Consider the following 57,671-nt stretch of genomic DNA (forward strand, 5'->3'; position numbering starts at 1 on the left):
CAAGCCTTTCCTCACAAGACTCGCATCCCGTGAGCATATGGGGAATTAGCCCCGCTTTCGCGGGGTTATGCCCCACTCCAGGGTAAGTTACTTTTGTATTACTCACCCGTTCGCCACTAATGCTTAACTGTATTGCTACAGCTAAGCACCCGTCCGACTTGCATGTCTAAGACACGCCGCCAGCGTTAGTCCTGAGCCAGGATCAAACTCTCCAGAAGAATTAAATCTTTCTGGGACCCAATACCCTGGACAATTCTATAAATAGGAGAATTTCAAAGAACAAACTCAGGCAATACCTGAATTAATAATTTTTAAACTTGAGCATATATATTATATTAAAATTCAACAAAAAGTCAAGGGGAAAAATAATTTATAAAATACCTACAACTTTATGACCGGCTTTTATCTTAAGCCTTTCATCCGCCCGTTCTTTGAAACAAACAATCTCATAGAACTTTGAACTTCCCGGCACTGCGAAAACTTCCTTGGGTTTACCCAGGGCATAAAATTTTTTTACATTAACTTTATCAAAATCTTCTATATAAATATTTTTTAACAAAAACTTAACAGGAATATTTGTTATGAGATTTCCGAAACTATCAATATAGATAATCTCACCAAAAATCTTTCCTTTTTGTCTTTTTATAGATGGAAAAGGGAATTTCGTATATCTATATATTCTCTTGCCCAGTTTCTTAATATCAATACCTATGCTTAATTTGGCAGCAACCGGGCCAAAGATATCTCGCGCATGGAAAGTATAACTTACATTCCTTTGTACATTTATTTCATAAACAACTGAATCTTTATCATAAATATAAGAAAATATCCCATTGTCTGGACCAACAAAATAATAACGATCAGAAAAAACGATTATCGGCTTTCTTTTGCTCCCGACACCAGGGTCAACAACCGCAAGATGGATAGTGCCATCGGGGAAATTTTTATAAACCATCTTCAAAATAAACGCCGCCTGCTTTATATCAAAAGGCGCTACATTATGTGTGATATCAATTATATTAACTTCAGGATTAATTTTGAGAATCTCGGCTTTGACTGCTGGCACAAACCAATCTTTTTGACCAAAATCAGAAATAAAGGTTATGGCATTCATAATAAATTTGTGCACGGAGTTTTTCCTGCTTTTTCGTAGTCTTTTTTAGCCATTTATACCACTTTTCTGGTAGTAACTGCGCTATTGATAAACCGCTGTTTAGAATAAGCGGCGCTATTTCGCATTTTTCTATTGTTCTTCCTTTATCCCAGAGAAAAAGTATTATTATAAATACAAAACAAAAAAATATACCTTTAATGAAGCCCAATCCACCACCCATCAATCTATCCATAATTCCTAATGGTGTGAGATGGATTAGTTTAGATATTATCCTGCCTAAAATTGATGCAATAATTGCAGTGCCCAGAAATATCAGTAAAAATGCTACATATCTTTCCATTTTTAATCGTTCGGCATATTCAATAGCAAGAAAGATACCAATCACAATCCCCCCGATGTCAAATATGCTTCTAATAAAACCAACAATGAGACCCTGGATTACTAAACAAATTATGATTATTAATATTAGAATATCCACCCAGCACATAAATTGATTATAAATATTTTTTATATGATGTCAACCTTGACATCATATTGTTTTTGGTTATGATTATTTGTGCAAGATAATAAACTTTATCGTATAGTTTATATCTAAATATGGTATGATAAAATTAGTAAAGGGGGTTTTAATGAAAGAAAAGGTTGAAAAAATCCTTGCAGAGATAAGACCCAATCTGCAAATGGATGGTGGTGATGTGGAACTTGTTGAAGTTAGCCCTGATGGTATAGTAAAAGTTAGACTGACTGGTGCCTGCGGTGGATGTCCGATGAGCATGTTGACGTTGAAAATGGCAATCGAAAAACGATTGAAAGATGCGATACCAGAGGTGAAAGCAGTAGAGCAGGTTTTTTAGAATAGTTGGTTGGAGGCATAATGGCCGTAATACATATAACCGATGATACATTTGACCAGGAGGTCAAAAAATCCGAAATTCCGGTGTTGGTTGACTTCTGGGCTCCGTGGTGTGGTCCGTGCAGAATGGTGGGACCGGTTATTGATGAAATTGCTGAAGAGTATGAGGGTAAAATAAAGGTCGCTAAGTTAAATGTGGATGAAAATCCACATAAGACTACCGAATATAATATTATGTCTATTCCCAATATTAAGATATTTAAAAATGGCAAGGTCGTAGATGAAGTAGTCGGAGCAGTTCCTAAAGAAGAAATTACCAAAAAACTGAAGAAAGTATTATGAATATCAAGACATTACATAAAGTTTCATACGGAATTTATATTGTCAGCTCTAAAAAAGAAGATAAAATAAATGGGCAAATAACAAACACAGTATTTCAAATAACTGCGGAACCTCCACAGATTGGAGTTTCAATTAACAAAAATAATCTTACCCACGAATTTATTAAAGAAAGTAAAGTCTTTTCTATTGCAATTCTTACTAAAACTACCCCGCCAAAATTCATTGGACAGTTTGGATTCAGATCGGGACGGGAAATAGATAAATTCAAAAATGTCAATCATAAAATCGGAAAAACTGGCGCACCCTTAATTCTTGAAAATACCATTGGCTATATTGAATGCGAAGTTGTTGACTCTATTGACTGTGGAACGCATACTTTATTTATTGGAAGGGTCGTTGATGCTGAAGTAATTAATGAAAATGCTGAGCCCCTGACCTATGATTATTACCATAAAGAATTAAAATTGAAGGTTCCCAAAACTGCGACAACATATATTGAAGGGAATAAGTAATTTAAATATTTCGAACTTTTAGGTAATTGGGTATCCCGCTATTCAACGGGACAGGTTTTTGACTTTTAGGTATTTTTTAAGGAGGTCCTATGCATATAAGAGAAATTAAAAATAAAATTTACGCAGTTGGCGTAAATCATTGGGACAGAAGACTTTTTGATGAATTAATCCCATTGCCTGACGGCACGAGTTATAATTCTTATTTAATTATTGGTTCTGAAAAGACAGCCCTCATTGATGCAGTTGACCCGACGAAAGAGAATGAGTTGATTGAAAATTTAAGAAAACTGAATATTCAGAAAATTGACTATGTGATTTCACACCATGCTGAACAGGACCATTCAGGCGGAATACCAAGGGTTTTAAAAGAATTTCCAATGGCAAAAGTAGTAACAAATGCGAAATGCAAAGGTATGCTTATGGACTTATTATTGATCCCGGAAGATAAATTTATTGAAGTGCAGGACAACGAGATACTATCACTCGGCAACCTCACCTTGCAATTCATTTTCGCGCCCTGGGTTCACTGGCCCGAGACAATGCTTACTTATCTAAAAGAAGAAAGAATATTATTCCCATGTGATTTCTTTGGTTCACACCTTGCAACGAGTGATTTATATGCAATTGATGAAGCGAAGGTTTATGAATCGGCAAAAAGGTATTATGCGGAAATAATGATGCCCTTCAGGAAAAATATACAAAAACATCTGGAACGCCTGAATAATTTTCAAATCGATATCATTGCCCCCAGCCATGGGCCGGTTTATAATAGACCTGAATTTATTATTAATGCCTATAAAGATTGGACATCAGATAATGTCAAAAATGAAGTGGTATTTCCTTATGTTTCAATGCATGGCAGTGTCGAAAAAATGGCGGAATACTTTATTGATGGTATTATGAAACGTGGTATCACAATCAAACCATTTAATCTAACAAAGACCGATATTGGTGAACTGGCAATGGCACTCGTTGATGCAGCAACAGTCGTGATTGGAACCCCAACCGTGCTCACGGGACCACATCCACTGGCGGTCTATGCAGCGTATCTATGCAACGCATTGAGGCCCAAGACGAAGTTCGCTTCAATAATAGGTTCGTATTCTTGGGGTGGTAAAATGCCGGAAAAGATAAAAGAATTGATATCCAATCTAAGTGTGGAATTAATAGCACCGGTGATTGCCAAAGGTTATCCAAAGCAGGAAGATTTTAAGGCGCTTGATGCACTCGCTGATAATATACTTGCCAAACATAAAGAGTTTAGTATATAAAAAAATTGCATTAATTCCGATAAAGGTAAAATACCACAATTATTTTATTACACAAAATCAATGTAATACCCTTATTCACATTTCCACTAAATCAATTCGCTGTTTAGCCTTATGTATCCCAACAACCAAATTATCCGACTCCTCTCCATATTTTTCAATATAAAGTAACCATTTTGGGGTTTTCTTCTTAAATATCAGAAATTTTGCTTTTTCATTCAATAATCCTCTATTATCCTACTTTATAAAAATATAATCCCCTATTATCCCCCTTTATAAAAGGGGGAAAGAGGGGGATTGAGATTTTCATTTAATCCATATTTACGAAAAGGTGCTATGATGAATGGCGGAAAAATAAACGCATTTTGAAACTTAGTATGAAGACTTAAAATTTAAGAAAAGAAAAAATGGAGAAGAATCAGTCAAATTCAGTATTGACAATTTACTTGGACTGGATAAAATTGTAAATATTGAAAACGGGGCCGTAGCCCAGTTGGGAGAGCGCTTGACTGGCAGTCAAGAGGTCGCGGGTTCGAATCCCGTCGGCTCCATATAAATATAAAGATAAAGAAAGGAGAAAAAACAATGAAGAGAAAAATTACCTTATTTTCATTAATAGGCTTAATCCTATTGGCTTGCGTTGCAACGCAACCCGTTCAAAAAACCGAACCAGAGCCGTCTGAAGATGCGAAGACAAAGGCACAGGAAGAATATTCGATTGGATATGAATATCTGAAACAGGCTAAATATGATGATGCGTTATCCCATTTTAATGAAGCAATAAAACTTTACCCAAAGTTTTATGCGGCATATATAGCAATTGGTCAGATTTACCGTGCAAAACACGAATATACTGCTGCTGAATCAGTATATAATCATGCCCAAAAAATTGATCCAAAGGATACGAGGGCTTACGAAGGGCTGGCTGCACTTTATACCGACCAGAAAAAATACGGCGAAGCAATTAGCGAGTATTTGACTGCCATACAATTTGATTCTACAAATGTGAATATTTTCAATGGTCTTGGTTTTGTTTATACGAAAATCAAGGATTACGATAAGGCACTTTCATATTACTTCAAATCTCTAAAATTTGAATCTGATAATCTGATTGCAATTAAAGCAATAGCAAACATTTATATTGAAAAAGGTGAACCAGACAAATCAGTAAACTATCTTGAAACATTGAAAGCGAAAAAACCCGAAGCAATAGATGTCAGAGAACTACTGGCAAAGACATATCTTGATTTAAAATACTATGATAAAGCAATCGGTGAATACAATTTTCTCATTTCCAAAAAACCTGATTATTATTTTTACCATCTCCAGCTTGGTTCTATCTATGCAAAGCAGAAAAAATATACAAATGCGGAAAAAGAATATCTTGAAGCAAAAAAACTTGCACCGGATAATCCATTACCAATCCTGTATCTTGCAGATCTGCAGATAAGCAGGGGCAAACTTAATGAAGCGGAAAATATGGTGCGCAATGCTCTAAAAATCTCTTCGGATAATAACTATGCCTATGTGCTACTGGGTGATATTTATGAACGAAGAGGATTTCAGAGAAAGGCAGTATTTGATAAAAAGAAAGCCAAATCAACGATTGGTGAAGCAAAGGCAGCGCTCAGTCTTCTAAGGCAGGCGGAAAATTATTATAAACAGGCAAAAGATGATGCTCAGTTTGCTTCATATGTAAAGACTGAAATCGAAAGATGTGATGCATGGATAAAGCAATTGGAAGAGGATATCTGGTTCATTGAAGGTAGAAAAAAATGAAGTTTTATCTTTTAATGAAAAATTAAAAGGAGGTGTATATGTACACGCGTTATTCAAAAGGTATCTCTGGTTTCGGTATAATATTTTTGATAATACTTCTTTTGCTCATAGGTTATGTCGGCTATCAAATATTCAGAATCCAGTTCACTTATTCAGCAGCAAAAAACAAGGTTGAAGATGCGGTAAAAATTGGACCTTTAAGAACCGATGCGGATATAATGAGTGACCTTCTTTCTGAATTAAAAGAAATTAAACTCCAACTCAATCCTGCCTACGATACAATAATAATTGACCGAACCATTCCTGATTCTTTTAGAATCTATGTTGCCTACAATGATTCCTCAAATATATTTGGATTTTATACATATTACCGACACCTTGTGATTGATGTAATAATGCCGATAAAAGCAGGTTTGTAAAAGTATGTTACAGAAACCGGTTCTATTGCTAAACCAAAATTATGAACCGCTTACCGTACTCAAGTTACGCAGGGCAATCACCCTGCTCATTCTGGGAAAAGTGGACTTGATTGAGAATGACCGGGATAAAGCCATTCATTCTATTAATTACGAACTTCCGGTTCCCTCGGTCTTAAGATTAAAATATTATGTCCAGATAAAGAGAAAAGATATCCCGCTCAATAAAAAGAATATCCTCAAACGGGATAATAATGAGTGTCAGTATTGCGGGAAGAAAGGCGGGCAGATGACAACCGACCATGTAATTCCAAAGGCAATGGGTGGTGATGATTCCTGGGAAAATCTTGTTTGTGCCTGTCTTGAATGTAATAACCGCAAAGGCAATAGAACACTCCAGGCCGCCAATATGAAATTGCGTAGAAAACCCAAAAAACCAAATTATTTTACTTTTGTCCTGCGCGAAATTGGAACCACAGATGACAAATGGCGGCCATATCTATTTCAATCCTGAGTTTAGCCATCATAAGCAGTAACATTACAGAAGTTGAAATTGAAGGCAACACATTCTTCTCTACCGAATATCTTCTAAATCTTTATAAACCATTCAGAAATTATAATGATATTGAAATTTTTATAAAAAAAATCCTTGACCTTTATTGTGACACAGGATTCCCATTCTGTAGTATAACCCCCCAAATTATTAAAGGAGAAAATGATAAAGATAAATTAATTCTTCATATAAACGAAGGAAAACGAACGATAATAAAAGACTATCTCTTTAAAACAGATAAAAAAACAGACACTGGTCCACTGAGAAGGATCGCACGGGTGAAAAAAGACCAATATTTTTCTCTAAAAACTCTTAATAAAATAAAAAAGTCTATTCTAAAAACAAACGCTTTTAGTGACATTACCGAAACGATTCTAAAAAATCGAGATGACTATTTTGTATTATTGGACATAAAAGAAAAATCTTCGGATTATGTCATTGCTGGTGGGATGTTTACGCAATATGAAAAATATCTTGCCTTTGAACTCTATTCCTTAAATGTCTTTGGCACCCTGCGCCAGTTTAGATTTAATTACGAATCAAATATTTCTGAAAGATATAAAAAAAGATTTCTAAATATTAACCTCACTGAACCGGTTTTTTTATCTCCTGTGACTTTTAACATTGGACTCCAAATCTGGGCCTACGATTCGGCAAGACTTGCTGAACTAAGTATTATTTTCAATACACCGTTAAATGATTATTTAAATATTTTTGTTACAAGTGGTGTTGAAATAACGGGTTATCTAACCGATTCCGGAAGTTATGGTTATTCCCATACCTTACTGGGAGCAGGGGTAGAATGGAATTTCAGTAAAGAAAATACGATTTTTTTAAATTCCATAAAGTTCGATTACTTGGTAAGAAATAATGAAAGAATAAGATTTTTCTATGATGGGGAAATGGGCTATGTATATATTTTTATTAAACCACATTGTCGTTATGTAAAAACAGAAAATTTTGAGTATTTTGATTATATTAAAGTCGGTGGGGCAAAGAGTTTACGGGGTTATATGGAAGATGAGTTTCTTGTAAAACGCGCGCTATGGTGTAATATTGAATATAAGAGATTCCCTGTCTATCCACTTTTTGATATTGCTTATCTGGATAATAATTACACATTTTCTTACGGCGCCGGGATTGAAGCAAAAACAAATTTGGTCAACGCTGCAGTAATTTTTGCATTACCTGAAAAAGGAGGCTGGAGCGATGGAAAAATTCACGTATTAATAGAAAAAAATCTATAAGGAGGAAACTTGCTTTTATTTATTATATTCAACTCACTAATTCCTTTTGATTCACCCCTGAATACTGCAATTGATTATCTGCAAGTCAGGGGATTCAATAAAATTAAGGCAATAAAGCCGTTAGAAATAGAAGATATAATTAATGAGATTGACACCCTTTTGTTTTTGGAAGAAAAACTAAATAGTATAGACAAAAAAATAATTCCATCTTTAGGAACTCTTTTGACAAAATCAAATGAATTTAACACAATCTTCACCATAAGTGTCGGGAGAAAGGATATTCAAAAATTTTTTTCTGATCTTGATTGCCAGTTATCCGGGCAGATTAAAAATAATATCTCATATGCCCAGGGGATAAGATTTCATTTTAGCTCAAACCTTGATTATACAGGGCCTAAACCCTGGAAAGATATTGTTCAGGCATATCTGAACGAAGGTTATGTAAAATTTAAAGATAAAAAAACAAAATTGACTATAGGCAGAAGGAATCTATTGCTTGGATTTGGAGATGAACATAGTCTATTATTATCACCGACAAGAGAAGGATATGACGGCTTTTTATTCACATACGAAGATAAATATTTTGCGTTCAATTCAACTTTTTCTGTACTTGATACAAAAAAAATGAGATTTATATCAACTCACAGGCTCGGATTGGCTCTAAACAAGCTCCAGTTTGGCTTTTCGGAAAGCATCCTCTGGGGCGGTGAGATTGAACCATTATATCTCAACTTTCTTCTGCCATACTATCTAAGCCAGTGGGGTATGGATAGAAACGATAATATAATGTGGTGTTTTGATGGCTCAATCAACTTTTCCAATACTATTTTGTTTGGGGAATTTCTCATTGATGATTATCAGTTCAGTGAACCCCCTTCAGGATATACTGAATATCCGCATAAACTTGGATTTCAATGTGGAATTAAAAAGCTCATATTGGAAAAATTATTCTTTAAGTTAAATTATACATTTGTTGATAAGTGGGTATATACCCATTTCGTGCCGGAAAATAACTATGAAGATGATTCACTCTGCCTGGGTTTTCCACTTGGCAACGATGTGGACAGATTTTCATTTGTTGTTAAATTCTTTAACGATACAAAAATATTTCCGAAAATAGCATTTGAATTTATCAGAAAGGGCGAAGGTAGTATATACTTACCATATGAGATTGAGCGCGGACCTGCCTATCCTGAATTTCCATCCGGCATTGTAGAAAAGACAATCAGTATATATCCTGGAGTTGAATTTTACATTCACCCGCGATTCTTTTTAAATGTAGAGGCTGGGAAAAAATATATATTTAATTTTGCACATATTCCAGATTCTGAGAAAAATGAAAATATTATCAATTTCTGGTTCTGGTTTATTTTTTAAGGAGGAATAATGTTAAAAACGAATGAAAAAAGTCTTGTAATGATGTCAATCCAGGGAAAAGTAGCAAATCCTGGAGGACCAAGAGCACACAGTGTTGATGCCGAAGGAAAACCTTTTTTACTGCCAGGCACAGGCGGTATAGTCTATAATGTAAAAGTTGGAGACCCGGCATTCGGCTGGGAGGCTGACCATATTGAACCATGCGTGTCAACGATCCTTGATGAGAAAGACAGATATGACCGTCCAAATGCAGGCTACAATTTTTATGCCTGTATTGGTAATGAGGCAATTATAAAAACCGGCGATGCCAAAGGGAAAAAAGGTATTGTTACAGGGCATCATGGTGGTGCTGAACATGTAATAATTGATTTTCCGGATGATGTCTTAGAAAAACTTTCCATTGATGATAAAATTCTTATAAAGGGATTTGGGCAGGGACTAAAACTTATTGATTATCCTGAAATTGCGATTTATAATCTGGCACCCGTTTTACTGCATAAAATGAAGATAAAACCGATTGGAAATAAAATTCGTGTTCCAGTAACAGCACTTATTCCTGCACAATTAATGGGTTCGGGTACAGGAAGTTTGATGATGGGCGCTGGTGATTATGATATTATGACAACAGACCGCGACTTCATTAAAAAACATAAAATAGATAAGATAAAACTCGGAGATATTGTAGCACTTTTGGACCATGATAATCTATATGGTAGAAGTTTCCGTAAAGGAGCAATAACAATTGGTGTTGTTATACATGGAGACTGCCGTTATGCCGGGCACGGTCCTGGTGTAAGCACGATACTAACCGCAGCAAAACCATTGATAGAACCAGTTATAGATAAAAATGCAAACATAGCACAAATATTGAAAATTGGAAGATACAGGACCACCCGTGGTTGACATTTCTATTTTCTTAAATATAATTATTTATGCTAAAAGAGTTATGCGAAATAAGTGGTGTAAGTGGTGATGAAGATAGAATTCGTTCTTTTATTAAAGAGAATATTTATCAATATGTAGATGAATTAATTGAAGACAATTACGGCAATCTAATCGTCCGGAAGGGAAAAATAAACAAAACGAAGATACTTCTTGCTGCCCATATGGATGAGGTCGGAATGATGATTACAAATATTGAGAAAAATGGACTTTTAAGATTCAAAACTATCGGTCTGAGAAGCCAGACGATACTTGCGAAAAAAGTAATAATTGGTGAAAAGAAAATACCTGGTGTTATAGGTCACAAACCAATCCATCTTACTCAACGAGGTGAGACTGACAAAGTGCCAGAAGTCAAAGAGCTCTTCATTGATATAGGCGCAAATTCTCGTGAAGAAGTAGAAAAATTCATTCAAATAGGCGATATGGCAACATTTGATACAAAATTCAAAAAAGATGGCGACATCATTTATGGTAAGGCATTTGATAATCGTCTCGGTTGTTATATTTTAATGGATTTAATAAAAAAGACCGATATCCCCGCCTATTATGCATTCACAGTGCAGGAAGAAGTTGGATTGCGTGGTGCAAGAATTGTTGCATACCGTATAAATCCTGATATCGCAATCGCTGTAGATACAACCGGCTCCGGCGAATTACCTGAAAAAAAGGATATACCTCAATATCCGGCCATTGGCAGAGGACCTGCATTGACAATTGCTGATGCAACAATTCTGTGTGATAGAAACCTCTTAAAGTTGTTTGAGACCACGGCAAAAAAATATCGCATTCCTTTTCAGTATAAGCAACCAATGATAGGTGGGACAGATGCAGGTGTGATGCATATAACAAAAGAAGGCATCCCTTCCGCGGTCATTTCCACACCTGCACGATACATACATTCGCCCATTTCCATTGCATCAATAAAAGACATAAAAAATGTCATTAAATTATTATCTTTAACAATGAATACGATTTTAAAAGGAGCAAAATGGAGTTAATCAAGAATCTTACTGAAATTTATGGACCATCTGGAAGGGAAGAAAAAATTCGTTTTTTAATCAGAACTGAAATAAAGAAATACTGCAATGATATAAAGACTGATGCCCTGGGCAATTTAATTGCCCAAATACCCGCAAAAAATAAAAAGAACACAAAAAAATTAATGTTCTGCGCTCATATGGACGAAATAGGAATGATCGTAAAACACATTGATAATAAAGGATTTCTTAGATTTGCAAGTGTAGGTGGTATCTTTCCAGAAAAAATTATGCACCATCGTGTGCTTTTTGAAAATGGAGTAATTGGTGTCATTGGAGTTGAAACAAAGCCTGAAACTCCTAAACCACCAGGAATTGATAATTATTATATTGATATCGGCGTCAGTGATAAAAAAGAAGCAGAAAAACTCATAAAAATTGGTGATATTGCATCATTTTACCAGGAGACTGTGATTATGAATAACAAGATAGTTTCCAAGGCACTTGATGACCGCATCGGGTGTTATTGTTTGATTGAGGCAATGAAAAAAATCAAAAATAATAAAATGGAATTATATTTTGTGTTTTCAACCCAGGAAGAAGTAGGATTGCGTGGTGCAAGAACAAGTGCCTATGGTATCAATCCTGATTATGCCATTGCAGTAGATGTAACCGCGACCGGCGACACGCCTGAATCATCCCGTATGGCAGTAGAAATGGGAAACGGGGTAGCAATTAAAGTTATGGATAGTGCATTTATTGCCCATCCTTTTATAAAAGACAAATTGATTTCCTATGCCCGGAGATTAAAAATTCCACATCAACTGGAGATTCTTGAAAGAGGAACAACCGATGCTGCAATGATACAGGTAATTAGAGAAGGTGTTCAAAGTGGCGTCCTTTCTATCCCCACGAGATATATTCACTCACCCAATGAGGTCTGTGATATAAATGATGTGAATGCAACGGTTGCACTTTTAGTTTTATGTGCTGAACAGGGTTTCGAGTGATTAATGAAAAAAGGATTTTCAATCGTCTTTACCTCTACAGATTCATCGGCTTCTCGCCATATTTTTTTATCTAAAAAGCTTTTTTTCACTGTCTCAATACTCTTTTTTATCGTAGTGATTTTTCTCGTTTTCGGACTGATAAAATATGGCACCTTGTCATATAGGATGATTGAACTTGAATTATTAAAAAGACGCCTGTCTGAAATGGAAAAAGAATTCAGCAAACTTGAAGCAATCAAAAAAAAATTAGAACTTAGTGAAGCAGAAAACCAGAGAATTAAGAATATGTTGGGTATTGAAAAAACCCCATCACCGGTGACCCCGGTTACGGATAAAGTTGAGAGCAACTTTGAAAAAGATTTAAGTGAAGAAGAGTCCGTAGAAAATTTACCTTCGCTTTTACCAGTTATTGGACAAATATCAAAAAAATTTGATGAAACACACAAAGGGATTGATATTGCTGCTCCTTCTTATTCACCGATAATTGCGGCGGGTAACGGCAAAGTTGTCTCTGTTGGCTGGGATACATTATACGGAAATTATGTCATTATTGAACACGGTACAAATTATAAAACATTTTATGGCCATCTACACTCAATACTTGTAAAATATGGAGATATAGTAACAGGGGGTAAAATTATTGGATTACTCGGCTCTACTGGTAAATCCACATCACCCCACCTCCATTATGAAGTTATATTTAAAGGACAGCCTGTTGATCCGATGGCATATTTGCCAGCAAAAGTTGAAAAAAAAGGAGGTTTATGAGAGCACTTATCACAGGTATTTCCGGGTTTGCAGGGAGCCATCTTGCTGAATATCTTTTGTCTTTGAATTTTGAAGTTTTTGGCACAATTAAGTGGCGCTCACGCCTGGAAAATATAGTTCATATTCTTGATAAAATCAAACTTTTTGAATGTGATATCAGGGATGCATCTGCAGTAAAGTATGCGCTGATTGAGAGTAAACCCGACTACATATTTCACCTTGCTGCCCAGAGCTATGTGCCGTTTTCGTGGCGTGCACCTTCAGAAACTATGACCACGAACATCATCGGTGAATTGAACATCTTTGAAGCGGTACGCGAGCTAAAAATTGACCCATTAATTCATATTGCAGGCTCAAGTGAAGAATATGGAATGGTTTATCCAGAAGAAATTCCAATTAAAGAAACAAATCCTTTGAGGCCATTGAGTCCATACGCCGTAAGTAAGATTGCACAAGATATGCTTGGTTATCAATATTATAAAAGTTATGGAATAAAGATTGTCAGAACGCGGGCGTTCAATCATACAGGACCACGCAGGGGTGAAGTATTTGTCAGTTCAAACTTTGCCCGTCAGGTCGTTGAGATTGAGAAGAAAAAGAGAGAGCCCGTCATTTATGTTGGCAATCTTGAGGCAGTAAGAGATTTTCTTGATGTGCGCGATGTAGTCCGTGCTTATTTTCTTTCGTTAAAAAAAGGGACACCGGGAGAAGTTTATAATATCGCATCAGGTAAAGGGATAAAAATAAAAGAACTTCTTAATAAATTGATTGCAATGGCAAATCTAAACCTGAAGATTGTTCAAGATCCATCTCGTATGCGACCATCGGATGTGGAATTATTGATTGGCTCCAATGAAAAATTCAGAAACGCCACTGGCTGGCAACCCGAGATACCATTTGATAAGACCCTGCAAGACTTACTTGATTACTGGCGTTCAAAAATTTTATGAATAGGATTCTTGTAACCGGGGCTGAAGGCTTTGTCGGTTCTCATCTCATTAAAGTTTTAAAAGAAACTCTTGATATGGTCATTCCCACCTGTTATCCACCGTTAAAACCGAAACATGGTAAATATATCGATCTTGATATAATGAATCTTGATATGGTTCGCGAAGTATTCAAATCCCATAATCCTGATATTATATTCCATCTTGCTGCAGTAAGCTCGGTTGCAAAATCTTTTATTGACCGCCCTTTTGCCTATAACACAAATATAATTGGCACAGTAAATCTTCTTGAATCCGCCTCGCTGTTAAACAAAAAAATAAAATTTATTTTTGTATCAACATGCGAGGTTTACGGCGGTGGTGAAGGGCTGAAAGAAGATGCGCCAATCGTCTTAAAAAATCCATATGCAGTAAGTAAATATGCCTGTGAATTGATATGTAAGGATTATGCAGGGCATAATATAGATGTAATGATATTAAGACCTTTTAATCATACAGGACCGGGACAATCCGATGATTTTGTATTACCTTCTATTGCCCGACAGATTGTGGAAATAGAGCGCGGTAAAAAAGCACCTTTGATTGAAGTTGGAAATATTGAGATAAAGAGAGAATTTATGAATGTTAGCGATGTGGTCAATGCCTACAAACTTGCAATCGAAAAATTTATTCCTGACGAGGTCTGCAATATCTCATCAAATAAATCTCATACTCTAAAAGAAGCCATTGATTTATTTAAAAGATTTGCAAAGACTGATTTTGAAGTAAAGGTGGATCCGTCGCGTCTGCGTAAAAGTGATATTTCAGTTCTTACAGGAAATGGTGAAAAATTTTCTCAATTGACAGGTTGGTCACCTAAAATATCTTTTGAGAAAACTATTGAAGATTTATTGAATTACTGGCGGGCGAAAATCCATACTTCGTAACTCTTCAAGAATATGAACATTCTAATCATTAACTGGCAGGATTGGAAAAATCCTTATGCTGGTGGAGCAGAAGTTTATCTCTACGAAATATTTAACCGTCTGGCTAATAAGGGACATAAAGTTTTTTTACTATGCAGCAGGGGACCCGGGCAGAAAAGATATGAAATTCTTGATAATTTTGAAGTTATTCGTATTGGCAAAAGATTTAATTTCAATTTTTTTGTTCCGTTCGCCATGCGTGCAATCTTAAGAAACAAAAAGATTGATATCATAATTGATGACCAGAATAAAATACCATTCTATTCTCCGGTTTTCACCAGAAAGAAAAATTTAATAATGATTATGCATTTATTTAGAGAAACGATTTACCGGGAAACAAATTTCCTTTTTGCGAGTTATGTTTACATAACCGAAAGTTTGATTTCTGTATTCTATCGCCATTCGCATTTTATTTCCATATCTCAAAGCACTGCGAGTGATATAAAGAGAATGGGAATAAAGCAAAAGATTTCAGTAGTTTATAGCGGAATACCCACCGTAGAAAAAGATTGCAGTATTAAAAGAGATAAAAATCTCGTCCTTTATGTAGGGAGAATAAAAAAATATAAATCTATAGACCATCTTTTGAAGGCGATAAATTTAATAAAAAATGAGATACCCGTAAAACTTGCAATCGTTGGTGATGGAGATGCATTAGAGGAATTAAAAAATCTTGCAGATGAATTGAGATTGGAAGTTGATTTCAAGGGTTTTGTCAGTGAAAAAGAAAAGTATGAAACATATCAGAAGGCAAGAGTTGTTGTCCAACCCTCCGTAAAAGAGGGCTGGGGGCTGACCGCCATAGAGGCACAGGCTTGCGGAACACCAGTAATCTGTGCTAATTCACCAGGCCTGAAAGAAACAGTGGTCAACGAAAAGACTGGCTATCTATATGAATATGGGAACATAAAAGAACTTGCCGCAAAAATTAAAGATATGATAATTGATGATACAAAATGGCAAAAATTTTCTAATGCGGCAATAGAGTGGGCAAAAAATTTCTCTTGGGACCGGTCTGCGGAATCAATGGAGAAGATCTTAATGGATGTGTATAATGAAAAAAACCTCTGATTTCAGATTGAAAGCCATATTCTATTCTTGCCTTTTATGTTTTATCTTCGCTCAATCAAAATTCCTTCGTGCATCCAATGATTTCCTAACGGCACTAAAAAATTATGAAAACGGAAATAATACAATTGCCCAGATATTTTTTGAAAATTTTATTAATGAAAATCCCCAAGATACACTAACCCCTGATGCAAATTATTATTTATTAAAAATCTATGATAAAAAAGATGATTTTACCAATTTCTTCTTTTTGAGTAACAATTATCTAAAATCCTTCAAATTCCATCAAAAAAGGGATGAAATTTTCAATCTTTTAATCAAGAAACTTATAGAGAAAAAAACATATCATCTTGCGTTTGATTACATAAAAAAATATGATTATCTTAAGGTCGATACAAATTTTCTAAATAATATCGCACTCAATCTTGGAACAGAAGGATTTTTTATTGACGAACTCCTGCAATTATTACCGAGCAATGATTCTTTAAAGATTTTAAAGGCTTTAAAATTAGAAAACCTTGATGAAAGAATCAGAATTTTTAAAGAAATTAAAGGAATAAAAGGAAAGATATATCTCATTGAAAATTATTTGTTAATAGGCGATACATTGAGTGGTTATAATGAGTATCAAAGTATAAAAATTGGAGAAATTCCAGATGATTATCTATATATCTGGGCAAAATTTTGTCTTGATTTCAATCAAAAAGACCTACCTGAAATATTCAGCCGTTTAGAGGGAAAAGAAAAATTTAAAGAAAAAAGAAAAATTTTAAGTATCTTTTTGAAAAACCAGTTGCCTGATAGTATAAATATTGAAGACTACACAGACATAAAGCTAATTCAGAAATTTTTAAATATCCAACATATTAGTCCCGGATTGCTTTCAAAACCCGAAAGTACTGGCTTTCTCTTGAATGATACCGTTGATATTGAAAATAAGATTTCTTTTTTAAGGAAAAACTATAAAAAAAATTTTTATCTTGATTCTATTTACTGTGAAATTCTTTTGAAAAAAGAGAAATTTAATGAAGCATATGATATTATAAGCGAATATTTGAAATTTTCCGAGACAAAAAAATTTGCCCGTATAATAAGGGCGTTAAAATTATATAACGAGAAAAATTACCGCGATGCATTAAAAGACCTTTTGTTATCATCATTTAATGACGATTATCATAAGTTTATCTATGCGGAATGTCTCGAATATAACAATTTCAATCCTGAATCTACTTATGAAGAATTATTTAAGACAGCCAATGATTCGTTAATTAGAATCAAAAGTTTCCGCAATTTCATAAAATATGAATTTAAACAAAAAAAATATTCAGTTATTTCAAAATTTAAACCGGACGCATTTATTACTGATACAACATTGACCCAGTATTATCTTTTAAGCCTTATCCATACGGGTAAAAAGATTATCGCTGAATCATTATATATCAAGATATTCGGAAAATTAGACAAGGAATTTTATTATGCCTATCTTCAAAACCTAATGGAAAATAATAATTTGACAAAAGCCCAAAATTTAATTGATTCTCTTGTTGGGTTTTCTGAATATGCCGGAGAAGAAACATTTAATTATTATGCAGGATTCATTCCATTTCGTGATGGCGACTATAAACTTGCTGAAGCACGTCTTGCCGAATTTATTAAAAAATATATAAATGGTGAATATTACTATTCTGCACTATTTAAAATGGGAACAATAAAATATCTAAACCAAAATTTTGATTCTTCAGCTCATTATTATAATCTTGCATCAGTCGATTCTGAATTGAGGTTTGATGCCTTAAAAAATCAGATTGTAGCCCTGAAAAAATCAGAGCGCTGGATTGATTTAATAGAAACCAGCAAAAAAATTCTTGAAATCTGCCCCGATTCATTAAAAGCAGAATACTATTTTGAAATTGGTTATGCATATCTACGGAACGCTAATGTAAACAACGCAATTAAGTATTTAAAAATGGCTGCCAGTTTGAAATCGTCTATTGATTATCATTACTGGCTCGGCGAGGCATATCTTGGCAAAGGAGAATTTACGCATGCAATATACCATTATCAGAAGATTGTTAGTGATTTCAAAAAAGACCAGATGTGGTATCCAACCGCATTATTTAAGGTTGGAATTGCCCTTGAAATGATGGATGAAATAAAAGAAGCACAAAATACATATAAAAGAATCATAAAAGAATTTGAAGCAGGTAATGTATGGGCTACTGAAGCCCAAAAAAGACTGGAGCAATTAAAATGAAAACAAATATGAAAAGATTAAATTTCCTGCAAGTCCCAATGCGACGATACTGCAAAATATTTTTCTTCTTACCCATCATTCCTTATTTTTTAATCTCTAATTGCTGTGGTTATTCCACTCGCTCTTTATTGCCTGGATATATACATAAGGTTCATATAAAGATTTTCGAAAATCAGACCTACAAAACAGGGCTTGGTGAGATTGCTACCGAATCAACGATTGAAGCATTTCGTAAAAATTCAAATCTGAAAATCGTCAGCGAAGACCAGGCAGATATCGTAATCAGTGGCAAAGTCACGGGTTTTTCAAAAGAACCTTATGTTTATACCGGTGCGCTCAATGTATCTCAATATAAAGTTACAATCAGATTTTCTATAGTCTGTCTTGACCAGGTAAAAAATACAATCTTCTGGCAGGGTGATGTTTCAGAATGGGCAACCTACACTTCTGATGAAGATGCAGGCGTAAGGGATGCCGTCAAGAAAGCTGCAGAGCGTTTGGTGACAATGATTTTGACAAACTGGTAACAAGGATTGCCACGCTTTCCGGGTAATCTTGACAAAGAATACAAAAGTAAATAGAATAAGATGTGGGGTTAATTTCAATTATAAGACCGATCAATTGTTTCATTACTTTTATCTCTGTTTTATGCGGAGCCTGGGTTGGAAAAGAAATAATCATTAATTATAGAATTTTTTTAGCCGGCATAATAGGTTTTATGGTTTGTGCCTATGGTAATATTATAAATGATATAATGGACATTGAAATAGATAAAATTAATAATCCAAAGAGACCACTTGTGTCAGGAAAGGTCAAAAAAAATATTGCGGTTTTTATGGCAATTTTTTTTAGCATTATTCCTTTGATAGTTTCTTTTTTTCTTGGGTTAAAACCATTCTTTCTTGTTATCCTCACTATTTTACTCCTGCTTTTTTATTCAATGTATTTCAAAAAAACCCCGGTGGCAAATATTGTAGTAGCAGTAACTGCAGGATTGAGCTTTATCTTTGGTGGATTTATTACTGATAATATTTTTTCCTTAATTCCAGCATTCTTTGCCTTATTGATACACACCCCCAGAGAAATAATTAAAGACATTATTGATATCAAAGGTGATCGTGCAATCGGGATTGTTTCACTACCCATAATGTATGGTGAAGAAAAGGCAAGACAGATCGCACTTATCTTTCTTATTATATTATTATTTTTATCACCAACACCATACGCATTAGGATTTCTAAACATAAAATATCTAATTGTCATTCTTTTCGTAGCAATACCATTGATCATATTCGCAATGACAAAATTCCGTAATAATATCCTTGCCAGCAATCTTCTGAAGATAATTATGCTTGCTGGACTTATAGCATTCATTATAGGATGATTAAAATTATATTTTTAGGTATCATCCAGGGTTTGACTGAATTTCTTCCAATATCCAGTTCCGGACATTTAGCAATAATTGAGAATTTTATGGGTATGGAAGAACCAGTTTCTATCACTGCATTTTTGCATCTTGGCACATTCCTTGCTACAATCATTTTTTTCAAAAAAGAAATTTTTGAAATTCTTGCGGGCTTATTTAAAAAACAACCAAAAGCGATAAATTATACATTATTTATTATCATCGGTAATATTCCAATTGTCTTTTTTGCATTCTTTTTCAGGAATTTTATAGAGTCCACATTTACAGATGTAAAATTGGTGATTATATTTTTAGGTATAACCGGGGTCATTATCTTACTTACTTCAATTATAAGAAAAGGTGAAAAAAAGATTTCAATTTTAAGTACAATACTGATTGGCATCGGACAGATGTTTGCAGTCTTTCCTGGGCTATCACGTTCCGGATTAACAATTTCAACTGGACTATATGCAAATGTCAAACCAGACGAGGCATTCCGTTTTTCCTTTTTACTATCTTTACCCGCGGTATTTGGTGCAAATCTCCTTGAATTCAAAGAAATTACAAATCTTCCAAATCCAGCAGAAATCATTGTAGGAATCTTCATAAGTTTTATTGCTGGCTATATTGCCTTGAAAATTCTTCGGTCTCTTGTCCAAAAATGGTTCTATCTTTTTGGATTTTATTGTTTAATTATAAGCATAATATTCCTTTTATTTTTAGGCATTTAGGTGTTTAGGTATTTTGGTGTTTATAAAAGGAGGTCTTATGCTTAAAGCACTTGTCAGCTATTATTCACGCACGGGCAATACCAAGAAAATGGCGGAGGCAATTGCCCGGGGAATAAAAAAAGAAGAAATAGAGGTTGATTTGCTCCCTTTAAATAAGATAAAACCAAAGGACTTACTAAAATATAATTTGATCGTTCTCGGTTCACCAACCTATTACGGATTAATGGCAGGTGAGATGAAAAAATTTATTGATGAGAGTGTAAGATACCATGGTCGTTTATCAGGTAAGGTCGGCGGGGCATTCACTTCCTGTGGTGGAATTGCTGGTGGTGCTGAAACAACAATATTAAGCATCCTTGAAGCATTTCTGATTCATGGAATGATTATAATGGGTGAATCAGGTTCATATCATTATGGACCAGCGGCAATTGAAAAGCCCGACAAAAAAGTTCTGACGAGTTGTGAATTATACGGACACAAATTGGCGAAGTTAACAAAAATGATATACGAACACTAACACTTGATTTTTTTGAAGAATAAGTTATAATATATAATAGAAAGGAGGTCAAATGAAGCCACAAAAATTAATACCATTAAGTCTTTTTATGATGGTTGTATTCGCTGGACTCGGCTTCTCTGCTCAAAGAGTCGTAGTCTGCGAAGAGATGTATTCAGAAGGCTGAGCTTCCTGTAATCCAGCCAGTGGGACACTGGCACAGATTGCAATAAACTATCCAGGCAGGGTAGCAGTAATAGAAAATCATGTAAGTTCTTCGTATCCTTTATATTCTGCTGAAGCATACCAGAGGTGGCGGTCTTATCCACCGCCCTACTATTCTGGAGGTACCTGGTATTATGCAACACCATGGCTCTGGTATGATGGCGACCCGCACGGCAGTTATTCTTATAGCACCTGGCAATCGAAGATAGTCGCCGAAATGAACCGTCCTGCACCATTTTTCTGCACAATGTGGGGAACATACAATCAGGGAACAGGAAATGGAACAGTCTATGTAAAATTTAAGAGCGATACAACAGCAACGGTTACAGGACGTGTCCGTTTTGTTCTCACAGAGGATAGCCTATACTATTCCGCTCCCAACGGCGACCTATGGCATAACCATGTGGCAAGGGATTATCTACCGGATACCGGTGGAACAGCGGTAACGATTGCCCCCGGTGAATCTGTGATTGTTAGCCGAAATTTTACTGTCCAATCAGGCTGGAATGCAAACCGGTGTGAAATCGTCGCCTGGATTCAAAGCACAGTTTTATTGCCTGACTCAACAAGAGATATCTGGCAGGGTGGAATGATTAAAGTTACAGATTTGACTGCGGTTGAGGAAGATATTTCACAAAAACCAGTAATGCTCACTATTTCACCCGTTCCCAATCCATGTGTTGACCATACCAAATTCACCTTCACCCTGAATAAAGGGGAAGCATACACCATTTCAATCTTTGATGTTACGGGCAGAAAGGTCCGAGAAATAAAAGGATATTCATCAGGAAATAAACAAACAATAGAATGGGATCTGAAAAATCAAACAGGTCAAAAGGTCAATTCCGGGGTTTATCTCTACAGATTCATATCACTTAATACAGAAAAGACAGGGAAGATTGTCATAAGATAGTTGAATACGATTTCTCCTAATAGAGGCGGATGCTGTAGGGCATCCGCCTTTTTTTTGACTAAACCTTAATAACATTTGGTTGTCATATAATAGTATAAAATAAAACATTAAAGCAAACCTTAAGGTTTGCCCTACATTTGTTTAATATTTTTTGAGTCAAGTTGAAAAATTATTTTTTCAAAAAATATTGGAAATAAGGGGGTTATGATATGGAAGTGAAGGACGATATAAAGCAGATAAATGAGGAGATAGAAAAAGAAAGCCTTTTTGTGCAGACATTAACATCAGAAATAAACAAGGCGATTGTTGGACAGGGTAATCTTGTTAACAGATTGCTAATCGGACTTCTGGCAAATGGACATATCCTGATAGAAGGTGTACCCGGCCTGGCAAAGACTTATGCAGTCCGCACCCTTGCTAAAGCAATAAAGGCGAAATTCCAGCGCATTCAATTCACACCGGATTTACTGCCCGCAGATATTACTGGAACTTTAATTTATAATCAGCGCACTGGAGAATTTACCGTTAGTAAGGGTCCGATATTTGCAAATATTATCCTTGCTGATGAAATAAACCGCACTCCGCCCAAGGTTCAGAGTGCACTCCTTGAAGCAATGCAGGAAAGGCAGGTAACGATAGGTGAAGAAACATACAAACTTGATGACCCATTCTTAGTTCTCGCTACCCAGAACCCGATTGAACAAGAAGGTACCTATCCCCTACCCGAGGCACAGGTTGATAGATTCTTGTTAAAGGTCAAAATAACCTATCCTTCAAAAGAAGAAGAAAAAGAAATTGTTGAACGAATTGCGGTAAGTGGTGAGCCGGAGATAAAACCGGTTGTTGACCCTGCGACAATTATAAAGGCAAGGGAATTGTGCAAAAAGATTTATGTAGATAAAAAAATAAAAGATTATATAGTTGACTTAGTCTTTGCAACAAGAGAACCTGAAAAATATAACCTTAACGAATTGAAAGGCATGATTCGTTATGGTGCATCACCTCGTGCGTCAATCTATTTGACGACCACAGCCCGGGCAATGGCATTTCTAAAGAGAAGGGGATTCGTTATACCTGAGGACATAAAAGAGCTTGCACCTGATGTATTAAGACACCGAATAATTCTTACCTATGAAGCTGAAGCAGAAGAAATTACAACTGACGATATCGTTCAGAAAATCCTTGCTGGTGTTGAAGTCCCATAAATGATACCCGCTGATTTTATAAAAAAGATTCGTGAGATTGAAATCCGCACAAAGAAACTTGTAAATACCACATTTGCGGGTGAATACAAATCTTCTTTTAAAGGAACCGGAATAGAATTCGTTGATGTGCGTGAATATCTACCTGGTGATGATGTCCGCTCAATTGACTGGAAATTAACCGCAAGAATGGGCAGACCCTATGTAAAAAAATTCGTTGAAGAACGCGAACTCACCGTGATATTGTGCGTAGACGCCTCCGGCTCAAGCCATTTCGGAACAAAGAATCAATTGAAGATTGAGCAGGCAGCGATGGTTGCGGCGACTTTGGCATTTTCTGCAGTCCGAAATAATGACAAAGTAGGATTATTGTTCTTCACTGACCGGGTGGAAAAATATATTCCACCCAAAAAGGGAAGATTCCATGTGTTGAGGCTCATACGCGATATATTATATTTCCAGCCCGAGCATAGAGGCACCGACCCGATTCAGGCAATTGAATTTTTAATGCATATCCTGAGGCATAAGGCGATTGTGTTCTTTATCAGTGATTTTATCGGTTCTGGTTTTGAACCTCAAAAAATACGCATTCCAATGGGTGTTGTAGCAAAAAAACATGATCTTGTTGTAATAAAAATCACAGACCCGAAAGAAGAGGAGATTCCCAAATTGGGCATTGTTGAATTTGAAGACCTGGAAACCGGGGAGCTGATAACTATAAATACAAATGACGCCAAACTTATTGAACAATATAAAAATTTTACTCTTAAAAAATCATCCGAGCACGAGCGATTGTTAAAATCAATCGGGATTGATTATATTGACTTGAAAACTTCTGAAGACTTCACCCCGAAACTCCACAAATTCTTTGAAGAAAGGGCAAGAAGGTACAGATAAAAATACGATGAAAAGGCTAAATAGGGCAGTAAAAGGCAAAAAGTCAGTAGAAAGGGCAAAAGGCAAATTAGATTTATGATACTATTGCTTTTACTATTCCTACAAATAGAATTGAAGGCGGAACTTGGAAAGGAATTTATTAATAAAAAACTTACTATCGGAGACCCATTTGAAATAGCTGTTGTAGTCTCTATACCTGCAAATAAAAATATTTCTGAACCGTTTGTTGATTCTATTGGGCCATTTGCAATAATTGACCAGAAGCATAAAATAATGCAGGAAAAAGGAATAGCAAGGCATTATTATCGTCTTCGGGTTTCAGCATTCAATACCGGTGAATTAAAATTCCCGCCATTAAAATTCCTTTTAAAAGAAAATTCAAATATTGATACAATCCAGACAAATCCAGTTGATATAAAGATTGCAAGCGTTCTCCCCGAAGGGATGAAAGATATAAATGATATAAAAGAAATGATAGAATTTCCCAATCCATTGCCAGTAATATTTCTAATAATTGTTATCTGTGCGGGCGTGATTGCATTTTTTGGAACAAAGTTTTATAAAAGATTTAAACAAAAAAGAATTTTTGAAGAACAGAAAATTCCCTGCTGGGAAAGGGCGTTGAATGCGGTAGATGCTTTAATCAAAGAAGATTTTATAAATAAGGGAATGGTGAAAAAATTCTATTATACATTGACCGAAATATTGAAACGCTATCTTGAAGAGAGATTCAATTTTCCTGCGATTGAACAGACTACGACTGAAATCGTCCAGAGTATGAGGAACTTAAAGTTGCCTATGCGAGATGAGTTTCGTGACTTATTTCAGTATGCAGATATGGTAAAATATGCCAAATTTATTCCCCCGCAAGAGGCAACCGAAGATATTGTAAATAAATCTAAAGAACTTATTTTAAAGACCATGCCTGAAGATAAAGGAGAAAAGGAATGAGGTTTGCCAATCCATTATATTTTCTTCTATTTTTGCCTGTTGCTGGATTGATTTACTGGGAATTAAGAAAAAGAAAGGGTGCAATTAAATTTTCTGATACCGGCTTTTTCAAAAATTATAAAATGGGAAACATATTCAAATATTTTTCTATTGCTTTGAATACCCTGATTTTAATTCTCATTGTAATAAGTCTTGCCCGGCCACAGAAAGGTAGGGTATATGAAGAGAGTGAAACCAGGGGAATAGATATTATGCTCTGCCTTGATATCTCCGGGTCAATGCAGGCAGAAGATTTCAGCCCCAAAAATCGTCTTTATGTGGCAAAAGAAAAGGCGAAAGAATTTATCTCAAAAAGAACCGGCGACCGTATTGGATTGGTAATTTTTGCAGTGACTTCAATGACCCAGTGTCCACTCACAAGCGACCATAAAATTTTGCTTGACTTGCTTGATAGAATAGATTACGGAATAATCCAGGATGGAACTGCAATTGGAATGGGACTGGCAACAGCAGTAACACGATTGAAGGATTCAAAGGCGAAAGAAAAGATCGTGATACTGCTGACTGATGGAATAAATAATGCGGGCGAGATTGACCCTATCACTGCTGCAAAACTTGCCCAGGCACATAATATAAAGGTCTATTGTATAGGTGTCGGTTCAAAAGGACCGGTGCCAATTCCTGTTCACCACCCAATCTATGGGAAAGTCTATGTTCGGGATGAAGTTGACCTTGATATGAAAACACTCGAAGAAATATCCGTATTGACGCAAGGCAAGGCATTCCTTGCTACCGATGCCCAGGCATTAAAGACTATTTATGATGAGATAGATAAACTTGAACCTACAACCTTTAAGGTATCAAAATATACTGTCTATTCAGAAAAGGCACAATCATTTATGCTCCCAGCAATTATCCTCTGTTTTGCATCTTTTTTTCTTTCAGTTACCTTCCTAAGGAGACTGCCATGATTAAATGGGCAGAACCAAGATATTTATATTTATTCTTTTCAATACCAGCGATGATACTCGGTTTGATTCTGCTCTACATTTATAAAAGAAACGCACTAAAAAAATTTGCTGATAACAATTTAATACCGATTTTAATAGAATCATTCAATCCAAAGTTGTATTTGTTGAAATCAATATTTTTCTTACTCGGTGTTTCATTTTTAATTGTGAGTTTTGCCCGCCCAAAATGGGGCGAAAAATTGCAGATATATAAAGGGAAAGGAATTGATATAGTAATTGCCCTTGATGCATCAAAGAGTATGTATGCACAGGATATTAAACCATCAAGGATTGAAAGGGCAAAACAGGATATTGCCTATTTGCTTGATAATCTTGGAACCCATCAGGTCGGCATAACTGCATTTGCTGGGGATTGTTATGTGATGTGCCCATTGACAACTGATATTGATGCCGCTAAACTATTTCTTGATATAATTGAGCCGAATATGATACCAAGACCAGGAACAAACATTGCAAGGGCAATTGAAGTGTCTTCTTCATTGTTTAATCCGAAAGAAGAAACACATAAGGCATTGATTCTTTTTACCGACGGGGATAATCTTGAAGGAGACCCAATGCCTGCGTTAGACAGGGCGATTGAACAGGGAATAAAGATTTTTACTGTTGGAATCGGGACACCTGAGGGTGCACCTATACCTGAATCTTCAACCGGTGGGGTTGTGTATAAAAAAGATAAGGATGGGAATATCGTTATGACCAGGCTCGCAGATAGGTTATTGTTACTCATTGCCCGTGCATCAAATGGAAGATTCTTCAGGACCGAAGGACCATATATTGAAAGGTTGATTGGTGAATTAGATGCGATGAAGAAAAAAGAATTCGGTGGTGGTGAATATGTGCAATTAGAAGAAAAATATCAATATTTTCTGATTTTTGCATTTGGCTTTATATTTTTAAGTATCTTCTTGAGTGATAGGAGAGGAAGGTGGGTATGATTTCAAATGCCAAATGCCAAATTTCAAATGTCAACCCGCATCTCAACCCCAACTTGATAATCAAGGTATCCTTAGTATTAATAATATTCTTTTTACCCCTTTATGCTGATGTCGGTTCGCTGATGCGCAAAGGCAATGGTTTGATGAGAAAACAGAAATACGAAGACGCCCTGAAAACTTATGAACAGGCACAGGTTCTTGAACCCGATAATATTAAAATTCACTATAATATGGGACGGGCATTATACAAAATGGAAAAATATCCTGAGGCGATAAGTGAATTTGAGTTAGGATTATTGACAAAAGACAAAAAATTCCAGGCAAATACATTTTATAATATCGGCAATTGTAAATTCAAACAGGGTGACCTTGATGGAGCAATAAATGCCTACAAATCTGCATTGTTATTAAATAACAGAGATATCAAAGCAAAGGAAAATCTTGAATTCTGTCTGAAATTGAAAGAACAATTAAAAAATCAATCCCGGGGTGATTCTACGAAACAGCAACAACAGCAACAAAAGCAGGAACAACAACAGCCCCAGCCGCAGATGCAGAAGCCAGAGATGTCACAAAAAGATGCGAATCGTGTTCTTGAGGCATTAAAAGATAAAGAGAAAGAAGAGCGAAAAAAGCAACAACCTAAACCCCAGTTAGAGAAAGTGGAAAAGGATTGGTAAAAATGAACATATATCCCATATCCCATATCCCATATCCCAAACAATATAAAAATCATAAATTCCAAAAAATAATTTGTCTATTGATAATTTTTCTATTAATTCCATTAAATGTATTCTCTGCAGAATTAAATTTCGTGGCTTCGGTTGATCGCACCACTGTTGGATTGGGCGAAACTTTTACACTTAATGTCTCAGTAAGCGGAGAGAACATCGGTGGAGTCCCGTCACCTAAATTGCCGGACCTGCCTGATTTCAATATCCTGGGACGTTCATCTTCACAATCAACGAATATAAGTTTTATCAACGGTAAAATGACCCAGCAGACCACAATCACATTCATCTATACACTCAGCCCTAAAAAACTTGGAAAATTCACAATCGGTCCCTGCAAGATTGAATATCAAGGAAAGACCTATGAAACACAATCAATTGAAATTGAAATAGTTAAAGGGACAACCCAAACTACTGCACCACCAACCTCAACACCACCGAGACCAAGCGGTTCACTGGAAGGTGGAATATTTCTGATGGCGGTGCCCAGTAGGAGGGATGTATATGTAGGTGAACAGATAAATGTAGAATTTTATCTATATACACGGTATAACCTTGATGACCTCAATCCCACAAAATTACCTTCTTTTAATGGTTTCTGGTCTGAAGCAATTTATGATGCTGACCAACTCAAGTATCAGAAAAAAACATATGAAGGCAAGACATATTATGCTGCACTACTTAAAACAGTTGCTTTATTTCCGATAACATCTGGTAATCTGACAATTGACCCGATGGAAATGGTTGTTACGGTGATAAAACCACCAAGGGATTTCTTTGATTTCTTTGGCACAGCCCAGAGGATTACGATCGCTTCACCACCAATAACAATAAATGTCCGTCCCCTGCCTGAAGAAAACAAGCCCGATGATTTCAGTGGTGGTGTTGGTAATTTCACAATGAATGTCAGGGTTGACCGTGATACATCAAATCAAGGTGAGCCAGTAAATTTAATTGTAAAAATCAGCGGAACAGGAAATATAAAACTTATAGATAAACCATATCTACCATCTATTCCCAATTTAAAAATCCTTGAGCCTGAGATAAAATTGAATCTTGATAAATCAAGTGAAATAATAAAAGGAACAAAAGAATTCAGATTCCCTTTAATCCCGCAAATGGATGGTGAACATATAATTCCGGAAATAAAAATTTCGTATTTTAATACTAAGACAAAGGGCTATGAAGTTCTGAAAAGCGAAAAGTTGAAATTCATTGCCACAGGCGTAGTCAAAGGTTCTATTGTGACCGATGTGGGCGGAATGAAGATATTAGGAAGTGATATACGGTATATCAAATGTGATAAAAATACTATAAAGTCCGAATCAGAAAATCCCTCAAAATTTTATCTCTTATTATATCCAATCTCAATCCTTCTTTTTGGGATTGCCTTTCTATACCAGAGGCATCAGTCAAGATTAATGCAGGACCGCGCCTATGCAAGAAGATTTATGTCCGGCAGACTATTCAAAAAACGTTTTCAGGAAGTGGCGGTTTACCTTAAAAAGAATGACCAGAAAAATTTCTATGGTGCACTTTCAAAGGCAATAATCAACTATATCGGTGACCGGTTCAATCTTGATACCGGTGCCCTTACAACCGACCAGTTAAAGCAAGAGCTATTCAACAAAGGATTGAAATCAGCACTTATTGAAGAACTTTTTGAGATAGTAAATAAATGTGACACAATCGCCTATTCTCCAATCTCAAGCACAGATTTGCCAATGAATGAATTATTTGAGAAGACAAAGAAACTTATGGAGAGTCTATGATTATTTTGATATTTGCTACATTTGCTGAAGTTGTTCAGTTATATAATACTGGGAATAAATATTATGCCGAAAACAATTTTCAATCTGCGATTGAATGTTATGAAAATGCTCTAAAGATTTGTAAAAATAAAGACATATATTACAACCTGGGAAATGCATATTTCAAAACCGGCAGGCTTGGCAAAGCGATTATCCAGTATAGAAGGGCATATTTTTTGAATCCAAGGGATGAAGATATATTATATAATATCAATTTTTTAAGAAATTTTAGACCCGACAAAATAACAACCATACCCAATCCGTTCTTTCAATTTCTGGACCGATTTTTTCATTATTTTTCTTATAAAGAAAGCAAGGGCCTTTCTGCGATTACCTTTCTACTCATTTCAATCTTTTTGTCTATATTTTTAATAAATCGAAATAAAGTCTTTTTCTGGCTCAGCATTTTCAGTTCATTACTCTTTATCTATTTTCTTATAAGTTCAGGTTTGTGGCAGTCTGAAAAGAATTCAAATGCAGCAGTTGTTGTAGTTAGCGAGCTAAAGGCATACAGCGGTCCCGGAGATGAATACAAAGAGATTCTTGTAATTCATGATGGAACCGAAGCACGGATTCGTGAAGAAAGGAATGGCTATTATCTAATCCAGTTACCCGGTGGAATTGGTGGCTGGGTAAAGACCGATGGTATTGAAAGGATTTTTGAGTGAAAAAAGTTATCGTCCATAGACGCCATCTGAACCATCCCTGGATATTTTCAAATGAGATAATAAAGACCGAAGACCCTTCACCTGGTGAGGTAGTCAAAGTAGAAGAAAGAAAAAAAGTTATTGGTTCAGGATTTTATAATCCACATTCTTTAATATCAGTCCGACTTTTTTCTGAAAAAGAAGAGAATTTCTCAAGAGAATTTTTATTGAATAGAATTAAAAATGCGCTGACACTTCGTTCTGATTTAAGAGAAAGCTACCGGCTTATATACAGTGAAAGCGATGGATTACCTGGATTAATAATTGATAAATATAATAAGTATTTTGTCGTTGAAATAAATTGCCTTGGAATGGATAAACAAAAAGATTTAGTATTTAATGCATTGAAAGAATTGTTCAATCCCGAAGGTATCTATGAAAAATCTGATGAAAATCTGCGCAAACTTGAGGGACTTGGCATTGAAAACAAAATAGTTTATGGAAAAATTCCTGAATTTGTAGAAATAGAACAGGATGGAATAAAATTTTTTGTAGATATAATAAATGGTCAAAAGACTGGATTCTTTTTTGATCAGCGTGAGAATCGGCAGAAAATTGCTGAATTTGCCACAGGCGAAATACTTGATTGTTTCTGCTACACAGGTGGATTCTCTTTATATACATCAAAAAAAGGAAAGGCACTGGGTATTGATTCATCAGAAAAGGCAATTGAGACCGCAAAAAAGAATGCCCTTTTAAATAATCTTGAATGCAGATTTGAGTGTGCAGATGTCTTCAAAACTCTGCGCAAATTCTACAACGAAAATAAAAAATTTGATACAATCATCCTTGATCCGCCTTCTTTCACTAAGTCAAAAAAGAAAAAATTTGAGGCACTTCGTGGTTATAAAGAAATAAATTTAATGGCAATGAAGTTACTGAATGAAGGTGGGATATTATTTACTTCGTCTTGTTCCTATCATATCTCCAACGAGGAATTTTTAAATATGCTCCGCGATGCAGCAAAAGATGCAAAAAAGCATTTTATAATAATTCATCAGGGTAAACAGGCGAAAGACCACCCGGTATTATTAAATTTTCCTGAAAGCAATTATTTAAAGGCTTATTTTTTAAGAGTTATTTAAATACTTCTATTTCATTACTTCTTTTCTTGAAAAATCTCTCTTCAAAGCAAATTCACTGATGTCGTAAGGGGGTTTTCCGGTTGTGATCAATTCCGCTGTTATGTATCCTATTTCCGGGCCCAACATAAATCCATGGCCACAAAAACCACCAACTACCCATAATCCTTCAATGTCTGTCTTATCAACGATTGGGTTTCCATCCGGTGTCATCTCATAACTACCTGCCCACTGCCTGATTATCTTCAAATTCTCAAGTTTTGGTATCAACCGCGCCATCCTCCGTCCCATTTCACTTATAAATTCAAAAGATGAACGGACATCCGTTCCTGGCACATTCGGAATCGGTGTATAACATCCAATGATACTGCCCTGTTTTGCTTTTTGATGGAAATAACATCCGTCAGGGCGATAATCAACAATCATTGGTTTGAAAAAAACTTCTATTGGTTCGGTAATCAAGGATTCATGCCGTTCCGGAAATACCGGAATATCAAGCCCAAGGTGTTTAGAGAATTCCCTTATGAATGGACCTGTTGCATTTACTACAATTGGTGCGTAATATTTTGCATTATCAATTGCAGTAACTGAAACAACCTTATTCCCTTCAACATTTATTGTCTTAATCTCGCAATGGGTAAATATCTTCCCTTTTTCCTTTATCTTTCTTGCATATCCATCAACTACTAAAAATGGATTTGCCTGACCGTCAGATGGGCAGTATGCACCACCAAGTAGACCTTCGGTATTTATGCCCGGAACAATTTCTTTTATTGCTGGCACATCCACATACTCTACATCCAGCCCCATACTTTTCTGCAATTTTATCAATTGTTTATAGGTCTTTTCTTTCTCTTCGCTGTGCGCCAGAAACAGATACCCATCCTGTTCAAATTCCACATCTACGCCCAGTTCATATTCCATTACTTTAAATTTCTTTACCGACTCCATCGCCACTTTAATACTCAATTCGGTTGAATACTGCTGTCTTATTCCACCAATACACCTGCCTGTAGAACCCGCGGTAAGATATTCTTTTTCAAAAAGATAGACCTTTAAACCCTTTTTTGTGAGATAATAACCTGTAGCACAACCGATTATACCACCACCGATTATTATGGCATCTGCAGTGTTATTCATTAAAATTTTAAATTTTTAGGTATTTTGGTATTTCCCAAACTTTAGGCATTTTGGACTTTTAGGTATTTAGGCATTTTTTATAAACCGTACATTGCGACTATTTCGTCTTTCTTCTTTCCGAGAATTTTGTATTTTTCTCCGACCTTTTTAAATGCCTCAATTGCCTTATCAAGATGTTCTTTTTCATGGACTGCAGAAATCTGAACCCTTATCCTTGCCTGTCCCTGGGGAACAACCGGGAAGAAAAATCCAACAACATATATACCTTCATCGTAAAGGTCTCTTGCCATATCCTGCGCAAGTTTTGCATTGTAGAGCATCACCGGTACTATTGGATGGACTCCTTCTTTAATGTCAAATCCTGCCTCTTTCATTTTCTGCCTGAAATATTTTGTGTTCTCTTCAAGTTTATCTCTCAATGTGGTTGTGCTGCCAATGATATCCATCACTTTATTTGCCGCAGCAACTACAACCGGTGGAATTGTATTGGAAAATAAATAAGGACGGGCACGCTGTCTGCACATTTCAACTATCTCTTTGCGTCCACTCACACAACCACCACTTGCACCACCCATTGCCTTTCCCAGTGTCGTGGTTATTATATCAATCTTCCCTACAACACCACAGTGCTCATGCGTTCCTCTACCATTCTTACCAAGAAAACCAGTGGCATGTGAATCGTCCACCATTACCATTGCATCATATTTTTCAGCAAGCTCGCAAATTTTATCAAGTGGTGCAATATCGCCGTCCATAGAAAATACACCATCGGTGATAATCATACGGAACCGACAATTTTGTGTTTCCTGAAGTTTTTCTTCAAGATGTGCCATATTCAAATGTTTGTAGTTATATAATTGGGCCTTACAGAGTTTCATGCCATCAACGATTGAAGCATGAACAAGACGGTCTGCAATCATTGCATCTTCTTTATCAAGAACAACATCAAAAACACCAGCATTGGCATCCATACAGGATGGGAATAAAACCGTATCTTCAGTTCCTAAAAATTCTGTAAGTTTTTTCTCCAGTTGTCGGTGTATATCCTGGGTTCCGCAAATAAATCGCACCGAAGACATGCCATAACCACGATTTTCAAGCCCTTCGTGCGCTGCCTTTATAACTTCAGGATGGCTTGAAAGACCAAGATAATTATTCGCGCAGAAATTTAAGACTTCCTTGGGTGGTGAACCAGTAGGATATTCAACTTTAATTACTGCCGACTGTGGAGATGCGATATACCTTTCTTCCTTAAATAAACCCTTTTCCCTTATTCCCTTCAGTTCATTCGCAAAAAATTCTCTTACTTTATCGCTGAAGGCCATTTAATCCTCCCCATTAACCATCAAGTTTTACAAATTCACCAAGGAGTTTAATAATGTTATTAACCGTATCAAATGCCTCGGTTGTCGCCTTTTCATCAGGTATCTTTATATTAAATTTTTTCTCAAGGAATGTTTTTAGCGAAACCATTGAAAAGGAATCAACAATCCCGCTTGATATAAGGGGGGTGTTTTCCGTTATCTCCTGGTCTGAATCCTCATCCAGATACTCTTTTTTCACATAATCTATTATTAATTTTTTCAAATCTTCTGCCATTTTTTCCTCCTTCAAAAATTTTTAATCATTCTCTAATGTTGATATATCACCTATCTCTTCACCCCATTCTTTTGCCCTTAATAATCTGCGCATTATTTTGCCACTCCTTGTTTTGGGGAGTGAATCCACAAATTCAATCTCTTGTGGCATTGCCAGGGGTGAAAGTTTCTTCCTGATAAAGTTCATTATATCAAGTTCAAGTTCATTACTGGGTTTGTATCCGGGTTTTAATGCAACAAATGCTTTTACCACTTCCATATTGACCGGGTCGGGCTTACCCACCGCTGCTGACTCAGCAACCGCCGGATGTTCAAGTAGTGCAGATTCAATCTCAAATGGTCCGACAAGATGTCCAGCGGTATTTATTACATCATCATCCCTTCCCACAAACCAGAAATATCCTTCATTATCAAGGTATGCACGGTCACCACATATATACCAGTTATTTTTAAATTTTTTATCATAAGTCTCTTTATTATTCCAGTAAGCCCTCATCATTGATGGCCAGCCAGGTTTTAATGCAATCAATCCGATTGAACCCGGCGTATTTATCGGCTCGTAATTTTTGGGGTCCACTACCGTCGCAACAATCCCGGGAAATGCCTTACCCATAGAACCCGGCTTAATCTTCATACCCGGATAATTTGATATAACAATCGCTCCGGTTTCGGTTTGCCAGTATGAATCATGGAAAGGTAAACCAAATACCTTCTCTGACCAAATGACTGCCTCTGCATTCAATGGTTCACCAACACTTATTAAATGGCGTAAAGATTTCAAATTGTATTTCTTCACAATCTCTTCGCCCTCTTTCATTAAAAGTCTGATTGCGGTTGGTGCGGTGTACCATACCGTGACTTTATGTTTCTCAATGAATGCATACCATTTTTCGGTGTTGAAACCAATATCATAGACAACCTGGGTGACACCATTTGACCAGGGACCGATTATGCCATAAGAAGTACCTGTTACCCATCCGGGGTCTGCGGTACACCAGTATATATCATTCGGTTGAAGGTCCAGGACCCATTTTGCGGTAATGTATTGAGCAATGATAGAAGAATGAACATGCAATGCGCCCTTGGGCTTTCCTGTCGTCCCGGAAGTATAATGTAATACCGAGGGGGTCTCTCTATCCGCAGGATAGATATCAAATTTATCCACACGCTGATAATCGTCCATACTGAATGCTATTTCTCTCTCTTCAAGGGGCTTTCCTTCATTGTGCAAGACAATAATGTATTTCAATTCCGGAAGTTGTGTTTTAATCTTACGAACCTTTGACAAATGCTTACGTGTGGTTAAAATTGCGGTTGTCTTAGCATCATCAAGCCTGGTAAACAATGCCTCTTCACCAAATGCCGAAAACAACGGTTGAACAATAAATCCTGCCTTGAGTATGCCAATAAATGATATGTACAATTCTGGTATGCGATCCATAAAAATACAAACCCGTTCACCTTTTTTTATCCCCAAGGAAGTCAGGAAATGGGCAAATTTATTGCTGTTTAATCTTATATCTTCGTATGTGAAATGCCTGATTTCGCCGCTAAAACCCTGCCAGATCAATCCTAATTTATTGCCCAAACCGAGTTCGCATATCCTATCGCTACAATAATAACCGATGTTATACATTCCGTTTTTGCCAAAATCAAGTTCCTGCTCACTTAATTTCCAATCAAAATTTTTATATCGTTCATCGTATGAACCAATATTGGACATTTAATCAACCTCCTGTTTTTTCTTCAATTATTGCAATTCCACAGGCATATTTTTTTGAATTGCCTGTTCCAATATGTATATAGTTTTTACTATCAGAAATAAATTTTTTAAGTGGCTCGGTCACATTTACTTGTTTGTTCTTCAATTCTATATTTTTAAAAAAGAATCCAAAATATAGCCCGATGCCAAGTGCTTTCAAAATCGCTTCTTTGATGCAAAACTTTAAGCCTGCAAATATACGATTTTTTTGAATTGATTCCAATTCGCTGGTTGTAAAAATTTGATTAAAAAAATCTTCAGAAACCTTTGAAAACCGGGTCAATTCAATCAGATCAATGCCAATACCCTTTATCATTATCTCAGGGATATAGTAGTATTTTACCGCAATTCCCGCTTTCCATCAATTCCATTCCTTTCTGAAACTCTTCAAGCCGAAAGCGATGGGTAATTATTGGTTCAAGATCAATTCTTCCTGAGGCAAGAAATCTCGTTGTTTTATACCAGGTTGAGAACATCAATCTTCCATTTATACCTTGTATCGTGAAGTATTTAAATACAATCTCCGCAAGATCTATTTTCAAAGGTTTGTCCGGTATCCCCAAGATTGAAAACTGTCCTCCAGGTCTCAAAGCCTTAAGTCCTTCAGCAATTGCACTTTGATTGCCCGACATCTCCAGCACAACATCAACACCTTTGCCATTCGTATTTTGCATAATTGTTTCTATGATCTTGTTCTTCTTTGGGTTCAATACAAGATCCGCCCCGAGTTTTTTAGCAAGATGCAATCTGTATTCATTTACTTCGGTCGCAATGATTTTAGTGGCACCACAGCTTTTACAAACTGCGATAGACATCAACCCAATCGGACCACAACCGGTTATCAAAACAGTATTTCCAGCAATCTCACCGGCAAGAACCGTGTGGATTGCGTTACCTAAAGGTTCCATAACCGATATATAATCTTTTGGAATTTTATCCTCAATGACCCAGGCATTGTTTGCAGGAACAACAGCATATTCAGCGAATACCCCGTCTATGTCAACACCAAATATCTTTACATTCTCACAGATATGGGCAAGACCATTGCGGCATAAAAAACAATATCCACAGGCGATATGGGTTTCGGCAGAAATAATGTCGTCTTTCTTTATATTCTGAACATTCGCACCAACCTCAACCACCTGACCGCATAATTCGTGACCCATTATTTGAGGTATCTTCCTTATGCGCTTCTGTGCCCAATCATTCCACTGGAAAATATGAAGGTCTGTCCCGCAGATTGAAGTTGCTAAAACTTTTACCAGGACCTCGTTGGGTCCTGGTGTTGGGACTGGAACATCTAATAATTCTGCACCCGGCTCAGATTTTGTCTTAACGACTGCCTTCATTGTTGTCATAGACAATTATAATAAAAAAATACCCAAAGTCAAGATTACTTTGCTACCTCGGTTGCGCGTGTCTCCCTTACCACTGTAACCTTTATTTGACCTGGATATTGAATCTCTTTTTCAATCCTGCGGGCGATATCGTTTGCAATATTTGTTACCTCTGTATCAGAAATAACACCTGGGTTTACCATTACCCTAACTTCTCTACCCGCCTGAATTGCATAAACCCTTTCCACACCATTGAAAGAAGAGACGAGATCTTCAAGCGCCTTCAGTCTTTTTATATAAGCCTCTATCGTTTCCCTTCTGGCTCCAGGTCTTGCACCTGAAATTGAATCCGCTATCTCAACGATAAAGGCATAAGGGCTATTTGGTTCGACTTCCTCATGATGAGCGGCAATTGCATTGACAATCACTTCACTTTCATTAAATTTCGCAGCAAGCTCGGCTCCGATCTGGGCATGGGGACCTTCCATTGTTATATCTGCAACCTTCCCCAGATCATGCAGTAACCCTGCCCGCTTGGCAATTATCGGGTCAAGTCCTAACTCCTGGGCAATAAGTGAAGAAAGGTATGCAACTTCTTTTGAGTGTTGCATGAGATTCTGTCCGTAACTTGTACGGAAACGCATTTTACCGAGGTGGCGGGCAAGTTCTGGGGCAAGACCGATTATCCCCAATTCAAGACAGATTTCCTCTCCGGTATTTTTTATTATAGTTTCTATCTCTTTTTGGGCACTTTTTACAACTTCCTCAATCCGTGCGGGATGAATTCTTCCATCCGAAATTAATTTTGACATTGCAATTCGTGCGACTTCTCTTCTAATTGGATCAAAACAGGAGAGCGATATCGTTTCTGGTGAGTCATCAATTATTACTTCAACCCCGGTTAAATTCTCAAATGATCGGATATTTCTACCTTCTCTACCGATGATTCTTCCTTTCATTTCTTCCGAAGGGATTGAAACTACTGATATAGTTGTTTCCATTGTATGACTTGTCGCACACTTCTGTATTGCCTGAAGAATGATCTCCCGGGCAGTCTCTTCAGCCTTTTGACGTGCCTCTTCTTTTATGCGATTAAGTAGTGCCGCTGCCTCATGTCTTGCCTCTGCCTCTAAATTTTTCATTAACGAAGATTTGGCTTCTTCTTTTGAAAGATTGGCAATTTTTTGTAATGCTTCGGTTTCTTCTTTTATTAACTGATCAAGTCTTTCTGATTTTACCTGTATTATCTTTTCCCGATTCTGGAGATTATGCTCTTTATTCATAAGCTCTTTCTCTTTGTCAATTATCAATCGTTCCCTTCTCTCCAGACTATTTTCTTTCTCTAATAACCGTCGCTCGGCTTTTTCAATTTCCCTTCGGCGGTTCAAAGTTTCTTTTTCAAAATTTAATTTTTCTTGATACCAGTGTTCTTTAGCGGCGATTTCGGCAGATTTACGATAATTTTCTGCCTCTTTTCTGGCATCCTCAATTATTTTTCTTGCTTCTTCCTGGGCACCTAAAATTTTTGCCCGATTGTATTTAAGGTAAAAGAAAACAACAAAAATTGCTTCTAAAGCCAATATAACTATGGCAATTATTAGCACTAACATGACAACCTCCTCCCCGGGACTGAGCTAATCAGCCCTGGGTAATTTCTTTAAAGTCCCCGCGATTGCCGTGTGGGAAAAAGTCTCTGAACCCAAGGTTAAAGTGGGCGCCTGTCAACTACAGACAAGTCTGTAGCCAAACTTGGCTCCCTAACGATGGGTGTTGGCTCAAGACTTAATGCCCATCACGAGCATCGCAGGGAACGAATTAAGTAACAGCCTCGTCAATTTTGAGGATTAATGAATTAATCCTCTGTTCTAATTCTGAAATTTTTTTATTTAAATGTTCTTCTTTTTGCAAAAATTCATCCACCAGATTCAAACAGGCAAGAACTGCGATCTTGGTGGTTGACGGTAAGGGAAATTCACGATGAATATCCCTCATTTTTTTATCAACTATTTCGGCAATCTTCTTAATCCGTTCCTCATCAATATCCTCGGATGTTATTCTGTAGTCATTTCCGAAGATATTGACCAACACCTCATTTGTATGACCCTTCTTCAAGTTCACTCCTAAATATTATTAATAAAAATAACCATATATTACAGGGTCATCGTGTCTATCTTCTCAATCAAACCATCAACCTTTCTCTTAACTTCTTCTTCTTTCTCTTTCAATTGCCTGTTCTCTTCTTCAAGTTCAGTTATTCTTTGCTTAAGTTCATTGATTAAGTTAATCATTCTATCTATCTTTTCTTCAAGTCTTGCTATCCCGTTCAATTTGTCTCCTTTGTTCTTAAAATTGCTTTGAAGTTAATAGTTACTTCATTTATTATTTTGTTTATAAATCTATCAACCTCTTCATCTGTAAGTGTTCTATCCGGTGCCTTAAAATAAAGTCGGAAACCAAGATTCTTTTTACCTTCAGGTAGATTTTTCCCCTTATAGTAGTCAAAAAGTATGACCTTTTCCAATACCGGTCCTGCAACACGAACAATAAAATTCTTTACCACCGGCACTTCTACGTTCTCATCAAAAAGGAATGCGAGGTCTCGGATATTCGCGGGGAACTTTGGAGGTGGATTATAGAATGGTTCACTAACAAGAGAGAGTATCCTGTCGATTGATATCTCAAAATAATAAAATTCGCGCTCACAGATTTCTGAATCAATGGCACCCAAATAACCAAGTTCCCGATCAGAATGTACAATCTTGACCGACTGGTTGAACCCTTTTATTTGATGGTGTTGAAATTCTATTTCTTTTATCCGCATTGCTTCAAAGATCGTCTCCACCACACCCTTGGCATCATAGTAATTCAGTTTCTGATTGGTATTTTCCCAGAAATTAGGGTAGCGTTCACCACCCATTATCGCACCGAGCTTCCTTTCCTCAAATGGCTCGGCATTTAAAAGCACATTACCAACCTCAAAGAGTTTAAGTGAATAATTACCCTTTGAAAGATTGTAATGGACTGTATCAAGAAGACCCAGAAATAGAGTGGGTCTTAATGCATTGAACCGTTCATTCAACGGGTTCTTTAATTTCACAAACCCACTGTATCCAAGATTTTCAAGTCTTTCGCTGGATACAAGTGAGAGATTATAGGTTTCACTGAAACCCAGCCCTATCATATAGGACTTCAGAAATTTTATAAAATTTCTACCCTTATCATATATTTTTGTAACTCCCCAACGTGCTGGTGGGACATCAGGTATATTCATATAACCATAGATTCTTGCTACCTCTTCATAGATATCTTCTTCAATCTGGAGGTCATATCTATAATGGGGAATCTTTGCCCTCAACTGATTTTTGCCCGATACCTTTATCTCACATTTATCAAGAAGGTTTTTTACCTCCTCGGATTTAAGATTTAAAGAAAGTATTGTATTAAGTCTACCAAGAGAAAATGAAACAATCTTTTGTCCTGCCTTCTTTCCTACGCTTACAAAATTTGTCTCTTTTGCCCCAGCAGAACTTTTGAACCCTTCACCGGTTATTCTTGAGACTTCATCAACCATTGATAAATCCGCACCCCTTTCAAATCTGATTGAAGCTTCAGTCTGTATTCCAAGTTTTCTTCTTGTATGCGCTATTCTTCTCGGATTGAAATATGCACTCTCAAGCAAAATCCGTTTGGTTGCATTTGTAATTTGGGAAGACCTCGCCCCGATTATTCCAGCAAGGGCAATCGGTCCATTTTTATCAGCAATAACAAGGTCATTTTCATCAAGTTTAAAAATCGTCCCTTCAAGGGTCACAAATTGTTCATTTTTTTGTGCCTTCCTAATTATCACCGGCAATTTAAGCAAATCAAGATCAAAAGGATGGAGTGGCTGACCATATAACAACATATTGATGTTCGTGATATCAACCACATTATTTATCGCATTCATACCCATACAATAAAGGCGCCATTTAATTGAGAATGGTGAATCTGAAACACGAACATCCTCAAAAATCCTTGCTGTATACCTTGGGCAACCATCAGTGTCAAGTATCTTTATCAGCGAATGGTCAGTATGGTTTATTTGCTCAAGATTTTTGTCTTTGAAACTAAATTTTATCCCGAGACCAATACTGAATTCCCTTGCCAGTCCAATCACCGATAAAAGGTCAGGACGATTTGTGCCCACCTTTATATCAAGCACAAGGTCATCAAAATATTCACTGAAATGTGCCCCTTCCTTCCCCTTATCCAAAACAATAACCCCTGTTGATTTTTCAGCGATACCAAGTTCTTCCTCACTGACCAGCATCCCATTTGATTTTACGCCATCAAAATCTCTTTCACCAACGACCTGGTCTTTGAACTTCTTTCCTGCCGCCACAACAAAAATGTAGTCATTTAATCTAACATTCGTTGCGGAAGTGACTATTTGCTGATGGGTTGTTGTTTTTATATCAAGAATATTCAAATTTTTAAGGGTGGGGTGGGGTATAATCTTCAAGATTTTGCCTATGACAATATCACCGGGACACAAATTCTGTTGTTCGCTTATTTCCAAACCAAGATTATTCGCCACTTTATTTAGCGATTTCAATTCTAATTTTGTATTGAGAATTTCCTCAAGCCATTTAACTGACACTAACATTACTACTCCTGTTAAAATTGTTCAAGAAATCTCATATCATTATTATAAAAAACCCTGATGTCATCAATTAGATATTTGATGATCGCCACGCGCTCAACACCCATACCCAGTGCATAACCGGAATATTCTTTCGGTGAGATTTTGACATTCTTTAAGACCTGAGGATGAACCATTCCGCATCCCAAGAGTTCAAGCCAGCCCGTATTCCCGCAGACCGGACAGCCTTCCCCCTGGCATACTGAGCAGCTTATCGCAAGTTCACCCGAAGGCTCGGTAAATGGAAAAAAGCTCGGCCGGAGCTCATATTTTGTCTTTGGACCAAAGATATGTTTCACAAATTCACCGAGCAACCATTTCAACTCACCAAATGAAACTCCTTTATCAACATAAAGCACCTCAACTTGATGAAATACCGGTGAGTGACTCGGGTCAAAAGGATCAAATCTGTAGCATCTTCCCGGACATATTATTTTTATTGGTGGTTTTATCTTCTCCATGACTCGGATTTGAACCGGCGATGTATGACTCCTTAAAAGTAATTCATCAGAAATATATAAACTTGAAAAATTATCCCGTGCCGGATGGTCTTGTGGTATATTCAACGCCTCAAAATTATACCAATCGTATTCAATCTCAGGTCCTGATGCCACAACAAAACCGAGGTTTTCAAAGAAAGATTCAATTTCGTCCTGGATCAATGAAAGAGGATGTCTATGTCCTACATATCCCATTCTACCCGGCAACAATGGGTCAAACTTTGGTGTTTGAACCTTAGTAAATTGATTTTGTTTCTGATTTAAAACTTCTGTAAGTTGGGATTTTAAAAGATTTATCTCGTTACCAAATCTTTTTCTCTCTTCCATTGGAAGATTCACGAGCTCTTTTATGAGTTCATTAAGAATGCCTTTTCTACCCAGAAAACGAATCCTGAATGACTCAAGGGTCTTTGCATCTTTAATATTATTCAACTCGTTTTCAATCGTTGTTTTAACTTCACTAAGCTTCTTTTCCATATTATAAATCTATGCCTTCACCTGTTATTTCATTTTTTTACAAACTTCAATTAAAGAATTAAATTCTTCAGGATGTTCGTAGGCAAGCATTGCCAAAGTCTTGCGGTCAATATCTATATTATTCTTCTTTAACGAGTTAATAAACTCGGAATACTTCAACCCCTGTTGTCTTAAAGCTGCATTTATCCTCGTTATCCATAATGCCCTGAAGACCCTTTTCTTTTTCTTTCTTTCTCTATAAGCAGAGAGCCACGCCTTCATCACCTGCAACCTTGCAGTTTTGTAAAGGCGGTGTTTTCCACCCCAATAACCACGGGCTGCCTTCAACCATTTCTTTCTGCGCTTTCGCGTATAAGGTCCGGTTTTTACTCTTGGCATTTCGTCTTCTCCTTTCTTTTAATATTAAAATGGAGAGCCTGAAATCTTTAGAATTCAGACTTTACCAGATATTATAACCAAATTAAAATTTCTGTCAAGTGCCGAGTGATTAAAAACGGCACTAATTATTTAAAATCTTTAAATTTCTTTAAATCTGCCTTAGATACAGGGGTCAATTTTGAAAGCCTTCTTTTCCTTTTCCGCGTTTTTCCGGTAAGAAGGTGCCTTTTCCCTGATTTCCAACGTAAAATTTTACCGCTTTTTTTAATCTTTACCCTTTTTAACCAACCCCTTTTTGATTTAAGTTTACTCATTACCTGTTCTCCTTTTTTGAGGAATCAGCGTCACAATTATCACCTGTTCTTCTTGTTTGGGTGGTGATTCTTCACGGGCTATGTCCTTCAAATCATTTACCACCCTTTCAACAAGATTCATACCCAGGTGCGAATGGAGCAATTCCCTTCCCCTTAATCTCAATTTTACCTTTACCCTATCACCTTTTTCCAGAAATTCTTTGATTTTATTCAACTTCACCTGATAGTCATGTTCGGATATCTTCATTGATAATCTCATCTCACGAACCTGGGTCTGGTGTTGATGTTTTTTTGATTCTCTTTCCTGCCTTTTCTTTTCATAGACATATTTACCAAAATCCATCAGACGGCAAACCGGTGGTTGGGCATCTGGAGAAACCTCAACCAGGTCAAAGCCCCTTTCTCGGGCAATGCGCAGGGCAATTGCAATATCAAAAATGCCCATATATTGGCGGTTCTCATCCACCAGTTTTACCTTTTCTGCCTTTATTTCATTATTAACCTTTGGTAGATTTTTAATCTTCTCCTCCTTGTTCTGAATCACATAAATTAAAAAAATCTTTTAATTTCATTTCACCAAGGTCTCCGCGACCTCTTTTTCTAACTGAAATGGTCTTCTTCTCAGCTTCTCTTTGACCGATGACAAGAATATATGGAATCTTTTTGACCTCTGCCTCTCTTATACGATAATTTATCTTCATAGACTTGCTGTTAAATTCGGTTCTAAGCCCGTGTTTCAAACACCGCTGATACACATCTTTTGCGTAAGTTGATTCTTTATCCGTTATCGGCATCACAACGACCTGGACCGGTGCAAGCCATAGCGGGAATGCACCGGCATAATGTTCAATCAATGTTCCAATAAATCTTTCAAGAGAACCATATAATGCCCTGTGTATCACAACAACTTCTTTATGCTGACCTTTTGCATCCATATATTCAATGTTAAACCTTTTCGGTAGGTTGAAATCAAACTGAACCGTGGTAGCCTGCCAGGCACGCCCAATTGCATCAAGGATGTTGATATCAATCTTTGGGCCATAGAACACCGCCTCACCAATCTGGACCTTATATTGAAGATTTACCTTCTTCAACGCTGAGATAAGTCCATTCTCTGCCCTCTCCCATTCTTCATCTGAACCCATAAATTTCTCTTTATTCTTAGGGTCGCGCACCGAAAGATTCACCTGGAAATCCTCAAAACCAAATTTTTTGAATATCGTAAGGGTCAATTGCAGAATTTTTACAACTTCCTCTTCAATCTGGTCGGGGCGGCAAAAAATATGAGCATCATCTTGAGTAAATCCTCTTACCCTTAAAAGTCCATGTAGTGTCCCTGACAGTTCATTTCTATAAACCGTAGCAAGTTCCGCATATTTTATTGGTAATTCCTTATAACTCCTGACCTTTGATTTATAAATTAATATATGGCCGGGGCAGTTCATAGGTTTAAGCACATATTCCTCATTCTCAACCGGTAAAGTGAACATTTTATCACGGTAATATTCATAGTGTCCTGATATATGCCAGAGATTGCTCCGGGCAATATGCGGGGTCATTATCAATTCATAACCGTTCTTTAAATGCTGTTTTATCCAGTATTCTTCAATCAATTTTCTTATAATAGTCCCTTTGGGATGCCAGAACACAAGCCCTGCACCTGCCTCTTCAAATATTGAAAAGAGTTCAAGTTCAGTTCCTAATTTTCTGTGGTCTCTTTTCTGTGCCTCTTCAAGTTTTCTCAGATAACTCTTCAACTGTTCCTGGGAAGTGAATGAAATACCGTATATTCTTGAAAGCATTGGCAAACGAGAATCACCCCGCCAGTATGCACCGGCAACGCTCAGGAGTTTAAAAGCCTTTACCAATCCGGTTCTCGGAATATGCGGACCCCGGCAGAGATCAACAAACTCTCCATTACGATACAAGCTTATTTCTTTATCAGGAATTTCTCTAACAAGTTCAACCTTATAATTTTCGTTGCGCCTCGTGAAAAATTCAATCACTGCTTCCTTAGTCATCACAATCCGTTCAAATGGAATATTTTCTTTTATGATTTCTGTCATTTTATCTTCAATCTTTGCAAGCTCTTCATTCGTGAAAGGAGTCGCGCGGTCAAAATCATAATAAAACCCCTGGTCAATTGCAGGACCTATCGCAAGTTTCGTATCTGGCCACAATGATTTAACTGCCATTGCCATTATGTGAGAAGTTGAATGCCAGAATATCTGCTGACCATCGGGTTCACTAAAACTGACTGGCTCAATTTCACAGTTTTGGTCAATTACAGTACTTAAATCCTTCAATTCACCATTAATGCGTACCGCAATACAATCATCATCCTTTATCAATTCCGACGCCTTAATACCTGGCTCAACTTCCATTATACTATTATTCAATTTGACTTTTAACATCGCTCAATTATAAAGCATTTTTTAATTTTGTCAATGGGCTCAAACACTATTTCTTATTGAATCTTCTAAAAATGGACAATTATTCAACATTTTTCAGCCCGTATTTTAAATGTTGATTTTTAAAAATATTTTATGAGGTAAATAGTCTTTTATGCCCCTCAACTATGCGTTGTTCAAAGGGTGACTCACGAATGACCCTTAATTCTTTTTTTGCATTATAAACAATCTCCTCCGCCCTATTATTCTTACCATATATATATTCATACGCACGGGCACCAGCAATCTTCCCTTCAAGCATCGCAGTTGAAGCCTCTTCTATTGAGGCGAGGTCACCAGCGACAAAAATATGCGGCCTTGATGTCTGGAGGTCCTCATTATAATATGGAACATTACCCCCCAGATCAGGTACATATCTTATATCACAGCCTGCTTGATATAATAGTTCACATAGAGGAGATAAACCAACCGCAATCAAAATCATATCACAATCAATGATTTGCTCTTTCCCCCCAATACATTCAAATTTATCATTGACTTCGGTAATAACTGCCGATTCTACACAATCCTTTCCCCTTGCCTCAATAATCGTATGTTTCAGTAATATAGGCACACCTGCCCTTTTTATCTTCGCAGCATGAACATAGTAACCACCGATTTTAGGCAAAATTTCAATTATCGCAGCCACCTCAACACCTGCCTGCAGGAGTTGGTAAGGAACAATCAAACCGATATTACCCGAGCCAACGACCAATGCCCTTTTGCCGGGAACAACACCGTAAACATTCATCATGGTCTGAACTGCTCCGGCACCATATACTCCAGGCAGGTCGGCATTTTCAAAGGCAAGCATATTCTCACTCGCACCAGTTGCAAAAACATAGCTCTTTGCCTTCACCTGAAGCAATTCATCATTTTTCAAAACTCCCAATGAATCATCGTCATAATATCCAATCACAGTAGCATTTAACATTACATCAATACCTAATTGATAAACATGTTCACTAAGAATTTTTGCAATATCAATTCCCCTGACGCCGCAATAATGTTCTTTTGAACCGAAGAACTTATGGGTTTGTTTTATTAACTGACCCCCGAGGACGGGATTGTCATCTATTATTAATACTGATGCACCAAGTTCTTTTGCAATAATCCCTGCATTCAGACCAGCAGGACCACCGCCTATTACGCAAATATCAACCATCCAGCCGTCCCTTTCCTTTTTGCCTTCTCACCCGCATTCCTTCTTTTAAAGGTTCCATACACACCATTACATTTGCTCTGCCATCAACTTCCATAAGACAAGAAGAACATTTGCCGACTGCACAGAAGAATCCCCTGGGTCTGTTGTATTTCTCTGAGTATCTCAAAATTCTTATTCCTGCAGCGTGGAGCGCAGCTGCAATCGGGAGTCCCTCATATCCTTCAAGTTCTTTGTCTTCAAAATAAAATTTTACTCTTCTACCCCTTTTGAATTGTAATATCGGATGTTCAGTTATATATCCTTCCATTATTATTTAAAATAATTCACTGCATTTTCAAAAATTTTAAACCCATCGCCCTTTTCGTTGAGTTTCTTTCTTGTATGGAGTGGGTGTTGTAAATAAGAAATATGACGCTCAGGATGGGGCATTAATCCAAGTATCCTACCGGTCTTATCAGCAATGCCTGCAATATTCATAACTGAACCATTGGGATTATATGGATAGCCACCGAGTCTTCCTTTTTCATCTACATATTGGAATACAATCTGTTCTTCGATTTTCTTTAGAATTTGCCTGTTTTTTACAACAAATTTACCTTCGGCATGGGCAACAGGTAATGAAATTATCTTATTTATGCCTCGTGTGAATACCGAACGCTCCGGGTAAACTTTCAAGTCTACCCAACGGTCCTCAAACCTTTCAGAATCATTGGTAATCAAACTAACTGTCTGTTCAATGAAATAACCATCAAAACCGGGTAGTATACCTGCCTTTACAAGCACCTGGAAGCCGTTACATATACCTAAAATTAGATTGCCTTTTTCAATAAACTTTAAGATTTTGTCTTTGAGTTTATATTTTATCTCATTTGCCAGAATCTTTCCAGCACTTATATCATCCCCATAGGTAAAGCCGCCAGGGAATACAAGGATTTTGTAATTCAAAAGATTTTTGTTTTTTATCTCATCTATATAAACGCGTTCTGCATGCGCACCCGCAAGTTCAAATGCATAGACCGTCTCAAGGTCGCAATTTGTTCCTGCTGCGCGAACAACAAGGGTTCTAATCTTCATTCTTTTAAAGAAACATAAATAGTTCTTCTTTCCCGTCTGAATTTTATTTTGTCTTCACGCGCCAGCCATCCGAGCCCCATATAAAACATATTTATCGGCAAACCCGACTTTCTCATCAATCTTGTTATTACCATTTCTCCTTCTTCTTTGAGTTTCTTCCATATATTGCCCGCAGCAAAACCGATATCAGAAATCATAGTTCCTCCTGTTTTATAAAATTATTGGAAATTTTTAAATCTTTGTTTTGAATATTAAAGATTAATTTCAGTGCCGGTGCATGCCGCATCAATATCATATCCCGGGAATTTTTTTCTTGTCTGTTCCAGTACATTATTGATAAAATCATCACTGCTTGATGGGTCATGATGGGTAAATAATACTCTTTTAACTCTACAATCCTTTGCTAATTGCATCACCTGATTGAATGTAGAATGTCCCCAACCAATCTTGGTATGATAGTTTTCATCAACATACTGGGCGTCGTGTATTAATACATCAGCACCTTTTACAAATTTTATAAATTTTTTATAAGGAGTGCGCGGATTTGGTGAATTTAATTCATTATCAGTAAGAAATACTACACTCTTATTATTTTCAGTAAGTTTTAAACCGAATGTATAATTAGGATGATTGTTCTGGATTACCTGTATCGTCATTTTTCCAATTCTAAACTTAGGCTTCGTTTTCTTAAACGTAAATTTTGCAGGTAAATCTGTCAGTTTTATAGTTGGAAAGAATGGAATATGCATTTGATAAGAAAGTGCTTTCTTTGCTGCAACCTCATTCTCTGGTCCATATATACTTATAGTCGTATTCTTTGAATATGCCGGTGCAAAGAATGGGAACCCCTGGATATGGTCCCAGTGATAATGGGTAAAAATCAAATGCAGGTCGCTTTTTTTATTCTGTATTAAATATACACCAAGTTCTCTGATTCCGCTACCCGCATCTATAATTACTGACTCGCCGTTGTTCGTCTCTACATAAACGCAGGTCGTATTGCCCCCGTATTTTATTGTATTCTTACCCGAGACCGGGATTGAACCCCGGGTTCCATAAAATTTTATAAACATTTAATCTTTTTCCTTTGTCTTTTGTCCCATCCGGCAATTTCCGTCAAAGAATACGCCGGATTGAATTATCAAACCCTTACAGATAATATCGCCATACATCTGGGCACCGCTCTGGAATTCAAGCAATTCTTCTGATTGTATGTTGCCCTCAATCTTACCACCGATCACCCCAGATTTACAAGTTACATTACCTTTGATAAATCCAGTATTGCCGCAAAATAAATTATCTTTCACTACAATATTGCCTTCGACCGTTCCATCTATTTTTATAGAACCTGTAATCTTCAAATCACCATTCACCACGGTATTCCTGCCAATTATGGTATCAATCTTGCCTTCCTTTTCCATAATCTCCTTTCTTAAAAATAGATTATATTTAAAAACAAAAAGAAGTCAACAACCAAATTTAAAAAATTTTATTTATTTGCAACCTCTGGACTAACATAAAGTCCCTTTTTTAATTTGCTTGCACCCGGGATCCAGCACCTTGGATCAGTTGGTGTTTTATTAACCATAATCTGAAAATGCAAGTTTGATCCTGTGCACATACCGGTCTTACCCATTTCACCTATCTCCTGCCCCTTGATGACCGTGTCCCCTTCAGCAACACTGATTTTATTTAGATGGATATAAACTGTATGAATCCCCTGCCCGTGGGCAATCACAATACTCTTACCATGTCCCTCAAGTTCTTGAGCCATCACTACAACACCAGTATTCGCAGCCAATATTTTTGTGCCAACCGCATTGGAGATATCAATTGCCCGATGCGACCATTTATCAAGGCCATTATTATATTTACGGGCAATCCCAAACATTGATGTTATTGAACCAGCACAGGGCCAGATAAAATCGCCATTACATAAAAGGGTATCAAAAGTTTTAGTATATGCCTTAGCAAAATATTTACCACTTTCAAACTTCATCATTTCAAGGGTTTCCTGGGTAAGGACATGGATATCAAGTTGTGCGGTGTCTTCTTCAGCAAAATCACCAGGGATAACTTTAAATGGTATTTTATAACTTTTCTTCTCTTCATTTTCTTCATATCGTAGAGTCATAAAATATCTTCCTGTGTCTACGTCCATAGGCACAGCAAGAACCGTCCGATAAATATTTCTTCCTGCAGGATAGAGTTTATAATTTCGGTTTAAAAATTTTATTTCTGGTTTTATTAAGGGCAAAACTGCCGTAACATTTAGTGTTGCAATCTCGCCCTGTTTGTAAATCTTCTTGTCCAAGGATATGCTTTGAAATATACCATTAATAAGTGTATCCTTAGAAACATGTGCGCTTGTAATTTTGTTATCAATTCTATCAATCTTTTCTCCAAGATTACCGCCCGGTACATATTCTTTTGTCTGAAGGGGCGGATTAAATATATTCAGCCGGATTACCGTTGGTTCAGCGAGTTGTGGGTAAAAATTTGGAATAAATTCTATAATTTTATCTGTAGGTGTCAATCTTTTATCAAGATTGATTTCTTTTTCTAAATTAGCATTTTTCGTAGTATCGTTCTGCACATTATTTTGCTGGTCATTTGCATAAATACTATAACAAAACCACAAAGATAAAATAATTTTTACACATATCTTCTTCATTTGTCAATTTTAACCAATATTCAATTGATGTCAAGTAGGATAAAAATGAGCCTCCTCACCTTGGTTTAAAATTCTTTATGTTATTTTTATCAAATGCCATTGTTTTTCACCATTTACCGTATTTAATATCAAAACTTCTAAATTCGCTTGTTGGCTCCTCATAAACTATCTCAACATCATCAACCCTTGCACCCGGTGGTCCCTGCCAGCACCAGTCAATAAGTTTTTGCAGGTCAGTTTCTTTACCTTCGGCGATGATTTCTACCCTGCCATCATCAAGATTCTTCACCCAACCAGTAATACCCAGTCTTTGCGCAAGTTCTTGTGTATGCACCCTGAAAAAGACGCCTTGAACGCGACCCGATATATATAAATGAACGCGTGAATAGCTCATATAGTATTATACTAATTTAAGATAATCGGTCAATGGATAACAATAAGTTGGCATCAATACTGCAAAATAACTACTTCTGTTGCATATAATTTACAAAATTAATTTCTAAAAAAAGAGCCCCGCTTTAAGCGGGGCTCATTATCTCTGGATCAGAAACTATTTTACAAGAATAAGTTTGTGGGTCGCGACCTTACCTTCTGCTTCAAGTTTCAAGAAGTAAATCCCGTTTGCAAGATTTTTGGTATCCCAAGAGATTTTTCTGGTACCTGCTAATTCCATGCCATTGACAAGTGTAGTAACAAGTTTGCCGGTTACATCAAAAACTTTAAGAGAAACATTGGTTGTTCTCGTAAGGGTATAAACAATTACTGCATCCTTTGTTGGATTGGACATATTGGATGCAAAACCAAAGGTTGAATTAATCTTATGTGCATCAGGTTTTTCTGAAATTCCATATACACCCAGATTAATTAAACCTTCTGTAGCATTAGTTGCTGTACCACTTGCGGTATTGTAACCACCCGGGCAGAAGAATGTACCACCATTCAAGGTTGGAACATAGACTGCATTCTGAGCATTAGAAATTGGAGTCGGTTTATTAAGACTCTGATGCCACTGGTTATCTGCTGGGTCATAATACCAGGTATCGTAGGCAGGTACACCGTGGTCATCACCACCCGTGAAGTAGAACTTGCCAAGGACACAAGCACCCTGAACCCTTGAGCGGCCAGGTGTGCCTGATGGTCCGGTCGGAATATTAGGACCCTGGGACCAGGTGATAGATTGGGGATTGGTTGGGTTAATCACGCCAATGTATAAATTTGTAACATAATCGCCATTATAACCACCCGCAACAAATATAGTATCACCAGAAATCCCAATTGCGAATGAGCGATTTGTGGTTGGCAGGTTGGTTCCAGTTGTCCAGGTATTATTTGCGGGGTTATAGATATCAACGCTGTTGTAGTAAGTTGAACCAGATTGACCACCGATTACATATATCAGGGTATCACGCCAGGCAACTGCACCGAGGAAATGTCTACCAACAGGGAGATTTGCTCGGTCAATAACAGTTCCAGCAACCGGGTCAAATTCCTGATTGTAGTTCAAGGCATTAAAGCTATCATCACCGCCACCTATGACATAGATCTTACCATCCACAACAGCAGCTACACATCTCTGGGTTGCGTGATTTAGAACTGTTGATAGTGTTGTCCAGGTTTCATTGGTACAGTTAAACGCATAAATTGCATTGGTTGCAGATCCAGTATTCCCACCAAGTGAATAGACTGTTGGTGTACCAGTAACATCAGTATAGACACAGGCATGGTAATAATTAGGTGCAGGCATTGGATTAGAATATATCTTCCAGAAAGAAGATTGAGTAACTGTGGTTTTTGAAATTGTATCATTGGATGGATTTGCATCACCACCGAGAGCTGTAAAGGCATATACATTATAGGTGATGCCATTGTTTGGTCCGGTTGTCCAGGTAGGAAAGGTCAATGTTGTATCTTCACCAGCAGGAAGTGTAACATTTATAAATTGATTATAAATGGTTGTTCCTGAAGAGTCTATTTTGAAGTAGCAATTAAAGGTTTCATTATTTTGACCAAAATTCTTGTAGGTAGCAACTGGATTGATTGCAGTATTCGGAAATACGGTGGTGCCAGGTGCAGCGATTGCTATTGTTCCTACATCATGTGGTAAGCTCCCTCTAAGTTCTACATTATCAAATGCCGCATACCACTCCCAATAAGCATTGGTATAGGCAAAATAAACCCTTATTGATTCAGCACTTGCATATGCCGAGACATCTACTGAGTCCCAGGCTGGCCCTGAACTTGCATTCTGCCAGCTCCGAAGTTCAACAGGTGCCTGCCAGGCACCGCCAGTAAATACCCGCACACCAACCGCCAATTTCTCACTATAACCGCCACTATACCAGTAAAAGGAGTAGCCAAACTTCAATAAAAACATATTCATTGGAGGTCTAACCGCAGGGGAATAGGCAGTGTCATTGATGGTAACCGTTCCAGCCGCATCACTATCAATCCAGTAAGATGAATCACCGGGTGAAGGACAAGCCCAGGATGCGTGGAGTTGTGACCATTGAACATCCCAACCAGCCGGAAATGCTTGACCATTAGTATGAGTCCAGCCTTGATGACCGGTCTCAAAATCCCAGATATAACTGACTGGTGCAGAAGTAGTTCCATAAATCTGGAATGAGGATTCGTGCGGATTGCCAAAGACTGTGGTCGCAGGAACCCACTGGGGAAAACCAAAGACTGCGCTCTTGAAATACATCTGCTGGCCATCACCCCAGCCAGGATTATTAGCGGGCCAGGAACAATTATTCCCCCATTGTGGAGGAAAGAGTAGCGTCGGTTCAAATTCAATCCAGTAACGAGTTCCGGGAAAAGCGTGGAATGGTGGAATTTTTGCAGTGTATTGATAATACAGACCTAAATTCTGCTCGGTGAATGATACGCGCGCAACATAAATAGGGGCCTGCTTTGGTTGGGGACCACTTGCACCCGTGCTATCTTCATATATCTTTATCCAGAAATCTACAGGGAGAGTAGGTGTACCGTTCCAGTAGCCACCCCACCAGACAAGGGAATCAACATCTGTTTCAAAAGGTACACTGAAATTATCCGCAATCTCAGCTTCAAAAGGATAGACACTATCCCACTGGCAAGCATCAAAGGTATAATAACCAGTTGCTGCCTGGTCAAACAGTAACTCACTACGGTCACCGAGAATCGGTTCCTGACTTATACCTACATTGATTGGACTTTTTAATGTAGGCATAGTATTCTGATTTTGTGCATCAGTGTTGTTATCAGCAAAGACAACCAATGCAAAAATCAGAATCAATGATAAGCCTAATAATTTCTTCATTTCTTCTCCTTTTTTATTAAGATAATCATTACAAATAAACCAACCTATTTGTAAAAGGTTGGATTGACACGGATATGTACTTTAAATAAGTTTTTTTCGTGCAAAATCCGTGTCTACTTGTTTCTGTTTATCACCCCCTTTCTTTGACAAAGGTATTAGAGATAGTAGGAATACTATTCAGCAATAGGGATAAACTTTTCTATTGCCCATGTAGTAACCTATCAACTTTTCCCTTTTAATTTCTTAGAATTACCTAATAATCGTTTGATTGCAATTATTAGCGGTGATATATTATATTCCTTTTTGGCAAAATGTCAATACCCCGATTTGTTATAGTTCAGAACCCCAAATATCTTTCCCAAGTTATTAAATAAATATGGAAAATTTTTACAATAAATAGTTAAAACTTATTCTGATTTAAGGTGTTATTGCGCCCACGAGTGAATAAACTTCTTTTGCCCCATTATCTTTCAACACCCTTGCGCATTCTTTAATCGTTGCACCGGTAGTCATCACATCATCAATAATTATAATTTTTTTATCTTTAACTGAAAATTCCTTTTTTAATCTAAACGCATTCCTGACATTATCCTGCCTTTTTTTATGATCAAGGCGTGTCTGGGTTCTGGTATTTTTGATTCTAATCAAGCAGTCTAAAACAGATATAGTAGTTTCCTGACTGATTATTTTTGAAAGCAGTTCAGCCTGATTATAAGTCCTGCGAAGTTTTTTCCACCAGAAAAGTGGTACCGGGACTAAATGGTTTGCATCCCGCAGATAAAAGTCGTTTTTCAAAACCCCTGACATACCCATACCAAAAAAATTAGCAAGTTGTGTTTTACCACGATATTTTAAATGGTGTATGATTGTATCAACCGGGGACACATATAATGCAAACGCCCTGCCATAATCAAGGGTTTTCTCATATCTGCAGAATCTACAGGTTTTCGTATCATTGATTGGTCTACCACAATTCGGACACAAAGGAGATTTTGGATAGAGAATGAGGTCAAGGCAATTATCACATACCAGATATCGTTCAATCTCCTTTCCACAGATAATACAGAAATTGGGGAGTATAAAATCAATAAAGCAATTTAAATTTCCTGTTATATAATTTAAAATTTTTTTTAATTCCATTCTTATGTACTACAAATGATATTACACAAAATTTCGGCGATGTCAAGGAAAGTAATTTACCACACCGTCTTTTATTATCCAATTAATTTCGGAAAACAATCCATATTCAATGCAATTAGAAAATTTAGTTAGAAACTACTTGAAATTTGGCAAAATTTTCCTATAATCTTATATGGTGCGGGTATTGAACTCCGGTGATTCAAGAATTCCGAGAGATGCACGATTATTAACGATTGATAAAAATCCCCTCAATGATATATTTGATTACTTTTTCTATAATGATTCTACGAAGAAAAGAAATCTCGTATTCACAATGAACGGAAGTAAAAAGGTAATATCTTTAAACCCTGGAGAAGATATAAATATTATCCTTGAAGAACCCCGCTATAAAAAATGTGAGAACGACTGTGATTATTGCTTTATTAAAGGATTGCCTGCAGGTTTGCGAAAAGAATTATATTTCCGCGATGATGACTATCGTCTTTCTTTCATTTTTGGGAATTTCTTGAGTCTTACTAACCTAACCGATGAAGATATAGCACGTATAATAAAGATGAGACTCTCACCCCTGTATGTTTCGGTTCATACTACAAATCCCATTTTACGTTCAAGGTTGTTCAAAAACAAAAGAGCCGAACTTATAGTTGAACAATTAAGAAAACTTATTGAGGGGGATATCAAAATTCATTGTCAGGTTGTTGTGATTCCCGGATTAACAGATGGAATAAATATAGAAAAAACCGTCAATGACCTTTTCAGATTATTCCCGGGTGTATCTTCAGTTGGTATCGTGCCCGTAGGCAAAACAAAATTTTTAAAAAAATTCTCAGGTGTAAATAAAAAACTTGCTTTAAAAATCGTTAAAGATACAAATCTAATGCACTTAAATTTTAGAAAGAAAGTAAACCGGGGATTTGTTTATATCGCGGATGAATTTTTTATTAAGGCAGGAATCCCTATTCCTGAAAGGGATTACTACGACGAATTTTATCAATATGAAAATGGGATAGGTATGGTAAGGCAGTTGCTTGATGAGATTGATTCAATTAAATGTCTGAATAAAATTTCGGGGAAATTTCTCTTTGTTACTGGTGAACTTGCCTACCCTTTTATCAATTATCTAAAGAAAAAATTAGCTAGTAAAAAACTTTTCATTGATGTCCTTCCGGTAAAAAATAGATTCTTTGGTGATATGGTCACAGTCTCCGGGTTGCTTACTGGCAATGATATATATAACGCATTGAGATTGACCGCGAAAAAATATGACCGAATTATCCTTCCACCAAATTGTGTGAATGACAATGGAAAATTTTTAGATGATTTTAACCTTAATGGAATAAATTATATTGTTTCACCATATTCAATAAAGGAATTGCTCTTATGGCTACAGTAGCAATCGTCGGCAGAAAGAATGTCGGTAAATCATCAATATTCAATCGTCTTGTCGGCAGAAGGCTGAGCATAGTCCACGAGACCCCTGGTGTCACAAGAGACAGAATTTATGGAGAAGTCTTCTGGCGGGGAAGGATATTTAATTTGATTGATACCGGTGGTTTCTTTCCTGAGGAAGAAAATATTCTTGCCAGAAAAATTATGTATCAAATTGAACTCGCCTTGAAGCAGGCAGATTTGATATACTTTGTTGTTGATGGCAGGGCGGGATTAATGCCTGCGGAACAGGAAATTGCCGAACTGCTCCGTAGATTAAATAAACCCGTTTATTTGCTTATCAATAAAATTGATAATAAATCGCTCTTGCCTGTAATAAATGAATTTTACAAATTGGGATTTAATAAAGTATTTGCAGTTTCGGCTGAAGGTGGAATTGGTTTTGGTGAGGTGCTTGATGAGACGATAAAATTGTTGCCCGTTATAAAAATTAAAAAAGATACGCGTTTAATAAAAATTGCAATTTTAGGACGACCAAATGCGGGTAAATCTACACTCCTTAATACAATCATCAAGGAAGAGAGGGCAGTGGTTGACGAAAAGCCAGGAACAACAAGGGATCTCGTCAATGCCCAGTTTATATTCAAAGACAAAAAGATTGAAATCATAGATACATACGGGTTAAAAAAACGCTCCCGCATAAAAGAGCCGATAGAATTCTATTCAATGATGCGGGTGATGCATATCATTGATGATATTGACATTGGAATAGTACTATT

The 57,671-nt window shown here is 36.8% G+C and carries 60 protein-coding genes, 1 tRNA gene, 1 rRNA gene and 1 other RNA gene (1 of these 63 running past the window's edge); 34 read left to right on the plus strand and 29 right to left on the minus strand.

Going from position 1 to position 57,671, the window contains the following annotated elements; all coding sequences use genetic code 11:
- The 3 genes from ABIL69_01975 to ABIL69_01985 all read right to left on the minus strand — a co-directional run.
- Window positions 1–218, minus strand: a 16S ribosomal RNA gene (locus ABIL69_01975); the annotation flags it as partial.
- Window positions 219–370: 152 nt separating this feature from the next.
- Entirely contained in the window at window positions 371–1,066 is a 696-nt protein-coding gene (locus ABIL69_01980) for an SAM-dependent chlorinase/fluorinase (protein ID MEO0122756.1), read from the minus strand.
- A 22-nt stretch (window positions 1,067–1,088) separates the two neighbouring features.
- On the minus strand, window positions 1,089–1,601 hold the full coding sequence (locus ABIL69_01985) for a CvpA family protein (protein ID MEO0122757.1): 513 nt from the start codon (window positions 1,599–1,601) through the stop codon (window positions 1,089–1,091).
- Between the two features lie 142 nt (window positions 1,602–1,743).
- On the opposite strand from ABIL69_01985, the gene ABIL69_01990 reads away from it, so the two are divergent.
- From ABIL69_01990 to ABIL69_02145, 32 genes are all read left to right on the plus strand, one after another.
- Window positions 1,744–1,968, plus strand: a complete 225-nt coding sequence (locus ABIL69_01990; protein MEO0122758.1) for a NifU family protein — start codon at window positions 1,744–1,746, stop codon at window positions 1,966–1,968.
- Between the two features lie 20 nt (window positions 1,969–1,988).
- Entirely contained in the window at window positions 1,989–2,309 is a 321-nt protein-coding gene (gene trxA, locus ABIL69_01995) for a thioredoxin (protein ID MEO0122759.1), read from the plus strand.
- Window positions 2,306–2,821 (plus strand): flavin reductase family protein, encoded by a 516-nt coding sequence (locus ABIL69_02000; protein ID MEO0122760.1) that lies wholly within the window; start codon window positions 2,306–2,308, stop codon window positions 2,819–2,821. The genes trxA and ABIL69_02000 overlap by 4 nt, the downstream gene beginning before the upstream one ends.
- A gap of 89 nt (window positions 2,822–2,910) precedes the next feature.
- Entirely contained in the window at window positions 2,911–4,092 is a 1,182-nt protein-coding gene (locus ABIL69_02005) for an FprA family A-type flavoprotein (GenBank protein MEO0122761.1), read from the plus strand.
- A 475-nt stretch (window positions 4,093–4,567) separates the two neighbouring features.
- A tRNA-Ala gene (locus tag ABIL69_02010) sits at window positions 4,568–4,640 on the plus strand.
- A gap of 34 nt (window positions 4,641–4,674) precedes the next feature.
- On the plus strand, window positions 4,675–5,868 hold the full coding sequence (locus ABIL69_02015; GenBank protein MEO0122762.1) for a tetratricopeptide repeat protein: 1,194 nt from the start codon (window positions 4,675–4,677) through the stop codon (window positions 5,866–5,868).
- Window positions 5,869–5,906: 38 nt separating this feature from the next.
- Window positions 5,907–6,287 (plus strand): hypothetical protein, encoded by a 381-nt coding sequence (locus ABIL69_02020; GenBank protein ID MEO0122763.1) that lies wholly within the window; start codon window positions 5,907–5,909, stop codon window positions 6,285–6,287.
- Window positions 6,288–6,291: 4 nt separating this feature from the next.
- Window positions 6,292–6,798: an HNH endonuclease gene (locus tag ABIL69_02025; GenBank protein MEO0122764.1), complete on the plus strand. Its 507-nt coding sequence runs from the start codon at window positions 6,292–6,294 to the stop codon at window positions 6,796–6,798.
- Complete coding sequence (locus tag ABIL69_02030; GenBank protein MEO0122765.1) at window positions 6,771–8,084, plus strand: POTRA domain-containing protein; 1,314 nt, start codon at window positions 6,771–6,773, stop codon at window positions 8,082–8,084. Before ABIL69_02025 ends, ABIL69_02030 begins: the two co-directional genes overlap by 28 nt.
- 9 nt (window positions 8,085–8,093) lie before the next feature.
- The gene (locus ABIL69_02035; protein MEO0122766.1) at window positions 8,094–9,461 is read left to right on the plus strand and encodes a hypothetical protein; all 1,368 of its coding nucleotides are present in this window, start codon (window positions 8,094–8,096) and stop codon (window positions 9,459–9,461) included.
- 9 nt (window positions 9,462–9,470) lie between these two features.
- The gene (locus ABIL69_02040; GenBank protein MEO0122767.1) at window positions 9,471–10,364 is read left to right on the plus strand and encodes a DUF4438 domain-containing protein; all 894 of its coding nucleotides are present in this window, start codon (window positions 9,471–9,473) and stop codon (window positions 10,362–10,364) included.
- 29 nt (window positions 10,365–10,393) lie between these two features.
- Window positions 10,394–11,404 carry a M42 family metallopeptidase gene (locus ABIL69_02045; protein MEO0122768.1) on the plus strand — a complete coding sequence of 337 codons (1,011 nt, stop codon included), beginning with the start codon at window positions 10,394–10,396 and terminating at the stop codon, window positions 11,402–11,404.
- Window positions 11,395–12,393, plus strand: coding sequence for a M42 family metallopeptidase (locus ABIL69_02050; protein MEO0122769.1), 999 nt, complete (start codon window positions 11,395–11,397; stop codon window positions 12,391–12,393). The genes ABIL69_02045 and ABIL69_02050 overlap by 10 nt, the downstream gene beginning before the upstream one ends.
- A 165-nt stretch (window positions 12,394–12,558) precedes the next feature.
- Window positions 12,559–13,161 carry a M23 family metallopeptidase gene (locus tag ABIL69_02055; protein MEO0122770.1) on the plus strand — a complete coding sequence of 201 codons (603 nt, stop codon included), beginning with the start codon at window positions 12,559–12,561 and terminating at the stop codon, window positions 13,159–13,161.
- Window positions 13,158–14,111 carry a GDP-mannose 4,6-dehydratase gene (locus tag ABIL69_02060; protein ID MEO0122771.1) on the plus strand — a complete coding sequence of 318 codons (954 nt, stop codon included), beginning with the start codon at window positions 13,158–13,160 and terminating at the stop codon, window positions 14,109–14,111. The genes ABIL69_02055 and ABIL69_02060 overlap by 4 nt, the downstream gene beginning before the upstream one ends.
- Window positions 14,108–15,034: a GDP-mannose 4,6-dehydratase gene (locus ABIL69_02065; GenBank protein ID MEO0122772.1), complete on the plus strand. Its 927-nt coding sequence runs from the start codon at window positions 14,108–14,110 to the stop codon at window positions 15,032–15,034. The genes ABIL69_02060 and ABIL69_02065 overlap by 4 nt, the downstream gene beginning before the upstream one ends.
- A gap of 12 nt (window positions 15,035–15,046) precedes the next feature.
- Complete coding sequence (locus ABIL69_02070) at window positions 15,047–16,144, plus strand: glycosyltransferase family 4 protein (GenBank protein ID MEO0122773.1); 1,098 nt, start codon at window positions 15,047–15,049, stop codon at window positions 16,142–16,144.
- Window positions 16,128–18,395: a tetratricopeptide repeat protein gene (locus tag ABIL69_02075; GenBank protein MEO0122774.1), complete on the plus strand. Its 2,268-nt coding sequence runs from the start codon at window positions 16,128–16,130 to the stop codon at window positions 18,393–18,395. The genes ABIL69_02070 and ABIL69_02075 overlap by 17 nt, the downstream gene beginning before the upstream one ends.
- Window positions 18,392–18,922 carry an LPS assembly lipoprotein LptE gene (gene lptE, locus ABIL69_02080; protein ID MEO0122775.1) on the plus strand — a complete coding sequence of 177 codons (531 nt, stop codon included), beginning with the start codon at window positions 18,392–18,394 and terminating at the stop codon, window positions 18,920–18,922. The genes ABIL69_02075 and lptE overlap by 4 nt, the downstream gene beginning before the upstream one ends.
- A 62-nt stretch (window positions 18,923–18,984) precedes the next feature.
- Window positions 18,985–19,779, plus strand: coding sequence for a geranylgeranylglycerol-phosphate geranylgeranyltransferase (locus ABIL69_02085; protein MEO0122776.1), 795 nt, complete (start codon window positions 18,985–18,987; stop codon window positions 19,777–19,779).
- Window positions 19,776–20,531 (plus strand): undecaprenyl-diphosphate phosphatase, encoded by a 756-nt coding sequence (locus ABIL69_02090; GenBank protein ID MEO0122777.1) that lies wholly within the window; start codon window positions 19,776–19,778, stop codon window positions 20,529–20,531. Before ABIL69_02085 ends, ABIL69_02090 begins: the two co-directional genes overlap by 4 nt.
- Before the next feature lie 37 nt (window positions 20,532–20,568).
- Window positions 20,569–21,048 (plus strand): NAD(P)H-dependent oxidoreductase, encoded by a 480-nt coding sequence (locus tag ABIL69_02095; GenBank protein MEO0122778.1) that lies wholly within the window; start codon window positions 20,569–20,571, stop codon window positions 21,046–21,048.
- Between the two features lie 235 nt (window positions 21,049–21,283).
- Window positions 21,284–22,165, plus strand: a complete 882-nt coding sequence (locus ABIL69_02100; GenBank protein ID MEO0122779.1) for an Omp28-related outer membrane protein — start codon at window positions 21,284–21,286, stop codon at window positions 22,163–22,165.
- Between the two features lie 209 nt (window positions 22,166–22,374).
- Window positions 22,375–23,370 (plus strand): MoxR family ATPase, encoded by a 996-nt coding sequence (locus tag ABIL69_02105; protein ID MEO0122780.1) that lies wholly within the window; start codon window positions 22,375–22,377, stop codon window positions 23,368–23,370.
- The gene (locus tag ABIL69_02110; protein MEO0122781.1) at window positions 23,371–24,264 is read left to right on the plus strand and encodes a DUF58 domain-containing protein; all 894 of its coding nucleotides are present in this window, start codon (window positions 23,371–23,373) and stop codon (window positions 24,262–24,264) included.
- A gap of 75 nt (window positions 24,265–24,339) precedes the next feature.
- Window positions 24,340–25,215 (plus strand): hypothetical protein, encoded by an 876-nt coding sequence (locus tag ABIL69_02115; GenBank protein ID MEO0122782.1) that lies wholly within the window; start codon window positions 24,340–24,342, stop codon window positions 25,213–25,215.
- Complete coding sequence (locus ABIL69_02120; GenBank protein MEO0122783.1) at window positions 25,212–26,186, plus strand: VWA domain-containing protein; 975 nt, start codon at window positions 25,212–25,214, stop codon at window positions 26,184–26,186. Before ABIL69_02115 ends, ABIL69_02120 begins: the two co-directional genes overlap by 4 nt.
- Window positions 26,183–27,181 (plus strand): VWA domain-containing protein, encoded by a 999-nt coding sequence (locus tag ABIL69_02125; GenBank protein ID MEO0122784.1) that lies wholly within the window; start codon window positions 26,183–26,185, stop codon window positions 27,179–27,181. The genes ABIL69_02120 and ABIL69_02125 overlap by 4 nt, the downstream gene beginning before the upstream one ends.
- Complete coding sequence (locus tag ABIL69_02130) at window positions 27,178–27,861, plus strand: tetratricopeptide repeat protein (protein MEO0122785.1); 684 nt, start codon at window positions 27,178–27,180, stop codon at window positions 27,859–27,861. Before ABIL69_02125 ends, ABIL69_02130 begins: the two co-directional genes overlap by 4 nt.
- 2 nt (window positions 27,862–27,863) lie before the next feature.
- On the plus strand, window positions 27,864–29,684 hold the full coding sequence (locus ABIL69_02135) for a BatD family protein (protein MEO0122786.1): 1,821 nt from the start codon (window positions 27,864–27,866) through the stop codon (window positions 29,682–29,684).
- On the plus strand, window positions 29,681–30,391 hold the full coding sequence (locus ABIL69_02140; GenBank protein ID MEO0122787.1) for a tetratricopeptide repeat protein: 711 nt from the start codon (window positions 29,681–29,683) through the stop codon (window positions 30,389–30,391). Before ABIL69_02135 ends, ABIL69_02140 begins: the two co-directional genes overlap by 4 nt.
- Complete coding sequence (locus tag ABIL69_02145; protein MEO0122788.1) at window positions 30,388–31,515, plus strand: class I SAM-dependent rRNA methyltransferase; 1,128 nt, start codon at window positions 30,388–30,390, stop codon at window positions 31,513–31,515. Before ABIL69_02140 ends, ABIL69_02145 begins: the two co-directional genes overlap by 4 nt.
- A gap of 6 nt (window positions 31,516–31,521) precedes the next feature.
- On the opposite strand, the gene ABIL69_02150 is transcribed toward ABIL69_02145, so the two are convergent.
- The 26 genes from ABIL69_02150 to ABIL69_02275 form a co-directional block, all read right to left on the minus strand.
- Window positions 31,522–32,652, minus strand: a complete 1,131-nt coding sequence (locus ABIL69_02150; protein MEO0122789.1) for an FAD-binding oxidoreductase — start codon at window positions 32,650–32,652, stop codon at window positions 31,522–31,524.
- A gap of 77 nt (window positions 32,653–32,729) precedes the next feature.
- The gene (kbl, locus tag ABIL69_02155) at window positions 32,730–33,977 is read right to left on the minus strand and encodes a glycine C-acetyltransferase (GenBank protein ID MEO0122790.1); all 1,248 of its coding nucleotides are present in this window, start codon (window positions 33,975–33,977) and stop codon (window positions 32,730–32,732) included.
- Window positions 33,978–33,990: 13 nt separating this feature from the next.
- Window positions 33,991–34,251 (minus strand): acyl carrier protein, encoded by a 261-nt coding sequence (locus tag ABIL69_02160; protein ID MEO0122791.1) that lies wholly within the window; start codon window positions 34,249–34,251, stop codon window positions 33,991–33,993.
- A 21-nt stretch (window positions 34,252–34,272) separates the two neighbouring features.
- Window positions 34,273–35,973 carry an acetate--CoA ligase gene (gene acsA / locus ABIL69_02165; protein MEO0122792.1) on the minus strand — a complete coding sequence of 567 codons (1,701 nt, stop codon included), beginning with the start codon at window positions 35,971–35,973 and terminating at the stop codon, window positions 34,273–34,275.
- Window positions 35,974–35,977: 4 nt separating this feature from the next.
- The gene (locus tag ABIL69_02170) at window positions 35,978–36,328 is read right to left on the minus strand and encodes a 4'-phosphopantetheinyl transferase superfamily protein (protein MEO0122793.1); all 351 of its coding nucleotides are present in this window, start codon (window positions 36,326–36,328) and stop codon (window positions 35,978–35,980) included.
- A 4-nt stretch (window positions 36,329–36,332) separates the two neighbouring features.
- Window positions 36,333–37,370 carry an L-threonine 3-dehydrogenase gene (gene tdh, locus ABIL69_02175; protein MEO0122794.1) on the minus strand — a complete coding sequence of 346 codons (1,038 nt, stop codon included), beginning with the start codon at window positions 37,368–37,370 and terminating at the stop codon, window positions 36,333–36,335.
- Window positions 37,371–37,405: 35 nt separating this feature from the next.
- Window positions 37,406–38,959 carry a ribonuclease Y gene (gene rny, locus ABIL69_02180; protein MEO0122795.1) on the minus strand — a complete coding sequence of 518 codons (1,554 nt, stop codon included), beginning with the start codon at window positions 38,957–38,959 and terminating at the stop codon, window positions 37,406–37,408.
- Window positions 38,960–39,008: 49 nt separating this feature from the next.
- Window positions 39,009–39,162, minus strand: a non-coding RNA gene (ssrS, locus tag ABIL69_02185) — 6S RNA.
- Between the two features lie 2 nt (window positions 39,163–39,164).
- On the minus strand, window positions 39,165–39,461 hold the full coding sequence (locus ABIL69_02190) for a cell division protein ZapA (protein ID MEO0122796.1): 297 nt from the start codon (window positions 39,459–39,461) through the stop codon (window positions 39,165–39,167).
- A gap of 38 nt (window positions 39,462–39,499) precedes the next feature.
- Window positions 39,500–39,676: a hypothetical protein gene (locus ABIL69_02195; protein MEO0122797.1), complete on the minus strand. Its 177-nt coding sequence runs from the start codon at window positions 39,674–39,676 to the stop codon at window positions 39,500–39,502.
- Window positions 39,673–41,994 carry a phenylalanine--tRNA ligase subunit beta gene (pheT, locus tag ABIL69_02200; protein MEO0122798.1) on the minus strand — a complete coding sequence of 774 codons (2,322 nt, stop codon included), beginning with the start codon at window positions 41,992–41,994 and terminating at the stop codon, window positions 39,673–39,675. Before pheT ends, ABIL69_02195 begins: the two co-directional genes overlap by 4 nt.
- Window positions 41,995–42,005: 11 nt before the next feature.
- Window positions 42,006–43,007 carry a phenylalanine--tRNA ligase subunit alpha gene (gene pheS, locus ABIL69_02205; GenBank protein ID MEO0122799.1) on the minus strand — a complete coding sequence of 334 codons (1,002 nt, stop codon included), beginning with the start codon at window positions 43,005–43,007 and terminating at the stop codon, window positions 42,006–42,008.
- Between the two features lie 24 nt (window positions 43,008–43,031).
- The gene (rplT, locus tag ABIL69_02210; GenBank protein MEO0122800.1) at window positions 43,032–43,385 is read right to left on the minus strand and encodes a 50S ribosomal protein L20; all 354 of its coding nucleotides are present in this window, start codon (window positions 43,383–43,385) and stop codon (window positions 43,032–43,034) included.
- 125 nt (window positions 43,386–43,510) lie between these two features.
- Entirely contained in the window at window positions 43,511–43,699 is a 189-nt protein-coding gene (rpmI, locus tag ABIL69_02215; protein MEO0122801.1) for a 50S ribosomal protein L35, read from the minus strand.
- Window positions 43,692–44,243 (minus strand): translation initiation factor IF-3, encoded by a 552-nt coding sequence (gene infC, locus ABIL69_02220; GenBank protein ID MEO0122802.1) that lies wholly within the window; start codon window positions 44,241–44,243, stop codon window positions 43,692–43,694. Before infC ends, rpmI begins: the two co-directional genes overlap by 8 nt.
- A complete protein-coding gene (gene thrS, locus ABIL69_02225; GenBank protein ID MEO0122803.1) occupies window positions 44,215–46,113 on the minus strand; it encodes a threonine--tRNA ligase in 1,899 nt (632 codons plus the stop codon). Before thrS ends, infC begins: the two co-directional genes overlap by 29 nt.
- 130 nt (window positions 46,114–46,243) lie before the next feature.
- Window positions 46,244–47,314: an NAD(P)/FAD-dependent oxidoreductase gene (locus ABIL69_02230; GenBank protein MEO0122804.1), complete on the minus strand. Its 1,071-nt coding sequence runs from the start codon at window positions 47,312–47,314 to the stop codon at window positions 46,244–46,246.
- Entirely contained in the window at window positions 47,307–47,621 is a 315-nt protein-coding gene (locus ABIL69_02235) for a (2Fe-2S)-binding protein (GenBank protein ID MEO0122805.1), read from the minus strand. The genes ABIL69_02230 and ABIL69_02235 overlap by 8 nt, the downstream gene beginning before the upstream one ends.
- Before the next feature lie 2 nt (window positions 47,622–47,623).
- Entirely contained in the window at window positions 47,624–48,388 is a 765-nt protein-coding gene (gene purQ, locus ABIL69_02240; protein ID MEO0122806.1) for a phosphoribosylformylglycinamidine synthase I, read from the minus strand.
- Window positions 48,385–48,585, minus strand: coding sequence for a winged helix-turn-helix domain-containing protein (locus ABIL69_02245; GenBank protein MEO0122807.1), 201 nt, complete (start codon window positions 48,583–48,585; stop codon window positions 48,385–48,387). Before ABIL69_02245 ends, purQ begins: the two co-directional genes overlap by 4 nt.
- 54 nt (window positions 48,586–48,639) lie before the next feature.
- Window positions 48,640–49,461 (minus strand): MBL fold metallo-hydrolase, encoded by an 822-nt coding sequence (locus ABIL69_02250; protein MEO0122808.1) that lies wholly within the window; start codon window positions 49,459–49,461, stop codon window positions 48,640–48,642.
- A complete protein-coding gene (locus ABIL69_02255) occupies window positions 49,462–49,809 on the minus strand; it encodes a polymer-forming cytoskeletal protein (GenBank protein MEO0122809.1) in 348 nt (115 codons plus the stop codon).
- Between the two features lie 68 nt (window positions 49,810–49,877).
- Window positions 49,878–51,062, minus strand: coding sequence for a M23 family metallopeptidase (locus tag ABIL69_02260; protein ID MEO0122810.1), 1,185 nt, complete (start codon window positions 51,060–51,062; stop codon window positions 49,878–49,880).
- Between the two features lie 106 nt (window positions 51,063–51,168).
- A complete protein-coding gene (locus ABIL69_02265) occupies window positions 51,169–51,456 on the minus strand; it encodes an acylphosphatase (protein ID MEO0122811.1) in 288 nt (95 codons plus the stop codon).
- Between the two features lie 156 nt (window positions 51,457–51,612).
- Window positions 51,613–54,363 carry a kelch repeat-containing protein gene (locus tag ABIL69_02270; protein MEO0122812.1) on the minus strand — a complete coding sequence of 917 codons (2,751 nt, stop codon included), beginning with the start codon at window positions 54,361–54,363 and terminating at the stop codon, window positions 51,613–51,615.
- A gap of 417 nt (window positions 54,364–54,780) precedes the next feature.
- Window positions 54,781–55,503: a ComF family protein gene (locus tag ABIL69_02275; protein MEO0122813.1), complete on the minus strand. Its 723-nt coding sequence runs from the start codon at window positions 55,501–55,503 to the stop codon at window positions 54,781–54,783.
- 172 nt (window positions 55,504–55,675) lie between these two features.
- Here ABIL69_02275 and ABIL69_02280 point away from each other — a divergent pair, with 172 nt between their 5' ends.
- Together ABIL69_02280 and der are read left to right on the plus strand one after the other, a co-directional pair.
- Window positions 55,676–56,896 carry a DUF512 domain-containing protein gene (locus ABIL69_02280; GenBank protein ID MEO0122814.1) on the plus strand — a complete coding sequence of 407 codons (1,221 nt, stop codon included), beginning with the start codon at window positions 55,676–55,678 and terminating at the stop codon, window positions 56,894–56,896.
- A protein-coding gene (gene der / locus ABIL69_02285) for a ribosome biogenesis GTPase Der (GenBank protein MEO0122815.1) crosses the window boundary here: on the plus strand, window positions 56,884–57,671 show its 5' portion. Its footprint extends 490 nt past the window's final position; the window shows 788 of its 1,278 coding nt (coding positions 1–788); its start codon is at window positions 56,884–56,886; its stop codon lies beyond the right edge, outside the window. Before ABIL69_02280 ends, der begins: the two co-directional genes overlap by 13 nt.

This window comes from candidate division WOR-3 bacterium (assembly GCA_039802005.1).
Classification (GTDB): Bacteria; Hydrothermota; Tepidihabitantia; order SM23-42; family JAOAFX01; genus JAOAFX01.

Bases quoted from the DNA above. Each gene is read 5' to 3' on its own strand.
- ABIL69_01985 (MEO0122757.1), bottom strand. From the start codon at position 1,601: ATGTGCTGGGTGGATATTCTAATATTAATAATCATAATTTGTTTAGTA.
- ABIL69_01990 (MEO0122758.1), top strand. From the start codon at position 1,744: ATGAAAGAAAAGGTTGAAAAAATCCTTGCAGAGATAAGACCCAATCTG.
- trxA (MEO0122759.1), top strand. From the start codon at position 1,989: ATGGCCGTAATACATATAACCGATGATACATTTGACCAGGAGGTCAAA.
- ABIL69_02000 (MEO0122760.1), top strand. From the start codon at position 2,306: ATGAATATCAAGACATTACATAAAGTTTCATACGGAATTTATATTGTC.
- ABIL69_02005 (MEO0122761.1), top strand. From the start codon at position 2,911: ATGCATATAAGAGAAATTAAAAATAAAATTTACGCAGTTGGCGTAAAT.
- ABIL69_02015 (MEO0122762.1), top strand. From the start codon at position 4,675: ATGAAGAGAAAAATTACCTTATTTTCATTAATAGGCTTAATCCTATTG.
- ABIL69_02020 (MEO0122763.1), top strand. From the start codon at position 5,907: ATGTACACGCGTTATTCAAAAGGTATCTCTGGTTTCGGTATAATATTT.
- ABIL69_02025 (MEO0122764.1), top strand. From the start codon at position 6,292: ATGTTACAGAAACCGGTTCTATTGCTAAACCAAAATTATGAACCGCTT.
- ABIL69_02030 (MEO0122765.1), top strand. From the start codon at position 6,771: ATGGCGGCCATATCTATTTCAATCCTGAGTTTAGCCATCATAAGCAGT.
- ABIL69_02040 (MEO0122767.1), top strand. From the start codon at position 9,471: ATGTTAAAAACGAATGAAAAAAGTCTTGTAATGATGTCAATCCAGGGA.
- ABIL69_02045 (MEO0122768.1), top strand. From the start codon at position 10,394: ATGCTAAAAGAGTTATGCGAAATAAGTGGTGTAAGTGGTGATGAAGAT.
- ABIL69_02050 (MEO0122769.1), top strand. From the start codon at position 11,395: ATGGAGTTAATCAAGAATCTTACTGAAATTTATGGACCATCTGGAAGG.
- ABIL69_02055 (MEO0122770.1), top strand. From the start codon at position 12,559: ATGATTGAACTTGAATTATTAAAAAGACGCCTGTCTGAAATGGAAAAA.
- ABIL69_02060 (MEO0122771.1), top strand. From the start codon at position 13,158: ATGAGAGCACTTATCACAGGTATTTCCGGGTTTGCAGGGAGCCATCTT.
- ABIL69_02065 (MEO0122772.1), top strand. From the start codon at position 14,108: ATGAATAGGATTCTTGTAACCGGGGCTGAAGGCTTTGTCGGTTCTCAT.
- ABIL69_02070 (MEO0122773.1), top strand. From the start codon at position 15,047: ATGAACATTCTAATCATTAACTGGCAGGATTGGAAAAATCCTTATGCT.
- ABIL69_02075 (MEO0122774.1), top strand. From the start codon at position 16,128: ATGAAAAAAACCTCTGATTTCAGATTGAAAGCCATATTCTATTCTTGC.
- lptE (MEO0122775.1), top strand. From the start codon at position 18,392: ATGAAAACAAATATGAAAAGATTAAATTTCCTGCAAGTCCCAATGCGA.
- ABIL69_02090 (MEO0122777.1), top strand. From the start codon at position 19,776: ATGATTAAAATTATATTTTTAGGTATCATCCAGGGTTTGACTGAATTT.
- ABIL69_02095 (MEO0122778.1), top strand. From the start codon at position 20,569: ATGCTTAAAGCACTTGTCAGCTATTATTCACGCACGGGCAATACCAAG.
- ABIL69_02105 (MEO0122780.1), top strand. From the start codon at position 22,375: ATGGAAGTGAAGGACGATATAAAGCAGATAAATGAGGAGATAGAAAAA.
- ABIL69_02110 (MEO0122781.1), top strand. From the start codon at position 23,371: ATGATACCCGCTGATTTTATAAAAAAGATTCGTGAGATTGAAATCCGC.
- ABIL69_02115 (MEO0122782.1), top strand. From the start codon at position 24,340: ATGATACTATTGCTTTTACTATTCCTACAAATAGAATTGAAGGCGGAA.
- ABIL69_02120 (MEO0122783.1), top strand. From the start codon at position 25,212: ATGAGGTTTGCCAATCCATTATATTTTCTTCTATTTTTGCCTGTTGCT.
- ABIL69_02125 (MEO0122784.1), top strand. From the start codon at position 26,183: ATGATTAAATGGGCAGAACCAAGATATTTATATTTATTCTTTTCAATA.
- ABIL69_02130 (MEO0122785.1), top strand. From the start codon at position 27,178: ATGATTTCAAATGCCAAATGCCAAATTTCAAATGTCAACCCGCATCTC.
- ABIL69_02135 (MEO0122786.1), top strand. From the start codon at position 27,864: ATGAACATATATCCCATATCCCATATCCCATATCCCAAACAATATAAA.
- ABIL69_02140 (MEO0122787.1), top strand. From the start codon at position 29,681: ATGATTATTTTGATATTTGCTACATTTGCTGAAGTTGTTCAGTTATAT.
- ABIL69_02150 (MEO0122789.1), bottom strand. From the start codon at position 32,652: ATGAATAACACTGCAGATGCCATAATAATCGGTGGTGGTATAATCGGT.
- kbl (MEO0122790.1), bottom strand. From the start codon at position 33,977: ATGGCCTTCAGCGATAAAGTAAGAGAATTTTTTGCGAATGAACTGAAG.
- ABIL69_02160 (MEO0122791.1), bottom strand. From the start codon at position 34,251: ATGGCAGAAGATTTGAAAAAATTAATAATAGATTATGTGAAAAAAGAG.
- acsA (MEO0122792.1), bottom strand. From the start codon at position 35,973: ATGTCCAATATTGGTTCATACGATGAACGATATAAAAATTTTGATTGG.
- ABIL69_02170 (MEO0122793.1), bottom strand. From the start codon at position 36,328: ATGATAAAGGGTATTGGCATTGATCTGATTGAATTGACCCGGTTTTCA.
- tdh (MEO0122794.1), bottom strand. From the start codon at position 37,370: ATGACAACAATGAAGGCAGTCGTTAAGACAAAATCTGAGCCGGGTGCA.
- rny (MEO0122795.1), bottom strand. From the start codon at position 38,959: ATGTTAGTGCTAATAATTGCCATAGTTATATTGGCTTTAGAAGCAATT.
- pheT (MEO0122798.1), bottom strand. From the start codon at position 41,994: ATGTTAGTGTCAGTTAAATGGCTTGAGGAAATTCTCAATACAAAATTA.
- pheS (MEO0122799.1), bottom strand. From the start codon at position 43,007: ATGGAAAAGAAGCTTAGTGAAGTTAAAACAACGATTGAAAACGAGTTG.
- rplT (MEO0122800.1), bottom strand. From the start codon at position 43,385: ATGCCAAGAGTAAAAACCGGACCTTATACGCGAAAGCGCAGAAAGAAA.
- rpmI (MEO0122801.1), bottom strand. From the start codon at position 43,699: ATGAGTAAACTTAAATCAAAAAGGGGTTGGTTAAAAAGGGTAAAGATT.
- thrS (MEO0122803.1), bottom strand. From the start codon at position 46,113: ATGTTAAAAGTCAAATTGAATAATAGTATAATGGAAGTTGAGCCAGGT.
- ABIL69_02230 (MEO0122804.1), bottom strand. From the start codon at position 47,314: ATGGTTGATATTTGCGTAATAGGCGGTGGTCCTGCTGGTCTGAATGCA.
- ABIL69_02235 (MEO0122805.1), bottom strand. From the start codon at position 47,621: ATGGAAGGATATATAACTGAACATCCGATATTACAATTCAAAAGGGGT.
- purQ (MEO0122806.1), bottom strand. From the start codon at position 48,388: ATGAAGATTAGAACCCTTGTTGTTCGCGCAGCAGGAACAAATTGCGAC.
- ABIL69_02245 (MEO0122807.1), bottom strand. From the start codon at position 48,585: ATGATTTCTGATATCGGTTTTGCTGCGGGCAATATATGGAAGAAACTC.
- ABIL69_02250 (MEO0122808.1), bottom strand. From the start codon at position 49,461: ATGTTTATAAAATTTTATGGAACCCGGGGTTCAATCCCGGTCTCGGGT.
- ABIL69_02255 (MEO0122809.1), bottom strand. From the start codon at position 49,809: ATGGAAAAGGAAGGCAAGATTGATACCATAATTGGCAGGAATACCGTG.
- ABIL69_02260 (MEO0122810.1), bottom strand. From the start codon at position 51,062: ATGAAGAAGATATGTGTAAAAATTATTTTATCTTTGTGGTTTTGTTAT.
- ABIL69_02265 (MEO0122811.1), bottom strand. From the start codon at position 51,456: ATGAGCTATTCACGCGTTCATTTATATATATCGGGTCGCGTTCAAGGC.
- ABIL69_02270 (MEO0122812.1), bottom strand. From the start codon at position 54,363: ATGAAGAAATTATTAGGCTTATCATTGATTCTGATTTTTGCATTGGTT.
- ABIL69_02275 (MEO0122813.1), bottom strand. From the start codon at position 55,503: ATGGAATTAAAAAAAATTTTAAATTATATAACAGGAAATTTAAATTGC.
- ABIL69_02280 (MEO0122814.1), top strand. From the start codon at position 55,676: ATGGTGCGGGTATTGAACTCCGGTGATTCAAGAATTCCGAGAGATGCA.